43 protein-coding genes and 1 tRNA gene (1 of these 44 only partly in view) are annotated in these 57,671 nt (G+C 60.9%); 21 read left to right on the top strand and 23 right to left on the bottom strand.

Annotated elements, in window-relative coordinates:
* The 5 genes from ACZ5TB_RS08460 to ACZ5TB_RS08440 form a co-directional block, all read left to right on the top strand.
* Nucleotides 1-79, top strand: the final stretch of a protein-coding gene (locus tag ACZ5TB_RS08460) for a TonB-dependent receptor (RefSeq protein WP_464790883.1). The gene continues 2,051 nt to the left of window position 1, outside the view; only the last 79 of its 2,130 coding nucleotides appear in the window; its start codon lies off the left edge, out of view; the stop codon is at nt 77-79.
* A 21-nt stretch (nt 80-100) separates the two neighbouring features.
* On the top strand, nt 101-1,504 hold the full coding sequence (locus ACZ5TB_RS08455) for an aldehyde dehydrogenase family protein (protein ID WP_464790882.1): 1,404 nt from the start codon (nt 101-103) through the stop codon (nt 1,502-1,504).
* The gene (locus ACZ5TB_RS08450) at nt 1,501-3,132 is read left to right on the top strand and encodes an AMP-binding protein (RefSeq protein WP_464790881.1); all 1,632 of its coding nucleotides are present in this window, start codon (nt 1,501-1,503) and stop codon (nt 3,130-3,132) included. The genes ACZ5TB_RS08455 and ACZ5TB_RS08450 overlap by 4 nt, the downstream gene beginning before the upstream one ends.
* Nucleotides 3,122-3,919, top strand: a complete 798-nt coding sequence (locus ACZ5TB_RS08445) for a thioesterase family protein (RefSeq protein WP_464778054.1) — start codon at nt 3,122-3,124, stop codon at nt 3,917-3,919. The genes ACZ5TB_RS08450 and ACZ5TB_RS08445 overlap by 11 nt, the downstream gene beginning before the upstream one ends.
* A 681-nt stretch (nt 3,920-4,600) precedes the next feature.
* On the top strand, nt 4,601-7,021 hold the full coding sequence (locus ACZ5TB_RS08440) for a TonB-dependent receptor (RefSeq protein ID WP_464790880.1): 2,421 nt from the start codon (nt 4,601-4,603) through the stop codon (nt 7,019-7,021).
* Here the strand turns inward: ACZ5TB_RS08440 and ACZ5TB_RS08435 are convergent.
* Nucleotides 7,018-7,656: a hypothetical protein gene (locus ACZ5TB_RS08435; protein WP_464792517.1), complete on the bottom strand. Its 639-nt coding sequence runs from the start codon at nt 7,654-7,656 to the stop codon at nt 7,018-7,020. The genes ACZ5TB_RS08440 and ACZ5TB_RS08435 overlap by 4 nt on opposite strands.
* Before the next feature lie 375 nt (nt 7,657-8,031).
* Between ACZ5TB_RS08435 and ACZ5TB_RS08430 the strand changes: the two genes are divergently transcribed.
* Entirely contained in the window at nt 8,032-9,549 is a 1,518-nt protein-coding gene (locus tag ACZ5TB_RS08430; RefSeq protein ID WP_464790879.1) for a malonate--CoA ligase, read from the top strand.
* A gap of 15 nt (nt 9,550-9,564) precedes the next feature.
* On the opposite strand, the gene glpK is transcribed toward ACZ5TB_RS08430, so the two are convergent.
* Nucleotides 9,565-11,088, bottom strand: coding sequence for a glycerol kinase GlpK (glpK, locus tag ACZ5TB_RS08425; RefSeq protein ID WP_464790878.1), 1,524 nt, complete (start codon nt 11,086-11,088; stop codon nt 9,565-9,567).
* A gap of 127 nt (nt 11,089-11,215) precedes the next feature.
* Nucleotides 11,216-12,007, bottom strand: a complete 792-nt coding sequence (locus tag ACZ5TB_RS08420; protein ID WP_464790877.1) for an SDR family NAD(P)-dependent oxidoreductase — start codon at nt 12,005-12,007, stop codon at nt 11,216-11,218.
* Between the two features lie 210 nt (nt 12,008-12,217).
* Here ACZ5TB_RS08420 and ACZ5TB_RS08415 point away from each other — a divergent pair, with 210 nt between their 5' ends.
* On the top strand, nt 12,218-13,858 hold the full coding sequence (locus ACZ5TB_RS08415; RefSeq protein WP_464790876.1) for an FAD-binding protein: 1,641 nt from the start codon (nt 12,218-12,220) through the stop codon (nt 13,856-13,858).
* A 96-nt stretch (nt 13,859-13,954) separates the two neighbouring features.
* Here the strand turns inward: ACZ5TB_RS08415 and ACZ5TB_RS08410 are convergent, their stop codons facing one another.
* Both ACZ5TB_RS08410 and alr read right to left on the bottom strand, forming a co-directional pair.
* A complete protein-coding gene (locus ACZ5TB_RS08410) occupies nt 13,955-15,208 on the bottom strand; it encodes a D-amino acid dehydrogenase (RefSeq protein WP_464790875.1) in 1,254 nt (417 codons plus the stop codon).
* Nucleotides 15,205-16,335, bottom strand: a complete 1,131-nt coding sequence (gene alr, locus ACZ5TB_RS08405) for an alanine racemase (protein WP_464790874.1) — start codon at nt 16,333-16,335, stop codon at nt 15,205-15,207. The genes ACZ5TB_RS08410 and alr overlap by 4 nt, the downstream gene beginning before the upstream one ends.
* A 118-nt stretch (nt 16,336-16,453) precedes the next feature.
* Here alr and ACZ5TB_RS08400 point away from each other — a divergent pair, with 118 nt between their 5' ends.
* From ACZ5TB_RS08400 to ACZ5TB_RS08385, 4 genes are all read left to right on the top strand, one after another.
* Entirely contained in the window at nt 16,454-16,930 is a 477-nt protein-coding gene (locus ACZ5TB_RS08400; protein WP_464790873.1) for an Lrp/AsnC family transcriptional regulator, read from the top strand.
* Nucleotides 16,931-17,200: 270 nt separating this feature from the next.
* A complete protein-coding gene (locus ACZ5TB_RS08395) occupies nt 17,201-18,268 on the top strand; it encodes a hypothetical protein (protein WP_464790872.1) in 1,068 nt (355 codons plus the stop codon).
* 347 nt (nt 18,269-18,615) lie between these two features.
* Nucleotides 18,616-21,114, top strand: a complete 2,499-nt coding sequence (locus ACZ5TB_RS08390) for a TonB-dependent receptor (protein ID WP_464790871.1) — start codon at nt 18,616-18,618, stop codon at nt 21,112-21,114.
* A 42-nt stretch (nt 21,115-21,156) separates the two neighbouring features.
* Complete coding sequence (locus ACZ5TB_RS08385) at nt 21,157-21,564, top strand: VOC family protein (protein WP_464790870.1); 408 nt, start codon at nt 21,157-21,159, stop codon at nt 21,562-21,564.
* A gap of 155 nt (nt 21,565-21,719) precedes the next feature.
* On the opposite strand, the gene ACZ5TB_RS08380 is transcribed toward ACZ5TB_RS08385, so the two are convergent.
* Nucleotides 21,720-22,301 carry a nitroreductase family protein gene (locus ACZ5TB_RS08380; RefSeq protein ID WP_464790869.1) on the bottom strand — a complete coding sequence of 194 codons (582 nt, stop codon included), beginning with the start codon at nt 22,299-22,301 and terminating at the stop codon, nt 21,720-21,722.
* 347 nt (nt 22,302-22,648) lie between these two features.
* Between ACZ5TB_RS08380 and ACZ5TB_RS08375 the strand changes: the two genes are divergently transcribed.
* Together ACZ5TB_RS08375 and ACZ5TB_RS08370 are read left to right on the top strand one after the other, a co-directional pair.
* The gene (locus ACZ5TB_RS08375; protein ID WP_464790868.1) at nt 22,649-23,326 is read left to right on the top strand and encodes a TetR/AcrR family transcriptional regulator; all 678 of its coding nucleotides are present in this window, start codon (nt 22,649-22,651) and stop codon (nt 23,324-23,326) included.
* A 211-nt stretch (nt 23,327-23,537) separates the two neighbouring features.
* Complete coding sequence (locus ACZ5TB_RS08370) at nt 23,538-24,587, top strand: hypothetical protein (protein ID WP_464790867.1); 1,050 nt, start codon at nt 23,538-23,540, stop codon at nt 24,585-24,587.
* A 191-nt stretch (nt 24,588-24,778) separates the two neighbouring features.
* On the opposite strand, the gene ACZ5TB_RS08365 is transcribed toward ACZ5TB_RS08370, so the two are convergent.
* From ACZ5TB_RS08365 to ACZ5TB_RS08330, 8 genes are all read right to left on the bottom strand, one after another.
* A tRNA-Gln gene (locus tag ACZ5TB_RS08365) sits at nt 24,779-24,852 on the bottom strand.
* A 215-nt stretch (nt 24,853-25,067) separates the two neighbouring features.
* Nucleotides 25,068-29,324 (bottom strand): DNA-directed RNA polymerase subunit beta', encoded by a 4,257-nt coding sequence (gene rpoC / locus ACZ5TB_RS08360; protein WP_464790866.1) that lies wholly within the window; start codon nt 29,322-29,324, stop codon nt 25,068-25,070.
* A gap of 78 nt (nt 29,325-29,402) precedes the next feature.
* The gene (gene rpoB / locus ACZ5TB_RS08355) at nt 29,403-33,566 is read right to left on the bottom strand and encodes a DNA-directed RNA polymerase subunit beta (protein WP_464790865.1); all 4,164 of its coding nucleotides are present in this window, start codon (nt 33,564-33,566) and stop codon (nt 29,403-29,405) included.
* A gap of 345 nt (nt 33,567-33,911) precedes the next feature.
* Nucleotides 33,912-34,913 carry an anion permease gene (locus tag ACZ5TB_RS08350; RefSeq protein WP_464778039.1) on the bottom strand — a complete coding sequence of 334 codons (1,002 nt, stop codon included), beginning with the start codon at nt 34,911-34,913 and terminating at the stop codon, nt 33,912-33,914.
* Nucleotides 34,914-35,040: 127 nt separating this feature from the next.
* Nucleotides 35,041-36,156: a DUF47 family protein gene (locus ACZ5TB_RS08345; protein ID WP_464790864.1), complete on the bottom strand. Its 1,116-nt coding sequence runs from the start codon at nt 36,154-36,156 to the stop codon at nt 35,041-35,043.
* A 94-nt stretch (nt 36,157-36,250) separates the two neighbouring features.
* Nucleotides 36,251-38,362, bottom strand: coding sequence for a TonB-dependent receptor (locus tag ACZ5TB_RS08340; RefSeq protein WP_464790863.1), 2,112 nt, complete (start codon nt 38,360-38,362; stop codon nt 36,251-36,253).
* Nucleotides 38,363-38,626: 264 nt separating this feature from the next.
* On the bottom strand, nt 38,627-39,568 hold the full coding sequence (locus ACZ5TB_RS08335; RefSeq protein ID WP_464790862.1) for a LysR family transcriptional regulator: 942 nt from the start codon (nt 39,566-39,568) through the stop codon (nt 38,627-38,629).
* A 138-nt stretch (nt 39,569-39,706) separates the two neighbouring features.
* Nucleotides 39,707-41,029: a lipopolysaccharide biosynthesis protein gene (locus ACZ5TB_RS08330; protein WP_464790861.1), complete on the bottom strand. Its 1,323-nt coding sequence runs from the start codon at nt 41,027-41,029 to the stop codon at nt 39,707-39,709.
* A gap of 44 nt (nt 41,030-41,073) precedes the next feature.
* Between ACZ5TB_RS08330 and ACZ5TB_RS08325 the strand changes: the two genes are divergently transcribed.
* From ACZ5TB_RS08325 to ACZ5TB_RS08290, 8 genes are all read left to right on the top strand, one after another.
* Nucleotides 41,074-42,261 (top strand): hypothetical protein, encoded by a 1,188-nt coding sequence (locus ACZ5TB_RS08325; RefSeq protein WP_464790860.1) that lies wholly within the window; start codon nt 41,074-41,076, stop codon nt 42,259-42,261.
* Nucleotides 42,262-42,315: 54 nt separating this feature from the next.
* Complete coding sequence (locus ACZ5TB_RS08320) at nt 42,316-43,392, top strand: hypothetical protein (protein ID WP_464790859.1); 1,077 nt, start codon at nt 42,316-42,318, stop codon at nt 43,390-43,392.
* Nucleotides 43,389-44,591: a hypothetical protein gene (locus tag ACZ5TB_RS08315; RefSeq protein ID WP_464790858.1), complete on the top strand. Its 1,203-nt coding sequence runs from the start codon at nt 43,389-43,391 to the stop codon at nt 44,589-44,591. The genes ACZ5TB_RS08320 and ACZ5TB_RS08315 overlap by 4 nt, the downstream gene beginning before the upstream one ends.
* A 9-nt stretch (nt 44,592-44,600) precedes the next feature.
* Nucleotides 44,601-44,795 carry a DUF4169 family protein gene (locus ACZ5TB_RS08310; RefSeq protein WP_464790857.1) on the top strand — a complete coding sequence of 65 codons (195 nt, stop codon included), beginning with the start codon at nt 44,601-44,603 and terminating at the stop codon, nt 44,793-44,795.
* Nucleotides 44,796-45,036: 241 nt separating this feature from the next.
* Complete coding sequence (locus ACZ5TB_RS08305; protein WP_464787293.1) at nt 45,037-46,254, top strand: argininosuccinate synthase; 1,218 nt, start codon at nt 45,037-45,039, stop codon at nt 46,252-46,254.
* Between the two features lie 225 nt (nt 46,255-46,479).
* Nucleotides 46,480-47,136: an EF-hand domain-containing protein gene (locus tag ACZ5TB_RS08300; protein ID WP_464790856.1), complete on the top strand. Its 657-nt coding sequence runs from the start codon at nt 46,480-46,482 to the stop codon at nt 47,134-47,136.
* Between the two features lie 70 nt (nt 47,137-47,206).
* A complete protein-coding gene (locus tag ACZ5TB_RS08295; protein ID WP_464771161.1) occupies nt 47,207-47,926 on the top strand; it encodes a response regulator in 720 nt (239 codons plus the stop codon).
* A complete protein-coding gene (locus tag ACZ5TB_RS08290) occupies nt 47,923-49,269 on the top strand; it encodes a sensor histidine kinase (RefSeq protein WP_464790855.1) in 1,347 nt (448 codons plus the stop codon). The genes ACZ5TB_RS08295 and ACZ5TB_RS08290 overlap by 4 nt, the downstream gene beginning before the upstream one ends.
* Nucleotides 49,270-49,413: 144 nt before the next feature.
* Here the strand turns inward: ACZ5TB_RS08290 and ACZ5TB_RS08285 are convergent, their stop codons facing one another.
* The 9 genes from ACZ5TB_RS08285 to ACZ5TB_RS08245 all read right to left on the bottom strand — a co-directional run bounded on the left by ACZ5TB_RS08285 (nt 49,414) and on the right by ACZ5TB_RS08245 (nt 57,611).
* Complete coding sequence (locus ACZ5TB_RS08285) at nt 49,414-50,463, bottom strand: flagellar motor protein MotB (RefSeq protein ID WP_464790854.1); 1,050 nt, start codon at nt 50,461-50,463, stop codon at nt 49,414-49,416.
* A 3-nt stretch (nt 50,464-50,466) separates the two neighbouring features.
* Nucleotides 50,467-51,330, bottom strand: coding sequence for a flagellar motor stator protein MotA (gene motA / locus ACZ5TB_RS08280; RefSeq protein WP_464778019.1), 864 nt, complete (start codon nt 51,328-51,330; stop codon nt 50,467-50,469).
* Between the two features lie 172 nt (nt 51,331-51,502).
* On the bottom strand, nt 51,503-52,348 hold the full coding sequence (locus ACZ5TB_RS08275) for a flagellin (protein WP_464778018.1): 846 nt from the start codon (nt 52,346-52,348) through the stop codon (nt 51,503-51,505).
* A gap of 13 nt (nt 52,349-52,361) precedes the next feature.
* Nucleotides 52,362-53,696 carry a flagellar hook-associated protein FlgK gene (gene flgK / locus ACZ5TB_RS08270; protein ID WP_464778017.1) on the bottom strand — a complete coding sequence of 445 codons (1,335 nt, stop codon included), beginning with the start codon at nt 53,694-53,696 and terminating at the stop codon, nt 52,362-52,364.
* The gene (locus ACZ5TB_RS08265; RefSeq protein ID WP_464790853.1) at nt 53,693-54,004 is read right to left on the bottom strand and encodes a rod-binding protein; all 312 of its coding nucleotides are present in this window, start codon (nt 54,002-54,004) and stop codon (nt 53,693-53,695) included. The genes flgK and ACZ5TB_RS08265 overlap by 4 nt, the downstream gene beginning before the upstream one ends.
* A complete protein-coding gene (locus ACZ5TB_RS08260) occupies nt 54,004-55,146 on the bottom strand; it encodes a flagellar basal body P-ring protein FlgI (RefSeq protein WP_464780000.1) in 1,143 nt (380 codons plus the stop codon). Before ACZ5TB_RS08260 ends, ACZ5TB_RS08265 begins: the two co-directional genes overlap by 1 nt.
* Before the next feature lie 98 nt (nt 55,147-55,244).
* Nucleotides 55,245-55,898, bottom strand: a complete 654-nt coding sequence (locus tag ACZ5TB_RS08255; RefSeq protein ID WP_464790852.1) for a flagellar basal body L-ring protein FlgH — start codon at nt 55,896-55,898, stop codon at nt 55,245-55,247.
* Nucleotides 55,899-56,008: 110 nt separating this feature from the next.
* Complete coding sequence (gene flgG, locus ACZ5TB_RS08250) at nt 56,009-56,797, bottom strand: flagellar basal-body rod protein FlgG (RefSeq protein ID WP_464790851.1); 789 nt, start codon at nt 56,795-56,797, stop codon at nt 56,009-56,011.
* 70 nt (nt 56,798-56,867) lie between these two features.
* The gene (locus ACZ5TB_RS08245; RefSeq protein ID WP_464790850.1) at nt 56,868-57,611 is read right to left on the bottom strand and encodes a flagellar basal body rod protein FlgF; all 744 of its coding nucleotides are present in this window, start codon (nt 57,609-57,611) and stop codon (nt 56,868-56,870) included.
* Nucleotides 57,612-57,671: the final 60 nt, after the last annotated feature.

The raw sequence follows: 57,671 nt of genomic DNA, 5'->3' as shown, positions 1-57,671 counted from the left end.
GCTCGCGGGCTTTGGTTTCGATTATAATCACATCGGCAATCCGCGGACATATGGTGTGACGGTTGGCGCGAAGTTCTAAAGACAGCGCAAGGAGAGGATAATGGTGGACTATAAGCTGCTGATTGGCGGCGAACTGATCGATGGCGACCTCCAGATGGAGGTCGTCAACCCGGCGACGGGCGAGGCGTTTACCACGGTCGCGCGCGCTTCGGTTGCCCAAGCGGATCAGGCGATCGCGGCGGCCAAGGCAGCGCAGCCCGGCTGGGCGGCGGTGCCCTATGCCGAGCGGCAGGCGAAGCTGGCCGCGCTGGCCGATGCGGTCGCGGCCAACGGCGCGGAACTGGCGCGGCTATTGACGCAGGAACAGGGCAAGCCGCTGCCCGAAGCACAGGGCGAGGTTGCCTGGACCGAAGGTTTTCTGCGCCATTATGCGACCCTGGAATTGCCGGATCGCGTTATTCAGGATGACGCAGCGGGCTATATCGCCGTCAAGCACAAGCCATTGGGTGTGGTGGTCGGGATCATCGCCTGGAACTTCCCGCTGCTGGTTGCCTGCTGGAAGATCGGGCCGGCGGTGCTGGCGGGCAATGCCATCGTGCTGAAGCCCGCGCCGACCACGCCCGCCACGGCGCTGGCCCTGGGAGCTTTGTGCAAGGAGATTTTCCCGCCCGGGGTCGTCAACATCATCACCGACGCCAATGATCTGGGGCCGCATCTGACCACCCATCCCGATGTGGCCAAGATCGGCTTCACCGGCTCCACCGCGACCGGCAAGCGCATCGCCGCCAGTAGTGCCGATGGGCTCAAACGCGTGACGCTGGAACTGGGCGGCAATGATCCGGCAATCGTACTGGAAGATGTCGATGTCCGCGAAACGGCGAAGGCGATTTTCGGCAATGCCTTCCTGAATTGCGGACAGGTGTGCCTGGCGGTGAAGCGCGCCTATATCCACGCCGATATTTACGACGCCATGTGCGAGGAACTGGCGGCGCTGGCGCAGGCGGCGATCGTGGGCGACGGGCTGGAACAGGGCACGCAAATAGGGCCGATCCAGAACGCGATGCAGTTCGAAAAAGTGAAGGGGTTCCTCGACGCCGCCAGATCCGACGGCAAGATCGTGGCAGGGGGACAGGCGATGGAGCGGGCCGGTTATTTCATCGCGCCGACCATCGTGCGCGACGTGACCGACGGCATGACGATCGTGGACGAGGAACAGTTCGGCCCGATCCTGCCGCTGATCAAGTTCGACGATGTGGAGGATGTGATCGCCCGCGCCAACGCGTCCGACTATGGGCTGGGGGGATCGGTCTGGTCCGCCGATGTGGCGCGCGCCACCGACATCGCGGCGCGGATCGAAAGCGGGCAGGTCTGGGTCAACCAGCATATCGCCATCGGCCCGCACATCCCCATGGCGGGTTTCAAGAATAGCGGGCTGGGCGTTGAACAGGCCGAGGAAGGGCTGGCGGAATACACCCAACTGCAAGTCATCAACATCAAGCGATGAGCAGCCTGTCGATAGCGCGGGGCGCCACCGACGTCCCGCTGCTGGAAACCACCATCGGTCAGGCGCTGCTGAAGGTCGTAGCGGAGCATGGTGACGGCCTCGCGCTGGTGTCACGACACCAGTCGATCCGCTGGACTTGGGCGCAATTGATTGCACAGGTCGATTCTGTGGCCACTGGGCTGCTGGACCTTGGCATCGGCAAGGGCGACCGCGTCGGCATATGGGCACCCAATTGCGCTGAATGGACGGTGATCCAGTTCGCGACGGCGCGGATCGGCGCCATCCTGGTCAACATCAACCCGGCCTATCGCACCAGCGAGGTCGAATATGCACTAAACAAGGTCGGGTGCAGCCTGCTGGTCACCGCGCCCCGATTCAGGAGTAGCGACTATGTGGCGATGCTGCGGGACATCGGGCCGGATCGGCTCCCGGCGCTGCGCCAAGTGGTCGTGCTGGGTGACGAAAGGCAGCAGGACTGGTTGAACTGGTCCGATCTGCATGCGGAGGCCGACCCCGATCGTCTGACCCTGATCGAGGCGACGCTCGACAACAATGATGCGATCAACATCCAGTTCACCAGCGGCACCACCGGTCAGCCCAAGGGCGCGACGCTGACCCATCGCAACGTGCTCAACAATGGCTATTTCTCGGCCCGCACGATGCGCCTCACCGCCGCCGACCGGCTGTGTATCCCGGTGCCGCTCTATCATTGTTTCGGCATGGTGCTGGGCAATATGGCGGCGCTGACCAGCGGGGCGACGATGATCTATCCTGGTGAGGCCTATGATCCTCGGCTGGTGCTCGACACAGTGCAAGCGGAAGGTTGCACCATGCTGCATGGCGTACCGACCATGTTCATCACCATCTTGAACCAGCCGGATCTGGACGCATTCGACGTATCGACGTTGCGCACCGGCATCATGGCGGGATCGCCCTGTCCGGAAACGGTGATGCGGCAGGTGATGGACCGGCTGAACCTGACCCAGATCACCATCGGCTACGGTATGACCGAAACCAGCCCGCTCACTACCCAGACCGCGACGGATGATCCGTTGGAGGAACGGGTGACCACGGTCGGCCGCGTCCACCCCCATGCGGAGGCGAAGGTCGTCGGCCCCGATGGCGCGATCCTCCCCATCGGCCAGCAGGGCGAATATTGTTCGCGCGGCTATGCCGTGATGCTGGGCTATTGGAACGATCCCGATCGCACGGCAGAGGCGATCGACCCCGACGGTTGGATGCATTCGGGCGACCTGGCGACGATGGACGCGCGCGGCTATGTCCGCATCACCGGCCGCATCAAGGACATGATTATTCGCGGTGGTGAAAATATCTATCCGCGCGAGATAGAAGAATATTTACTTCGTCACCCCGCCGTCGCCGACGCGCAGGTGTTCGGCGTCGCCGACGCGAAATTCGGTGAGGCGGTCTGCGCCTGGATCATCGCCAAGGCTGACGCCAACCTGTCGGAACAGGATATTCAGGACCATTGTCGCGGGCAGATCGCGCACTACAAGGTTCCCCGCTACGTGCGCATAGTCGAGCGGTTCGAGATGACCGTGACGGGAAAGGCGCAGAAGTTCGAGATGCGGGCGATCATGGAACGGGAACTGGGTCTTGGGGTCTGAACACGGCGGCCCACAGGCCTATTTCCTGCGGACGGACGATGGCAGGTTCATGCCCACGGGCCATGTCGGCGGCGCATGGAATGTCGCGGAACAGCATGTTGCGCCGGCGATCGGACTGCTGCTCCATGCGGTGGAAACCGATCATGCCGCGCGACGGGGCGATCGATTGCATGTCGCGCGTCTCTCCTACGACATATGGGGCGTCATCCCGATGGAGGCGGTGGAGATAGAGGTGATCGTGCTGCGGCCAGGCCGCACCATCGAATTGGTCGAGGCCCGGCTCAGCCATGGCGGCCGCCCCGCCATCGTCCTGCGGGCCTGGCTGACGCAGGCCAACGACAGCAGCGCCTTTGCTGCGACCAATTTCCCTATCCTACCGCCGCCCGACACCATAGTCGGCTGGAATCCGTCCAGCCTTTGGGCCGGAGGTTTCATCGCCAGTGTGGAGGTGCGGCGGCAACAGCACGGGCGGGGCCGCGCCCGCTGCTGGGTTCGTTCGCCCTTGGCGCTGCTGGACGGTGAGGATGTGTCGGCGACGGCGCGGGCCATGGGACTGGTCGATATCGCCAACGGCCTTGCGCCGCTGATCTCGCCCCAGGACGCGGCTTTTCCCAATCTCGATCTTACCGCACATCTTCTGCGACCGCCAACGGGAGAATGGATCGGCCTCGACATCTCAGTCTCCGCGAGTCCGCAAGGCCTCGGACTTACACATAGCATTCTTCATGATGAAAGCGGGGCATTTGGCACAGTCTGTCAATGCTTGACGGTGCGCCCTAAAAATTGATCTGGATATTGCATAGGCTTGGCTGCTCCTGACTTTTAAACCAAATAGCTTACTCTTCAATCGGCGACGCCCGCAGCTTTGATGCTGTTTCTTAGCGGCAATGTTCGCGCGTGCTGCCCGGCAGCTTGCCCATCTCAAACCGGAAGATCGCCAATGACGTGTTGGAATGATGATTCGGTGGGGCTGAGGGAAAAGGCTCGCCCTTGCTACTTCGAGCATGACCACCGCGAGTCCATCTGGTCCAATGTGAGCCTCGCCCGAAATGATCTCCGCAGGCCCCCAGCGCTGAATTTCTTCACTATCGGACGTGACTTTTCCTCCGGCCTCCTTGATATTCGCAAATGCAGCAAATCTGCGTTGACGGGCTTGCGCTTCACCGTTTTGCGGTCCTTATTCCTATCCCTCCGATGAAGAACAATTATCTAGCGCGTGTCAGTCTTTTGGCGCTTTGGGCGCTAGGGCGATGTCAGCTGAATTCGGATATCTGATCAACGTAATGCGGATGAAATTCCGCTATATAAAGCGCATTATGCGAAGAAATAACGCCTGTATTTGATAAAACGTAGGTGTTCGGGCCAAAATCTACAAAAGTTTGACGACGAGGGTTGCAGGGTGCCTGCGCGATCGTTAGCAGTTGTCAACATTATGGGGCTGGCTTCTGCCGAGTAAAGGAACGCTGTCATGAAACAGGGAAAGAGTCTTTCTGCATTGTTGTGCGGTGCAGCGCTGATCGTGCCGACCGCTACCTGGGCGCAGGATGCGGCCGATGGGGGTGGCGAGATTGTCGTCACGGCGACGCGCGAAGCCCGATCGCTTCAATCAGTGCCTATGAGCGTCAATGTGGCGACCGGCGAGCAGTTGCAGAAGCTGAACATCTTCGACGCCAAGGACGTTCAGCAGCTCGCTCCGGGCCTGGAGATGACCAACACCACGGGCCGTAACAATTCGACGACGCTGCGCGGTATCTCGTTCGATCCCGACCAGGGCACCGACCCGGCGGTCCAGGTGTATTTCAACGAAATTCCGACCGATGCACAGACGGTCTACACGGCCCTTTACGATATCAAGCAGATCGAAGTGCTGCGCGGTCCCCAAGGTTTGCTGCGCGGCATCTCCGCCCCGGCAGGTGCGATCACCATCTCCACGGCGCGCCCCAGTTTCGATGAGATCGAAGGCTATGCGCAGACTAGCGCTACCACGCGTGGGGGCTATAATGTGCAGGGCGGGGTTTCCCTGCCTTTCTCTGACAAGATCGCCCTGCGCGTTGCCGCATTGGTTGACGGCAATCGCCTGAACAACGTCCGCAATGTCAACACGGGCGAACGGTCGCGCAGCCGCACTGAGAGCGCCCGCTTGACCCTGGGCCTTCGTCCAACGGACAATCTCACTGCCTATATCACCTATCAGTATCTGTATGCGGACAATAGGCAGATGCAGCAGGTCATCGGATCAGGCAACACATCGACTTTCGAAGCTGGGCCATTCCTGAGCGGCGCCCTGGTTCCGAACCCATCAACGCGTTCCGGCCCAGCCCTGGGTGTCGATGACTATGCCGCTGTCGCAGAGGGTACGAGCCGCAATATCAATGAAAGCCACATCGTTAATGTGGCGATTGACTGGGATCTGGGTCCGGCAACATTGTCGTTTGTAGGTGCGCATCAGGATTCACGTCTGAAAGGCCAGCGTGATCTGGATGTCGGCAATGCAGTGCCCAATTACATCTCCAACTCCTTTGGTCCAACTCCCTTCGTATACGACACGGTCGAAATGCGCTTGGCCACGAATAACAAGGCTGGTCTAGGCGGAGGCATTGGCGTCTTCTACAATAAGATAGGGGGAACGACGCGCATCTTTCAGCCAGGCGACAGCTTCATTTTCCCGTTTGAACAGAATGATAGCCTGAACACTCTGGGCGCGCTGCCTTATCTGCCCATCGCCACCCAGATTACCGTTCCGGTGGACCGGAGCATTTGGTCGTTCAACGTCAATCTTAACTTTCGTAGGGGCGGCCTGGCAATCGAAGGTGGCCTGCGTTACTCGATCATCAAGTCGGTGAATGTCAGCCAACTGGGGTTGAGCACGCCGGGCAACAGCTTGCTGTGCACCGGCGATCCAATTGTTGATGCCGTGTCGTTTGGCTGCTTACCGGCGTCCTACCCGGCAACGGACATCATTCCGGCCAACCTGCGCAATACGTCTGACAAGCCGATCACGGGCGGCCTGACGATCAGTTACCAGTTGATGCCGTCGATGAATATCTTCGCTTCCTACGGCCACTCCTTCCGCGCCGGGAGCGTCAGCCCCGGCCTGCCCGATGGCCTCAGCGACGACCTGATCTTGACCCAGCCGGAAAAGACGGATTCGATCGAAGCAGGCGTCAAAGGCAGCTTCGCCGGGCGCCGCCTGCATTATGCGGTGTCGGTCTACTATCAGAAGCTCGACAACTTCCTGAATCGTTTCAGCGGCATCTATTATCAGTCCGCCGTAGCCGCGCCGCCCACCGGCTTTTTCGATTTCAACTATAATGGCGACGCGCGGATCAAGGGGATCGAAGGATCGCTGGACGGCCGGATCACGAGAGACTGGGACTTCGGCGTCAGCGCCGCCTATACTCGCGCCCGTTATCGCAACGCCCTGCTGCCGTGCAACGACTTTGCAGGAACTGGCCGCCCGAACCGGGATGGAACGGCGACCGTTACGGGGCCGGGCAATGTCAGCTTCTGCGCCAGCAACGGCCGCATCGGCGAGACGCCTGATTTCAGCCTGACCGCCAACACGGAAATCCGTTTCCCGATGGACAGTGTTACGCCGTTCCTGCGTGGGTTGTTCACGTACCGGCCCGGCTTCTATTCCGACCGGATCGATTATGATTATCGTAGCCGTGAAATGCTCAACCTGTTCGTTGGTCTTCGTGCCGAGGATAGCAAATGGGAATTCACCTTGTTTGCGAAGAATGTCCTGAACCAGAAGCGGATCGCCAACATCAGCCAGGGCAATGCCATAGTCGGCACGTCCAGCGGCGTGGACTATGACTCGGGCTACCGCACGGTCAATGTGACCAATCCACGCGAGTTTGGATTGACGGGCAACTTCAAATTCTAAGATAAAAGCAGGGCCGGTCGGATCACCAACATATGAAGCAGCTTCATAATGATCCGCACCGGCCCCCTGCGGCTGACCTTGTAAACATGAAGCGCTTGGACCGCCGCTGCGCCAGCTTCAACGTCGTCGATCGGGTCGATTTTTGTGGCGATTTGTGGGTATAGCGCAGGTCGAATTACGGGGTCCCGTCCTTCCAAAGTGCTTCTATTGGGAGCTGCCCAATCCGGCTCTCCCGCCCCTGCGCGGTTGCCATGCGAGCCGAGCGTCAGGGCGACCGCCCCGATCAGTCCGGCCTGCCGCGCCTTTGCCACGTCGACTTCAAAAGCGGTCGCGACGATCGCGAAATCGCGGAGCATCGCGCCACCCATGATGCCGCCGCCTCGCGCGCCTCGATCTCGTCCATCGTTTCGGCGTCCTGGTCCATTCTGCTGATGATGGCCACGGCGGCAAAGCAGACAGCCACCGCAAGGATGGCGGCGATGGCGACCAGCGGCCCCGATTTGACGGCGGCGACCACATTCTGGTTGGCCGCCATCGCCCGGGATATAAAGGGTGCCCCAGAATTCGACGCCCAGCATTACGCCCCTGTTCATGGCTCCACGCCGCGCCAGCCATAGTCGCGCGGCGATGAGCATGATCATGGCGATGCCGACGCCCGACATTGGCTTTCACGCCCAGCAGGGCGTCCGCAGAACGCACCGACTAGCGTGCAGATTGCGAGAAGCGCGACGCCCGAGATCGTCACTGCGTCACCACTGAAATAATGCGCGGCAGTTCAGCGAACAAGGGCTTTCCGCCAAATATCCCCCGCATGATCCGTCCCCCATTTCGCCGATCACATCTGATATTGCGGCTGTTCAATCATCGTGTAATGCACGACCTTCGAGATCAGCAATCCTTGGTACGAAGCGTGGGGAAATCTGGCGGTGTGAAGCATGCGCCGATGTTCATCACATCCTCGGGAAACGTTCGGACTCATCCTTGCCGAGCCTCTGTGAAAGCTGCCTGCCATGACCAATCTTTACACCAGCCTCCAAGCCTGCTTCCCGGAGGATCGCCGTCGTCCGTTCGCCCATATGCTGGATGGAAATGTCATCAGTTACCAGGATGTCGAGGAGCGTTCGGCCGCCTTCGCCAACGCCATCGGCCAGCTGGGCGTGAAGGTCGGAGACAGGGTTGCGGTGCAGGCGGAAAAGAGCATCGACATGCTCATGCTCTATCTGGGTTGCTTGCGGGCGGGGGCGATCTTTCTGCCTCTCAATACGGCCTATACGGCTGGCGAGCTCGACTATTTCATGCGCGATGCCGCCCCGGTGCTGTTCGTCTGTGATCCGCTGAACCGGGCCGCAATTGCCGGTCTTGCGAGCGAGGCCGGGGTTGGCTCCGTGGAAACCATGGGCAGCGACAGCGACGGCAGCCTGGTCGAACTGGCACGCGAAAGCGCTACCCAATTTGCGACAGTCGACCGGGACGATAGCGATCTTGCCGCGATCCTCTACACTTCGGGCACCACGGGCCGGTCGAAGGGCGCGATGATAAGCCACGCCAATCTGGCGTCCAACGCGATGACGCTGCGGGATTATTGGCGCTACACGGCGGATGACGTTCTGCTGCACGCGCTTCCGATCTTTCATACCCATGGCCTGTTCGTGGCGACCAATGTCGTGCTCGCATCGGGCGCGTCGATGATTTTTCATCCACGCTTCGATCTGGAGGCGGTGTTGCAATCGCTCCCGTCTGCGACGACGATGATGGGCGTGCCCACTTTCTACATACGCCTGCTCGGCGACCCACGCTTCGATCGGGCGCTCGTGCGGCATATGCGTTTGTTCGTGTCGGGATCGGCGCCGCTTTCCGCCGACATTCACCGCGAATTTCTGGAACGTTCGGGTCACGCCATTCTGGAACGCTATGGCATGACCGAAACGAACATGAACGCGTCCAACCCCTATGACGGCGAACGCATCGCGGGGACCGTGGGCCTGCCGCTGCCGGGAATTTCGATCCGCATCACGGACCCCGAAACTGGCCAGGTGCTGAAGCAGGGCGATGTCGGGATGATCGAAATTGCCGGTCCCAATGTGTTTCAGGGATATTGGCGCATGCCCGAAAAGACCGCCGCCGAATTTCGCGACGGCTATTTCATGTCAGGCGATCTGGGATTGATCGATCAGCAAGGCTATGTCTCCATAGTAGGGCGCGCGAAGGACCTGATCATTTCCGGCGGGTACAACATCTATCCCGCCGAAGTGGAAGCCGCTTTGGACGAACTGGAGCAAGTCCATGAATCGGCCGTCGTGGGCGTGCCGCATCCCGACCTGGGCGAGGGTGTCGTCGCCGCGATCGTGGCGCGCGATCCGTCCTTCACCGACCAATCGGCCATCGCCGCAGCACTGGCGGACAGGCTCGCACGCTTCAAACAGCCGAAAAGGTTCGTGTTCGTGCAGGAGTTGCCCAAGAATACGATGGGGAAGGTCCAGAAGACGGTGCTACGCGAAACCTATCGGGATAGCTTCAAGGCGAGTTGAAGGGTTAAAGCTCCCTCAAACGTCCTGTGATTGCTGAGAGGAGGGGCGTTCCGGGGATGAAGCGTTCAGGGCCTGGCCAACCGCGCCGCGCCAACCGGCGATGAAGCGCTCCCTCTGAACAGCGGGTAGTGTTGGGCTAAACCGCCGGTCGGGCGTCACGCGCGACGCGGCTTCGGGGAGTGCCGTCCAGACCCCCGTCGCCGATCCGGCGAGGAAGGCGGCGCCCAGTGCCGTGGTTTCGATGTTGGCGGGCCTGATGATGGTGAGGTCCAATATGTCGGCTAGGAACTGGCACAACCAGTCGTTGGCCACCATTCCGCCATCAATCTTGAGCTCATCAGGCTGGACCGCGCTGTCGAGCGCCATGGCGTTCAGCAGGTCCGCGCATTGGTAGGCGACGCATTCCAGCGCCGCACGCACGATATGTTCAGGACCCGTGGCGAAGGTCATCCCTGTCAGCATCGCCCTTACATGTGGGTTCCAGTGCGGAGCGCCCAAGCCGACAAAGGCGGGGACGAGATAGACGCCGCCATTGTCGGGCAAGGACCGCGCCATGGATTCGGTCTCGGCGGCCGTGGCGACCAAGCCCAGTCTGTCCCGCGTCCACCGGACGGCCGCGCCCGCGACGAAGAATGCCCCTTCGATCGCGTAGCTGACGCTTCCATTTGAATAGCAGGCGACGGTGGACAGCATCCGGTGCTTCGACCGGCAGATCTGCCCGCCTGTGTTCAGCATCGCGAACCCACCTGTTCCCAGCGTGACCTTTGCGCCGCCCCGGTTCAGGCACCCCTGGCCGATCAATGCGGCCTGTTGATCCCCAACCATCCCCGCGATGGGGAGCGATACGCCCAGGATATTCTTGTCCGATGTTCCGAAGAGGCAGTCATTCTCCCGCACTTCAGGCAATATCTGCATGGGAATGCCGAACATTCGGCACAGGTCGGGACACCATGCCATCTTGGCAATATCGAACAGCAAGGTGCGGCTGGCGTTGGTTGCGTCGGTCGCGTGCACCTTTCCCGCTGTCAGGCGCCACAGCAGGAAACAGTCGATGGTCCCAAAGGCCAGTTGCCCCTTTTCCGCGCGGTCGCGCGCACCGGGGATTGTTTCGAGCAGCCAGGCAAGCTTGCTGGCCGTAAAATAGGAATCGAGCAGAAGGCCGGTGCGGCTGGTGACTACAGGTTCGAGACCATCCGCGATGAACCGGCTGCAAAGATCGGCGCCGCGCCTGTCCTGCCAGACGATGGCCGAATGGATGGGCCGTCCGCTTTCACGGTCCCACAGCACGCAGGTTTCACGCTGGTTGGCGATCCCGATGGCGGTAACGTCCAGCCCCGTGCGATGCGCTTCGTCCAACGCCTCGCGCGCGGTCGCCACGACGTCGCGCCATATCGCTTCGGGATCATGTTCTACCCATCCGTCGGCCGGATAATATTGTTTCAAGTCGGTCTGCGTGGCGCTTCGCACGGCGGCTGTTTCATCGATCAGCAGTGATCGGGTGGATGTGGTCCCCTGATCGATCGCGAGCACCGCCTTCATCCTACCCTCCGCCTGCGGTTCATCCCCATGCCGACCATGATCTCACAGAATCTGGATTATTCTACTCTACATTCGCGACTGGCGTCAGTCGGCCTGCGGGCAGGCAGGATCGATCCACCCTGGCGTCTCAGGGCAGATCGGGCACCCAGTTGACGCCGTTGATGTGACCCCCGCCGTCCACGAACAGCGTGTTGCCGGTGACATAGCGCGCGTCCTCGCTGGCCAGGAACAAGGCTGCGCCGCCAATGTCCCTTTCCGGGTCGCCCATGCGTCCCATCGGATTGGCGCGCTCGGCATCGGCGGCGAGTTCGGGTTGAAGTGCTTTGAAATTGTTGAATGAGGCGGATGCGGCGCCCGGGCAAATGATGTTGGCGCAAATGCCAAGACCGGCCCATTCCCGTGCTACGGTGCGGGTAAGGGTGCGAAGCGCTTCCTTGCCCACATTATAATCGGCAGTCCCCATATGCGCGTTGACGCCGTTGAGAGAACAGAGGCTGATGATCCGCCCCCAGCCGTTCGCTTTCATATGAGGAAAGGCGCGCATCATCGCCCATTTGGGACCGAACAGGTTGATGTCGAAGGATTCATGGAAATATTCGTCGCCCATCGCTTCGGCGCGGGCAAAGTCCCGGCCGCGATAGGCGTTGTTGACCAATATATCGATGCTGCCGAACTGATCGACAGCCGCATCCACGGCCGCCTCCATCTGCGCGCGATCCGTGACGTCGGTACGCACGAAGCGCGCCCGGCCGCCCTCTGCGACAATCGCATCTGCCGCAGCCGTTCCCTTGCCTGCATCGAATTCGGCGATGATTACCGTCGCGCCCGCGCGCGCAAAACGTCGAGCGACGCCGAGGCCAATGCCATCGCCCCCGCCCGTTATCACTGCGACCCTTCCGTTCAGCCGATCGTCGGACATTCTCACTCTCCTAAAACTTATTGGAAATGTTGGGCGGGGCAGACCTGATGAACAGGCGTCAGCGATTATATTGACGCTCCTGCGAAAGTACACCAGCGCCATTTATCCCTTACGCTTCACTTGCGGTGTCGGATAGCTATAGACGCTGCATGTCGGGAAGCGTCGCTATGCAGCGGAATCCTGGGCAAATACACAAACAGGGGCAAAGCGTTGCGCGATTATCAGGCTGATTTCATTGTCGTGGGAAGTGGGGCGGGTGGCCTGGTCGGCGCGATTGCCGCCAAGTTGAACGGCCTCAATCCGCTGGTCATCGAGAAAACCGACCGTTGGGGCGGGACGAGCGCGCTTTCTGGCGGCGGGGTCTGGATACCCAACAATCCGCTGATGGAGCGGGACGGGGTGGAAGACAGTTTCGAGGCCGCGCTTGCCTATATGGAAGCGACCATCGGGGATGTCGGCCCGGCGAGCAGTAAAGAGCGCAAGGTCGCTTATCTGAATGTTGGTCCGCAGATGGTGCTGGCCCTGGAACAGCAGGGCCTTGGTTGGGTCCGGGCACCAAGATACCCCGATTATCATCAGGATCAGCCGGGCGCGCGCGTGGGCCGGACGCTGGAGGGCGTGAACTTCGACGGCAAAAAGCTGGGCGATTGGCTCAAGACGATGCGCAAGTCGGAAATGCCGTCGATGGTTATGGGCACCGATGACGCGCCCGTGATACCGGTGATGTTGCGGTCGTTAAAGGCGTTCTCCAGGTTCATGGGCATTATCGCGCGCACGGTCGCCTGGCGCGTGCGGGGGCGCGAGCCGTTGTGCCTGGGCGGGGCATTGATGGGGCAACTGATGGTCATCGTTCAGCGCCTGGGCATACCCGTCCTTCTCGATAGCCCGCTCAAGTCGCTGATCCAGGACGGCGATAAAGTGGTGGGCGTCGTGATCGGCGATGGGGAGGCCGAACGGCGGATCATGGCGCCGCGCGGCGTGCTGCTGACCACCGGCGGCTTCGCGAAGAACAGCCAGTATCGCAAGCAGTTTCAGGAGGTCAGCGGCGAATGGAGCCCAGCCAGCCCCGGCGATACCGGCGATGCGCACCAGATTGGCGCGGCGGTGGGTGCCGAACTCGCCCTGATGGACGCTGCCACATGGTATCCCGTGTCGATCCTGCCGAACGGCACCATCAATGTCGGCATCTGGGAACGCACCTTGCCCGGGTCGATCATCGTCGATTCTTCGGGGCAGCGCTACACGAATGAGGCGGCGTCCTATGTCAACGCCGGGCGGGCCATGCTGGATCGTGACAAGACCGTGGGAGCAGTGCCGAGCTGGCTGATCTTCGATGCTCGCTATCGCAGTCGCTATTTCTTCGGAGGCACCCCGCCGGGGATGAACGGGGGTCTGGTGAAAAACGGCTTCTTCATCAAGGCGCCGACGCTTGACCAGCTTGCTGCGAAAATCGGGATCGATGCGGTGGGCCTCAACCGGACGGTCGAGCGCGTGAATGCCATGGCAGCGACCGGCCTCGATGAGGATTTCGGTCGTGGCAACAATGTGTACGACCAATATTATGGTGATCCCGCCAATCAGCCGAACCCGTCCTTCGGCCCCATCGACAAGGCGCCATTTTACGCGACGCGCTTTTATCCCGGTGATCTGAGTACCAAGGGGGGACTGATGGCCGACGAACATGCGCGGGTGCTGCGCGCGGATGGCAGTGTCATCGAAGGGCTCTACGCGGCAGGCAATTGTGCGGCCCCGGTCATGGGCAGGACTTATCCCGGTGCAGGGGCCACGCTAGGCCCGGCCATGGTATTCGCCTGGATTGCGGGGCGACACAGCGCCGCTGCGACTGCCTAAAGATTGGGCCAGACCAGCGATCTTTAGGGCAATGGGCGCCGTCGTCGCGTAGATATGCGAGACGATGGCGCCATGTCTTTTGTGCCCGCGCGAGCGTCAGCGATATCGCGCTATGGAAAGATCGGCGGTTTCGATTGCCGGTTTCCGGTTGGAAATAATGTCCGCGATCACATGTCCGGACCCGCAGGCCATGGTCCAGCCAAGTGTGCCATGGCCGGTGTTGAGATAGAGGTTCGGAATATGCGTAGGACCGATCACGGGTGTGCCGTCCGGCGTCATGGGACGCAGGCCCGACCAGAAGCTGGCATGGCGAAGATTGCCGGACGCCGGAAATAAGGACTCAACCGAATATTCCAGCGTGTCGCGACGCTTGTCCGGGAGGTTTGTCGAGAAGCCTGAAAGCTCTGCCATGCCGCCCACCCGGATGCGGTCGCCCAGTCTCGTGATGGCAACCTTGAAGCTTTCATCCAGCAGCGTTGAAACGGGGGCGCGCTCCGCATCGGTGATGGGAACGGTTATCGAATAGCCCTTCACCGGATAGACCGGCAGCTTGATCCCCAACGGCGCGACCAGCAGCGGGGAATAGCTGCCCAGCGCGACGATGAACGCGTCTGCCTTGATCGGTCCCTTGTCGGTTTCGACATGATCGATCGCGCCATTATCCGTAACGAGACGTTCGATTTTGTGATCGTGCAGGAAAGTGACGCCCGCGGCCTTTGCCATGACGGCAAGAGCGTTGGTGAACTTGAAACAATCCCCCGTCTCGTCATTGGGCAGGCGCAGGCCGCCTACGATCGGCGATGCGCTGTTTGCAAGGCCCCGTTCGGCCGCGATGCAGCCTGCCCGGTCGAGCACTTCGAAGGGAACGCCGTCCGCCTTCAGCACGGCTACGTCCTTGCCGATACCGTCCATTTGCTTCTGTTCGCGGAACAGCTGGAGCGTGCCCTGGGTCCGCTCATCATAGGCTATGCCGGTTTCGTGACGGAGCGCGATGATTTGGTCGCGGCTGAACTCGGCCAGGCGCACCATGCGGCTCTTGTTCACGGCATAGGCCTTTTCCGTGCAATTGCCGAGCATGGCCACCATCCAGCGCCACATGGCGGCATCGAATGTCGGGCGAAGGATGAGCGGCGCGTGCTGCATGAAAAGCCAGCGCAGCGCCTTCATCGGTATGCCAGGCGCGGCCCAGGGTGACGCATAGCCCGGCGAAATCTCTCCGGCGTTGCCGAAGCTGGTTTCCAGCGCCGGGCCAGGCTGCCGGTCGATCACGACGACTTCATGGCCCGCTTTGGCGAGATACCAAGCCGAAGTTACGCCGATGACCCCGCTTCCCAGAATGGCGACCTTCATGCTGTCATACTCCGCTTTTGCTCGACGGCCTGCGCGGCGTGATATTCACGGGCGTATCGGTGGCCGAGTTGGGTGAGGATTTCGTAGGAAATGGTGCCCGCATCGGCCGCGACATCGTCGATCGACTGGTGTGGACCGAGCAGTTCGACCGGCGCGCCAGGATAGAGCAGCATGTCGGGAACGTCCGTCACATCGAGCGTGATGCTGTCCATCGATACCCTGCCAACGATCGGCACCCTGATATTGCCGATGAAGGCCGCGCCGCAGTTGCTGAGATGGCGCGGCCAGCCATCCGCATAGCCGACAGGAATGGTTGCGATGTGCGATACGCGCTCTGCCGTGTGGGACAGGCCATAGCCAACGCCTGTTCCGGGAACGACAGTGCGTAGCTGCGCGATCCGCGCCTCCAGCGAAACGACCGGGCGCATGGGATTGAGTCCGTTCTGCGGCGCCCCGCCGTAAAGCGCGATCCCGGCGCGCACGACCTCATAATGAGAGTGATCGAGAAAACTGCCGCCGCTATTGTCGAGCGAACGCGGCACGTCGGGGAAGTGGCGGGCAAAATCGTTGAAGGCCGCGACCTGTCGGTCATTGAAGGCGGAAGACGGGTCGTCGGCGCAGGCGAGGTGGCTCATGATGAGCACGAGGTCGATGCCGTTCAGGAGCGATCGGTCAGCAAGGATCGCCTTCGCTTCTTCCGGGGAAAGGCCGAGCCGTGACATGCCGCTATCGACCTGAAGCGCTGCGGGAAGGGTGCGGCCCGTTGCCTGTGCCAGGCCGGACCAGCGTCTGATCTGATCGAGGGAATTAAGGACTGGCGTCGCGCCCGCGTCCCGGCACTGCCTTTCGGCTCCGGGCTGGAGTCCGTTAAGGACGAACAGCTGGACGTGGTCGGGGAGGTCAGGTTTGAGCGCCAGCGCCTCGTTCAGTTGCGCCACGAAGAAACGGCGGCAACCCGCGTCCAGCAGGGCGGACGCTACCGCCGAAGCGCCAGTGCCATAGGCGTCAGCCTTGACGACGCCAGCCACCTCCGCAGGTGCCACGCGGCGCGCGATGATGCGGTAGTTTTCGACAAGGGCATCCAAATCGATGCGTAGCACCGCGCCCGCGCAATCCAACGATCCCATTTAGCGATCCCCCTCATGCATTTTGTAAAGGGGTGATTGTGCCTTTTTCTCCCAAAGTGACGCAGCATGTTCTACAATATCAATATTCGTGATAGAATATGCGAAGGAATTGGACGAAATGGCCGTAGGACTGGATCAGACCGATCGTGCGATTCTGCGCTTGCTGAGGCTCAATGCAAGACGTCCCAATTCCGAGATTGCCGAGGAAGTCGGGCTGTCGCCGTCAAGCTGTCACCGACGGATCAAGCTGCTGGAAGATGCGGGGGTCATTCGCGGTTATACGGTGCTCACCGGCCCCCTGCGGGTCGGCGAGAATAGCGTGAACATATTGGTGCAGGTAACGCTCGACAGGCAGACCGAAGATTATCTGGCGCGTTTTGAACATGCCGTCAGACAATGTCCGGAGATCCGCGAATGTTTCCTGATGACGGGCGGGACGGATTATTGGCTGCGCGTCGAAACGGAAAGCGTTGCTGCCTATGAGATCATCCACAGTGAAATCCTGTCCCGGATGCCGGGCGTAGCGCGCATCAACTCAAGCGTCGCGATGCGCGATGCGCTGAGCCCGCGATCAACAGGGCCGAGAGGCCGTTAGGGCAGGGCGTTCCCCGGGTGAACATCGGTCAGCCTGACTCCGCGACGGCGTCCGCTTGTACCATCCAGGCGATTTCGACGGGGAATCGGCCAATTTCCGCTCAGGCGGAACAATGCGCGATCATTACATAATTCTAATTTTTGACACAGTTGACGATCGTCAACTTATGGTCCAACATCCGGTTAGCGCATCCCCTCGAATCGCGGCGGGCCAACGGCATTTCCGGGCGATTGGAGTGAGACGACGTCCAGTTTATCAATGGAGTGCCTGATGACTACCGATTTTGCCGACCAGTTCCGTCCGGTAGCGCCGCCTTACGTGATCGAAAACGCCTATACGGAAGATCAGCGTCAGCGGATATTCAAGGTTGTGCGGGAAAATGGCCCGTGGCCGCTTATTCTGGCCGAGAATTTCAAGTCGCCGGAAGAAGTTATCGCTGCCGTGGGTGGCGTAATCCCTGAAGGCATGACCCTCACCTGGGACATGATACTGCAAGGCAGCGGCACATTTCGCGGGTACATCGCCCGTCAGGGTGTATGTTTCTATCCCGAATTGAACGATTGCTATTATAACTCCAAGTTCCTCGAAATGTCGCGCAACTATTGGGGCGCGAAATATGCTGAGCCAGAGACGTTTCTGATCAACATTCAGGGGCCGACCCTTATCGGTGGGCCGCCGCATCTCGATGGGACGGTCTTCCGCGGAATGACCATGGAAAACACGCCGATCTGGCTTCTGTTGACGATGGCCAAGTCGCGCCTGTTCGAGCAGTGGCGGAGCAAGAAGATGCAGGTCACCGGCTGGTATTATAAGGGCAATATCGGCGGCGGATTCAACTATTGGCCGGACGGTCCGCGGGGCGAACCCAAGCAGATCACTGCGCCTATGTGGGGTCGCGCGGTCGTTGCCGAGAATGAGATGATGTTCCACCACGCTCAGGCGACCGGCCCGCTTGCGATGCGTCGTTCCGAAGGTCTGGATATCAGCAGCGTAATGGCGCCCGATCCGACGGTCGAAGGCGGTTGGCGTATCGAGACCAACGGCGTGGTCAATCAGCAGTTGCCGGCAGATGAAGTGCGCCTGCTGGTTCATTGGGGCGCACGGGTGTTCATGGACATGGCCGACCTGAAGCGGACGTTCGACCACACGGACGACATCACGCACGACCAGGCGTTGAACATGCTTATGGACGAAGCCCGCAACCGTGGCGCTCAGTTCGAAACGCCGACCGATCCTCTGACCGATCGCGCGTTCATCGGCATGCTCAGCCAGGTGTTCGCCGTGAACGGTCCGACGAACATTCCGGCTGACATGGACGAGGCGCCGCTCGCGGCCTGATAGCGGATCGTCCGCATATCATAAGGTACAAACGAATGGCGGGCCGGGAACGGCTCGCCATTTGCGTTTCGGGGCGTGCGATGCTGCGTGCCGCCCATGATGCCAGCCATAAATGTAATTTTCCGTGGGCGTGGGCCGCAATGATTTCGTCTTGACAATGGTTGAAATACGTCAACTATTACACAGGCGAAATTGGGATCGGTCAGTCAAAGCGCTGATTGGAAGAACATAAATCCCGATCGCCGACGAACCGGTAAATACTACAGTGCCAGTTACCGCGATGTCCTGGGTAGATAGGGCATTGCTACAAAAGGGGAGTAGCAATGATGCGATCAGTTCAAAATGGAATGAAGATTCTTTACGCGTCCGGCATGACGGCGTTGTGCATTGCGGGAGCCGCGCAGGCACAGGCCCAATCGGCCGCTGGTTCAACCGTGAACTCGGCCCCGGATGAAATCGTCGTTACCGCGCAGCGCCGTGACGAGCGCGCGCAGGACGTTCCCATCGCGATCACGGCATTTTCGCCAGAGCGTCTCCAGCAGCAAGGCATAACGCAGCCGCAAAATTTGCAGGCGACGGTTCCCTCTCTGGTGGTTGGCAACAACGGCAATCCCTCACGTGAAGCGCAAAGCTTTACGATCCGAGGGCAGGGTGCGACTTTCCAGGCGTCGCCTGGCGTGGTTGTCTATCTGAACGAAGTGCCGCTGCCCGCGCCGATCTCAATTCCTCAACAAGGCGGTGCCGGTAATTTCGTAGATCTGGAGAATGTCCAGGTCCTGAACGGCCCGCAAGGAACCTTGTTCGGACGTAACACGACTGGCGGCGCGGTGCTGCTCGTTCCCAAAAAGCCGAAGAACGACTTTGAAGGATATGTTCAGGGCAAGTTCGGTAATTACGAAAACAAGGAACTTGAAGGCGCGATCAACGTCCCGATCGTGGATGACAAGGTTTTGCTGCGGGTGGCCGGAGCCTATCAGGATCGTGATGGCTATACGCGGGACGTGGTCTGGAACACCGATCGCGATAATTTGCACTGGTATTCCGGGCGCGTTGGGCTGACGCTGCGGCCGACCGAGACTTTTGAAAATTATACCATGGCCTATGGGGCGAATTCCCGGACCCATGGGACCGGTACGGTCAACACGCATCTCAACGTTGCGGGACTGGCGGCCACCAGTTTTGTCGGCCTTCCTTTCTGCGTTGAAGGACCGACAATCCCTGGCTTTAGCGCATCGTGCGACGTCTACAGGGCGGCTGGCGCTGAAGCAGATGCTCGTGGACCCAGACAAACAGCCCATGGCACCAATTCGTTTCAAAGGACGAAGACCTGGGGTGTTACCAATACTTCCACGCTCAATCTGAACGAAGAACTGACGCTGCGTAACATAGTCAGCTATCAACGCTTCAAGACGACATATGCCGTCGACAGTGACGGCACCATCTTCCAGTTCGACGATGGCGATCCAAGAAACTATCCGGCTCCCGGCGTTGTCACTTTGCCCGGTGACGGCACCCCGGTCGTCTACGATAATGCTTCGCCGACACGCCTGCCGCGCGATGATATCAAGGTTTTCACCGAGGAATTGCAGCTTCAGGGCGATTTGTTTGACAAGCTGCTCACCTTTACCGCAGGCGCATTCTACTATGATCAGCGTCCGGCCGGGACTCAGGGGGCGGGTGCAACTGGCTTCTGTCCAGCTTTGTTCACGGGCAACCCATTGGTTTGCGGCGTATACGACATAAGATATGCGATCACCAATACGTCCAAAGCGCTATACGCGCAGTCGACGCTGGATTTGGGACTGGTTTCGCCTGCATTGCAGAACCTGAAGGTCACCGGCGGCATTCGGTACACTTGGGATAGGGTCAGCGGCTCGGCGGGTCTGTATCAGGTAATCGCTCCAGGGGCATTCTTCTGCTTCGCCGACAATACGATCGCACCAGACGCCGCCGGTTGCTCATTTGAGGCGAATCTGAAGACCAATGAGCCGACCTGGAACATTGGTGTGGATTACAGATTCTCGCCTGAGCTCCTCGTCTACGGCAAGATCAGCCGTGGCTACAAGGCTGGTGGCATAAACGCCAATGCGGTGTTTACCACCACCCGAACTTTCCCGCCGGAGTTCGTCACATCCTATGAAGCGGGCTTCAAGTCGGATGTGCGACTGGCGGGCATGCCGCTTCGGCTCAACGCTACCTATTATTATCTGACCTATAAGGGTATTCAGCGCGCGACTGGTGACTTCAATCCCGACACTGGGGCCGCTGGCGCAAGGGTTCTCTCCGCAGATGCGCGCATCCAGGGCATAGAGGCGGAAGCGTCGCTGCGGCCGATTCCGGGTGTCGAGATCGGCGGTACGTTCAGCTATACAGATGCCAAATATAAGAAATATGAGTTCGCGCCGAGCAGCCCCACTCAGGACTGTACCGGCAATGTCATAAGTGCTCCGGCGACTGTAGATCTGACCTGCATCCCGTTCCAATATGTGTCGCCGTATATCTACAGCTTCCACGTGTCCGCAGAGCAGCCGCTTGGCAGCGATCTCGGCACACTTGCGATGTTCTTGAACTATTCACACACGTCGGCGCAGCATACGGCGGGGACCAGCCTTCCTGGGGATCAGCCGGGCGAGCGGCTTGAACCATTCGGAACGCTGAACCTGTCGCTCGATTGGCGGAATGTTGCAGGTAGCCGTGTGGACGTAGGTTTCTACGCGACCAACCTGACGAACAAGCTGTATCGTGTCAGCAACAGCAACACCTATAATAGTCAGTTCTTTACTGCGACATTATACGGCGAACCCAGAATGTACGGGGTCCGTCTGCGCTACTCATTCGGAAAATGACTTGAAGTTCCGAAGGGTTGAATTTGCTTATAATGAAGAGCGATGAATATGTCAGATGTGAATAAAGTAGTTCCTTTAGGCTTCACCAAGCTGATCGTGCAGGATCTTGACAAGGTTGCGGCCTTCTATGGCGCCGTATGCGGCCTGGTCGAGGAAGCGCAGGCCGATGCGGAAATCGCAGGGCGTCCCATTCGGGAACTGTACTTCAAGTCAAATCCGCCGGGCACGGGGAACTTCACGCTGACGAAATTCCTCGACGTGGAAAAATCGGCCACGGAGTCGGTTATCCTGGGGTTCATCGCCGATGACATCCACCAGTTCGTGGAAAGTGCCGCCGCCGCAGGTGGTGTTGTGGTCGTGGCTGCTCATCCGGAGCCCGAACATGGCGTACATGTGGCCTTCGTCAAAGACGTCGAAGGCAATTTGATCGAGGTGGTGCAGCTCATGTGAGGCGCGTGGTCATCACGCGTGCAAATGTGAGCGATCATCTTGTGACGTCCAGCGCTTGAAGGCTTCTGGATCAGGGGAAAGGGGGAGGTACATGGTGCCTCCCCCAACTTTCATAACGGCGCTTGTCGATCGATGATCGGCGCCGCAGTTTCAAGTCAGCCGCAGAAGTTGCCGGAATAGGCAATCTCTTCGAGAGGCTTGCGGTTGCTGGGTTCTTCGCGCGCCTGCAGCTTTTCCGGAAGAGACGCGGGGTCGCCCATCCGGCCAATCGCTACGGCGGCTTCTATCCGGAACCCGTCCGGAACGCCCAGCTCCGTCCTGGTTTTGTCCATATCGATCCCGACCATGCCATGGGCGTGATAGCCCATCAGGGTCGATTGCAGCGCTATGGCCGACCAGGCGGCGCCAGCGTCAAAGCTGTGCGAATGGCTGGGCTTGTCCGGCGCCCCCATGGTCGTTTCGCTCAGGATGAACAAAAGTACCGAGGCTTCCTTGGCCCAGATCGCGTTGAAGGGGATCAGCAGATCGAGGAAACGCGCCCAATTGGCGGCGTCGTCACGCGTCGCATAGAGAAAGCGCCAGGGCTGATAATTGAAGGAAGAGGGCGCCCAGCGTCCGGCATCCAATATGGTGCGCAGATCGTCAGCGGGCATGACGGAGCCATCAAAGGCGCGCGGCGACCAGCGATTTAGAAACAAAGGGTTGAGGGCCGTATCGGTTTCCCGGTTGAGCGTCATGTCTTTAAGGGTCCTTTGCAAACAAGATCGATTTCACACAGGCTTATCGCTGCAGATCACCAGAAATGCTTGACTAAAAGTTGTCGTATGTCAACGTCCGGACAGCGGCGACGATCGCAGGGTCGCGCTTCGGACCATTATGTTCTGCGGTTACTATTGATCATGGTTGCCCGAGGGCCTTCCGCGCGTGCAACCTTCGTAGCAGGATAGCGGAAAGTTGGAGCGGGTAGCCTTTTGATAACCATGTCGCGAAGGGTGAATAACGCTATCGACTTTTCATAAACTGAATGGTCAGATGACATACGAGCAGAACTTTTCATCAATTCAAATCAGCGCTACGGGGGAGTATGACTGATCTTAAGGTGAAAAAGGCCAAGCTTGTCGCTCCTCCTCGCCCGGGAGTATATTCCCGGGGGTCCGACACGGTCGATGCAATCCTCAAGGCCGCGTTGCACGTTCTCGTCGATGAGGGCGCATCTGCGTTCACCCTTCGCCGGATTGCTGCCGAATGTGGGATGAAGGTCGGAAATGTGAGCCGTCATTTCCCGCGTAAGGAAATGCTGGTTCAGGTGCTGCTGGACGAACTGCTGAGCCCGACCGTGGGCGAGGCGAGGGTCAGCCTCACCAATCAGGGATTACCCGCCGAAGAAGCGCTCGCGCTGGTCATCGGAGGCACCTTGGACGAAACGAAGACGAAGAAGATCACCCACCTGTTTACCGAATTGTGGGCGATGGCGAACCACAATCAGTTCGTCGCGGAACGGGTCGAGATGGTCAATCAGTATATGCACAATCTGATGGCTTCCTATGTCGCCGAACTCAACCCGGCGCTTTCCCCGGAGGAAGTCGACATCGTGACCCTGTTCATCAACACGTCGATCGAAGGGTCAACGATATTGGCGGGATATGGCAAGCCGTGGGAGGCCAAGATGCCGCAACTGAAGGCTTTTGCCGTCAAATCTCTGATCAATCTTGCCAAGACCATCACTCCCGATGAAGTGAGAGGGCTTCGCCCGGCTGCGTGACGGTAATTGGGGTCGGGAGCAGGAGCTCTTCAAACAGATCTTCGCGCCGCGCGCAGTGAATTTATTCGGTTCAGCGGCGCCGACGTCCCAGAATAGATAGCTGGACTATCACCTTCGATATATTGTTCCGGTTTCGTAATTTCCCTCAGATTATTGATAATAAACATAACCGAGTCGCATTGGTTGTTCGTTTAGCAGGGGGTAGAGCGACATGGGTTATTTCAAGCTCACGCTGGCAACGGCGCTCATCATCTCTCCCGTCCTTCCGGCGCAAGCGCGTGATCCCGTCCTCATCCAGGCGATACAGCTCGGGCCTGAAACGGCGCGCTACTACAAGGGCAAGGTGACGCTGGATCTCGAACAGCAGTTGGGCGCGGTGCAGGTGTCGCCCTTCACCATCGATCGCGGCAGCCTCGTGTTCACAGTGGCTGTGTTCAATCGCGCGGGCGTGCCCATTAACGTCGGTATCGAGAATGTGACGGCAACGGTCGATGGCGTTCCGTATAAGGTGATGACTGTTGAGGAACTGATTAAGAAGAAGCAGGACCGGGCGCGCTGGCAGCAGATCGGTCTGGCTTTTCTTGGCGGCCTCGCTGCCTACAGTGCGACACGCCCCACCACATATCACAGCACCTATCGTTCATCATGGGGTGGAACGTCCACCCTCACGGCGCGCTTCTCCAACCCATATGCTGGCTACAACGCTGCTGTCGTGGGCGCTGAGACGAGTCTGGCGATCAATGCTGTGCAGGATCAACTAGACCGCACAACCGATGCGCTGGGCGAAAACGTCCTACAGCTCACGACGGTTGATCCGGGTGATAGTTATGCTGGCAAGGTTGTGCTGGCGAAGTTCCGGGACAAGCGACTGCCAAAGCGGGTGCGGCTGCACGTTTCATTGAACGGCGAAACCTATCCGTTTGAATTTCAGGTGGTGAAGATGGGCACGCCGACGCCCGTGTTTGCGGCAGTGACCCGGGAAACATTACCAACAGCACTGCCACCGGCAGCCCCTCCTCCGATGCCAGCAGTGCAAACCACTGGCCAGCGGATCACCTCGGCTCGCCCTGTTGCACGTCAGCCCGTGGCCATGCCGGCAAGGAAAGACGTTATAGCGCCAGTTATCCCCGATGGACCGCCTCGGCGTAAGGCTGATACGGCGTCTGGCTATTGCCTCTTGGTTGGAACTGACTATCGCGGAAGCGGTTCGCTGGACCGTCCTGCGGTAACCGATGCTCTACCGCGCTGCCCAGCAACTTAGTGCTAGGTGCTGACGGAACCGGAGCCGACAGATCTTAATTGACGCTATTCCGAACTGCGTCACCTAAAAATCTCGACAGAGCTTGGTCGCCATCGGGATTTTTGATGGATCTGCTCAGCGCGCCGCGACACGAAGTCGGGACCAATGCGCGGGCGCTGGGTCGCTAGGTTCATGCTATGTAGTGAAAAATCTGGATGCCCGACAAGGATTCGAACCTTGATTGACGGAGTCAGAGTCCGCTCTCTTACCATTAGAGGATCGGGCACCAAGGCGGGTGTAGCCCGCATCGGAAGCGCGCAAATAAGCTGGTTGGATCGGCTGGTCAAGGGGCTTGCGCCGGAAAATGCCGCATAGTTCGGTCAGGAAAAAGCCCACCGGACTGCTGACGCGTCCGGCGGGCTCTTTCATCTTCCCTTGCGGGATCGATGGGCTTGGGAGCCGCTATCCGAGATAGGAAGCGGTTCCCGCGATTTCAAAGCGTCAGTCGAGATCTTGGGTGGTGAAGTCCTCACCCTGGACCGCGCCGAGCGGATCGTCGCCAATGGCGGCTTCCGGACCCTGTGCGAGTTCGGCAGCATGCTCTTCAGCAGCCGTCTTGGGCGCGATCAGGTCTACCTGGCTCGATGCCCGCAGGGCGGCGCGCATCGCCGCGTCACGTGAAGAGGCGGCAACGCGCATGCGGTTCATGCCCGCGCCAGTGCCCGCCGGAATGAGGCGGCCGACGATGACGTTTTCCTTGAGGCCGACCAGCGTGTCCTTCTTGCCCTGAACCGCCGCTTCCGTGAGGACGCGAGTGGTTTCCTGGAAGGAGGCCGCCGAGATGAACGAGCGCGTCTGGAGCGAAGCCTTGGTGATGCCGAGCAGCACCGGCTTGCCAGCGGCGGGCGCGAAGCCCGGCTGAAGCTTGGCGTTGATCTCGTCCATTTCCTCGCGGTCGATCTGCTCGCCCACCAGCAGCGTGGTGTCGCCGGACTCGATGATCTCGACCTTCTGCAACATCTGACGAACGATCGTTTCGATGTGCTTGTCGTTGATCTTCACGCCCTGCAAGCGGTAGACTTCCTGGATTTCGGCGACCAGATATTCGGCCAGTGGCTCGATGCCGAGGACTTCCAGAATGTCATGCGGATCGGGCGAACCGCCGATCAGGTTGTCGCCGCGCTTCACGAAGTCGCCTTCCTGAACGTCGATCACCTTGCTCTTGGGGATCAGATATTCGACCGGCTCGCCGCCATCCTCGGGATTGATGGCGATCTTGCGCTTCGCCTTGTAATCTTTGAGGAACTGGACGCGGCCCGACACCTTGGCAATGATCGCATTGTCCTTGGGCTTGCGGGCTTCGAACAGTTCGGCGACGCGCGGCAGACCGCCGGTGATGTCGCGGGTCTTCGCGGCTTCGCGAGAGACACGCGCCAGCACGTCACCGGCCTGCACCTGCGCACCGTCATCGACCGACAGGGTCGCACCCACCGCCAGCATGTAGCGAGCGGCTTCACCCGACTGATCGTCGAGCAGGGTGAGGCGGGGACGCAGATCTTCCTTGGTACGGGCGGACCCGCGATGTTCGATAACGACGCGCTGGGCGATGCCGGTGGCTTCATCGGTCTGCTCGGTCAGCGTCTTGTTGTCGATCAGGTCGACATACTTCACGATACCCGGCTTTTCCGTGATCACCGGCATGGTGAACGGATCCCACTCGGCAAAGCGCTCACCCTTCTTCACGGTGTCGCCATCCGCAAACAGGATGGTCGCGCCGTAAGGCAGGCGGTGCGTTTCGCGTTCGCGACCTTCGGAGTCGATGATCGCGATCTCGCCGTTGCGGGCGAGCGACAGGCGACGGCCATTCTTGTCGGTGATGGTCGGCATGTCGCGCAGCTCGATCGTGCCGTCCGACAGGGCTTCCAGGTTCGACGTTTCGTTGAAGTTCGCCGCGCCGCCGATGTGGAAGGTACGCATGGTAAGCTGCGTGCCTGGTTCACCGATGGACTGCGCCGCGATGACGCCGACCGCTTCGCCGATATTGACCGGCGTACCGCGGGCGAGGTCACGGCCGTAGCATTTGCCGCACACGCCCATCCGGCTTTCGCAGATCAGCGGGCTGCGGATCTTCACGGCCTGGGTGCCGATAGCCTCGATCTGCGCGATCATGGCTTCGTCGAGCAGGGTGCCGATCGGGATGACGATGCTGCCGTCCTTGCTGTCGACGATGTCCTGCGCCGTGGTGCGGCCTAGGATGCGCTCGCCGAGCGAGGCGATGACCGAACCACCCTGAACGATGGCCTTCATCTCCAGCGCCTTTTCGGTGCCGCAATCTTCCTCGACGATGGTGCAGTCCTGCGACACATCAACCAGACGGCGGGTCAGGTAACCCGAGTTCGCCGTCTTGAGCGCGGTGTCGGCCAGACCCTTACGAGCGCCGTGGGTGGAGTTGAAGTATTCAAGGACGGTCAGGCCTTCCTTGAAGTTCGAGATGATCGGCGTTTCGATGATCTCGCCCGAAGGCTTGGCCATCAGGCCGCGCATACCGGCCAGCTGCTTCATCTGGGCCTGCGAACCACGGGCACCGGAGTGCGCCATCATATAGATCGAGTTGATCTGGGCCATACGGCCGGTCTGCGGATCCTTGGGCTGGGCACGGATCTCGTCCATCATGGCGTTCGCCACCACGTCGCCGCAACGGCTCCAGGCGTCGATGACCTTGTTGTACTTTTCCTGCTGGGTGATCAGGCCGTCCTGATACTGCTGCTCATAGTCAGCCACCAGCGCCTTGGTCTCGGCAACGGTGCCTTCCTTCGAATCCGGGATCACCATGTCGTCCTTGCCGAACGAAATGCCGGCCTGGAACGCGTGGCGGAAGCCCAACGCCATGATGGCGTCGGCGAACAGCACCGTGTCCTTCTGACCGGTGTGGCGATAGACCTGGTCGATGACGTCACCGATTTCCTTCTTGGTCAGAAGGCGGTTGACGACGTCGAAGGGCACCTTGTGCGACTTGGGCAGACATTCGCCCAGCAGCATGCGGCCCGGCGTTGTCTCGAAGCGCTTCATATACTGCTGACCGGCTTCGTCGGTCTGCGGCACGCGGCTGATAATCTTCGAGTGCAGCGTCACGGCCTTGGCATAGAGGGCCTGATGGACCTCCTGCATGTCGGCCAGCAACATGCCTTCGCCCGGCTCGCCTTCGCGCTCCATCGACAGGTAATAGATACCCAGAACCATGTCCTGCGAGGGAACGATGATCGGCTTGCCGTTCGCGGGCGAGAGGATGTTGTTGGTCGACATCATCAGCACGCGGGCTTCCAACTGGGCTTCCAGCGAGAGCGGCACGTGGACGGCCATCTGGTCACCGTCGAAGTCGGCGTTGAAGGCCGAGCAGACGAGCGGGTGCAGCTGGATTGCCTTGCCTTCAATCAGCACGGGTTCGAACGCCTGGATGCCGAGGCGGTGGAGCGTCGGCGCGCGGTTCAGCATGACCGGATGCTCGCGGATTACTTCGTCCAGGATGTCCCAGACTTCCTTGCGCTCCTTCTCGACCCACTTCTTGGCCTGCTTCAGGGTCATGGACAGACCCTTGGCGTCGAGGCGGGCGTAGATGAAGGGCTTGAACAGTTCGAGCGCCATCTTCTTGGGCAGGCCGCACTGATGCAGCTTGAGTTCCGGGCCGGTCACGATGACCGAACGGCCCGAATAGTCGACGCGCTTGCCGAGCAGGTTCTGACGGAAGCGGCCCTGCTTGCCTTTGAGCATGTCGGACAACGACTTGAGCGGACGCTTGTTGGCGCCGGTGATGACGCGGCCGCGGCGGCCGTTGTCGAACAGGGCGTCGACGGCTTCCTGCAACATGCGCTTTTCGTTGCGGACGATGATGTCCGGCGCGCGCAGTTCCATGAGGCGCTTCAGGCGGTTGTTACGGTTGATGACGCGGCGATACAAATCGTTCAGGTCCGACGTCGCAAAGCGGCCACCGTCGAGCGGCACCAGCGGGCGCAGTTCGGGCGGGATGACCGGCACGACGTCCAGGATCATCCATTCTGGACGGTTGCCCGATTCCAGGAAGGACTCAACTACCTTGAGGCGCTTGATGATCTTCTTGGGCTTCAGTTCCGACTTGGTGACGGCCAGCTCGTCGAGCAGCGCCTGCTTCTCGCCCTCAAGGTCGAGGTCCATCAGCATCTGCTTGACCGCTTCCGCGCCGATCCCGGCGGAGAAGGCGTCTTCGCCATATTCGTCCTGCGCGTCGAGCAGTTCGTCTTCGTTCAGAAGCTGGAACTTTTCGAGCGGGGTCAGGCCCGGTTCGGTGACGATGTAGCTTTCGAAATACAGTACGCGCTCAAGCTGCTTGAGCTGCATGTCGAGCAGCAGGCCGATGCGCGAAGGCAGCGACTTCAGGAACCAGATGTGCGCGACGGGCGCGGCCAGTTCGATATGGCCCATGCGTTCGCGGCGGACCTTCGAAACCGTGACTTCGACACCGCACTTTTCGCAGACGATGCCCTTATATTTCATGCGCTTATACTTGCCGCACAAGCATTCATAGTCCTTGATCGGACCGAAGATGCGCGCGCAGAACAGGCCGTCACGCTCGGGCTTGAACGTGCGATAGTTGATGGTTTCCGGCTTCTTGATCTCGCCGAAGGACCAGCTGCGGATACGCTCTGGCGAGGCGAGGCCGATCTGGATTTGGTCGAAGGTTTCGGCCTTCTGGACCGGGTTGGCGAAATTGGTCAGTTCGTTCATCTTTTTCATTCCCTCATGAGGGCAAATCTTTGGAGCGAAGGGGAGGGCGCGGCCGTCAGGCCGCGCCCCGCAAACCCTTTATTCCGCCGCCTGTGCGAAGCCGTCGTCGTCCTCGACCTCGTCCATCGCGGCGAGTTCGACGTTGAGGCCCAGCGAGCGCATTTCCTTGACCAGCACGTTGAAGCTTTCGGGGATGCCGGCCTCGAACGTGTCGTCGCCCTTGACGATCGCTTCGTAGACCTTGGTACGGCCGACCACGTCGTCCGACTTCACCGTCAGCATTTCCTGCAAGGTATAGGCGGCGCCATAGGCCTGGAGCGCCCACACCTCCATTTCACCGAAGCGCTGGCCGCCGAACTGCGCCTTACCGCCCAGCGGCTGCTGGGTAACAAGCGAGTACGGCCCAATGGAACGAGCATGGATCTTGTCATCGACCAGGTGGTGCAGCTTCAGCATGTAGATGATGCCGACAGTCACCTTACGGTCGAAGCGGTCACCCGTGCGGCCGTCGAACAGGTCCGACTGACCCGATGAGTGCAGGCCCGCCAGCTCCAGCATCGCCGACACGTCGGCTTCGCGGGCGCCGTCGAACACCGGGGTCGCCATCGGAATGCCGCGCTGCAGATGCTCGGCCAGATCGATGATCTGCTCGGCGGTGCGGCCTTCGATCTGATCGGCATATTGCGGGCCGTAGGATGCAAGCAGCCGTTCCTTGACCGCGTCGGGCATGGTGCCCGGCTGCGGGTTCGGATTGGCTTCACGCCATTCCTCCAGCGCATGCTTGAGCTGCTGGCCGAGGCCACGGGCAGCCCAGCCCAGATGCGTTTCGAAAATCTGGCCGACGTTCATGCGCGACGGCACGCCCAGCGGGTTGAGCACGATATCGACATGGGTGCCGTCTTCAAGGAACGGCATATCCTCGATCGGCAGGATGCGCGAGATGACGCCCTTGTTACCGTGACGGCCAGCCATCTTGTCGCCCGGCTGCAGCTTGCGCTTCACCGCGACGAAGACCTTGACCATCTTGAGCACGCCCGGAGGCAACTCGTCGCCGCGCTGCAGCTTATCGACGCGATCCTCGAATTTCTCGACGATCAGCTTCACCGCTTCGTCATACTGCGCCTTGACGGCTTCGATGCCGGCCTGACGGGTGTCGTCCGCAACGGCGAACTTCCACCATTCATGACGCTCGACTTCGCCCAGCAGAGCCTCGTCGATCTCGACGCCCTTCTTGATGCCCTTCGGAGCAGCAGCTGCGGTCTGGCCGAGCAGCATTTCCTGGAGGCGATTGAAGGTCGCGCGGTTGAGGATGGCGCGTTCGTCTTCGCGGTCCTTCGCGAGACGGTCGATTTCCTCCCGCTCGATCGCCATGGCGCGCTCGTCCTTGTCGATGCCGTGGCGGTTGAAGACGCGGACTTCCACGACCGTACCGGCAACGCCCGGCGGCAGACGCAGCGAGGTGTCGCGCACGTCGCTCGCCTTTTCGCCGAAGATCGCGCGGAGCAGCTTTTCTTCCGGGGTCATCGGCGATTCACCCTTGGGGGTGATCTTGCCGACCAGAATGTCGCCCGGCTCCACTTCGGCGCCGATATAGACGATGCCCGCCTCGTCGAGGTTGCGCAGCGCTTCCTCGCCGACGTTCGGGATGTCGCGGGTGATGTCTTCCGGCCCCAGCTTGGTGTCGCGGGCCATGACCTCGAACTCCTCGATATGGATCGAGGTGAAGACGTCATCCTTCACGATCCGTTCGGAGATCAGGATGGAGTCTTCGTAGTTGTAGCCATTCCAGGGCATGAACGCGACGAGCGTGTTGCGGCCCAGTGCCAGCTCGCCGAACTCCGTCGACGGGCCGTCGGCGATCACGTCGCCGCCTTCGATAAGGTCGCCCACCTTCACCAGCGGACGCTGGTTGATGCAGGTGTCCTGGTTCGAACGCTGGAACTTCTGGAGCGTGTAGATGTCGACGCCCGACTGGCCGGGTTCGATATCGCCGGTGGCGCGGATGACGATACGGGTCGCATCGACCTGATCGACGATGCCGGGACGCTTGGCGGCGATGGCCGCGCCGGAATCGCGCGCAACCGTGCCTTCCATGCCGGTGCCGACGAACGGCGCCTCGGCATTGACCAGCGGCACGGCCTGACGCTGCATGTTCGATCCCATGAGCGCGCGGTTGGCGTCATCGTTTTCCAGGAACGGAATGAGCGAGGCCGCGACCGACACCAGCTGCTTGGGGCTGACGTCCATCAGGGTGATGTGGTCCTTGGGCGCCATCAGGAATTCGCCCGCTTCACGCGCCGAGATCAGGTCTTCGGCCAGCGTGCCATCAGCGTTCAGCTCAGCGTTCGCCTGCGCGATCGTGTGCTTGGCTTCTTCCATCGCCGACAGATAGACGACCTCATTGGTCACCTTGGTGTCGATCACCTTGCGGTAGGGCGTCTCGATGAAGCCATACTTGTTCACGCGGCTGAACGTGGCGAGCGAGTTGATCAGACCGATGTTCGGGCCTTCCGGCGTTTCGATCGGGCAGATACGGCCATAGTGCGTCGGGTGCACGTCGCGGACTTCAAAGCCTGCGCGCTCGCGGGTCAAACCGCCCGGCCCAAGTGCCGACACACGGCGCTTGTGCGTGACTTCCGACAGCGGGTTGGTCTGGTCCATGAACTGCGACAGCTGCGAGGAGCCGAAGAATTCACGCACGGCAGCCACGGCGGGCTTCGCGTTGATGAGGTCGTTGGGCATGACCGTCGACACGTCTACGGACGACATGCGCTCCTTCACGGCGCGCTCCATGCGCAGCAGGCCGACGCGATACTGGTTTTCCAGCAGCTCGCCCACCGAACGGACGCGGCGGTTGCCGAGATTGTCGATGTCGTCGATCTCGCCCTTGCCGTCCTTGAGGTTCACCAGTTCCTTGACCACGGCGAGGATGTCCTCGACGCGCAGGGTGGTGACGGTGTCCTCGGCATCGAGGTCGAGGCGCATGTTGAGCTTCACGCGGCCGACGGCCGAGAGGTCATAACGCTCTGGGTCGAAGAACAGGCCGGCGAACAGCGATTCAGCGGTTTCCTTCGTCGGCGGCTCGCCGGGGCGCATGACGCGATAAATGTCGCTCAGGGCCTGGTCGCGTTCCTCGGCCTTGTCGGCCTTCAGCGTGTTGCGGATCCAGGGGCCGGTGGTGACATGATCGATGTCGAGCAGTTCGAGTCGGTCGATGCCCGCCTTGTCCAGCTTTTCGAGGTTTTCAGGGCTGACTTCGTCACCGGCCTCGATGTAGATTTCGCCGGTCTTCTCGTTGATGAGGTCATAGGCGCTGTAGCGGCCATAGACTTCCTCGGTCGGGATCAGCAGGGTCTCAAGACCGTCCTTCTCTGCCTTGTTCGCGGCGCGAGGGCTGATCTTGTGGCCAGCAGCGAACACGACTTCGCCCGACTTGGCATCGACGATGTCGAAAGCGGGCTTCTGGCCGCGCCATGCCTCGGCGAGGTAGGGGATCTGCCAGCCGCCTTCGCCACGGACGAACACGACCTTGTTGTAGAAGAAGCCGAGCATGTCTTCGGCGGTCAGGCCGAGCGCATAGAGCAGCGCGGTGACCGGCAGCTTGCGCTTGCGGTCGATGCGGACGTTGACGATGTCCTTGGCGTCGAATTCGAAGTCGAGCCACGAACCACGATAGGGAATGACGCGCGCGGCGAAGAGATATTTGCCCGACGAGTGGGTCTTGCCACGGTCATGGTCGAACAGAACGCCCGGCGAACGATGCATCTGCGACACGATGACGCGCTCGGTGCCGTTGACGATGAAGGTGCCATTGCCCGTCATGAGCGGCATGTCGCCCATGTAGACGTCCTGCTCCTTGATATCGAGCACGGAGCGGGTTTCGGTGTCCTGATCGACTTCGAACACGATCAGGCGAAGCGTGACACGCATCGGCGCTGCATAGGTGATGCCGCGCTGACGGCATTCCTCGACGTCGTACTTCGGCTCTTCCAGCTCGTAATGAACGAAGTCCATCTCGGCGGTGCCGGCGAAGTCGCGGATCGGGAAGACCGAGCGCAGGGTCTTTTCGAGGCCCGACACATAGCCGATCGACGGGTCCGACCGCAGGAACTGCTCATAGCTCTCCCGCTGGACTTCGATCAGGTTCGGCATCTGCACTACTTCGTGGATGTCGCCGAATACCTTTCTGATGCGCTTCTTCGCGCCGGTATTGCTGATCGTGGGGAGAGCTTTGGTCGCCATTGCGTTTCCTGCCTGTAATTCGTCGCATTTTTTCGCATCGCAGCGAAATTCAGCCTGACGAGACGGGTGAAAGGGCTGATTCGCCCTTCTGCCGCCACGCAAAAAAGTGCGGGCCGGGACTGTCCGATCCGCACTGTCAGCACCTTGTGACCCACCAAATGTCGCCCAATCCCGCCGGTTTCGCGCGCTATTCGAAACCGGTCCCCGGGCGATCCAGGGGACGGTTCATGCTCGCCGGAAGGCTTGCAGGAACCGGATTTTCAAAACGCCATATAGAGCGATCGCCACCTTTTGTGAAGGGGCAGATCGTCCTGATCGCAATGGCCGCGATATGAAGTGCCTATGTTAGAAAAGTCGCGTGAGCTCGTAAAAACCTCCACCGATCAGCGCTGCTGCGGGAAGGGTGACGACCCATGCGATGACGATACTAGACGCCACGTTCCACCGTACCGCCGACAAGCGGCGAGAGGCGCCCACGCCGACGATGGCCCCCGTTATCGTGTGCGTGGTTGAGACTGGGACGCCCAGATGCGTCGCCATGAACAGCGTGATTGCCCCGCCGGTTTCGGCGCAAAAACCCTGAGCAGGTGTCAGCCGCGTGATCTTCGATCCCATGGTGTGGACGATCTTCCATCCACCCAACAGTGTGCCAAGACCCATCGCTGCCTGGCAGGAAATCACCACCCAGAAAGGAACGTGGAATTCGCCCGTGAGCATCCCCTGCGAATAGAGCAGGACGGCGATGATACCCATCGTCTTCTGCGCATCGTTGCCGCCATGGCCCAGAGAATAGAGCGAGGCCGATACGAGTTGGAGCTTTCGGAACACTCGATCGGCACCTTGCGGCGTGAAGCGGCGGAATATCCAGCTGATGATCAGGACCAGCAACAGCGCCAGGAGCAGGCCGATCGCGGGAGACATGACGATTGCGGCGCTGGTCTTGAACACGCCGCTCCATACGACAGCGCTCAGGCCCGCCTTTGCCGTGCCTGCGCCCAACAAGCCCCCGATCAGCGCGTGGCTGCTGGAAGAGGGTATGCCAAGGCCCCAGGTTATGAGGTTCCAGGCTATGGCACCCATCAACGCGCCGAAGATCACCTGGGCGTCAATGATGTTAGCATCCACAATGCCTTTGCCGACGGTTTCCGCGACGTGCAGCCCAAAGAATAGAAAGGCGATGAAGTTGAAGAAGGCGGCCCAGGCCACGGCATATTGGGGCTTTAGCACACGGGTCGATACGATCGTGGCAATGGAGTTTGCCGCGTCATGCAGGCCGTTCAGGAAATCGAACGCCAGCGCGATGCCGATAAGGGCAATGAGCAGCGGAAATGCGAGCTGAGCTTCCATCGCGGGTTATACTCTGTCCTGCAGGGATCGAAGCATATTGGGTCCGTTCGGTGGTTCGCGCCGATTGAGAAGAGGCTTAAGGATCGGCCGTTTACGAGCGTGCGAGCGCGCTGTGGTCAGTGGAAGATCAGGCGTGGTCGATGACCAGCCCGGAGATTTCGTTGGCGACGTCCTCGAACCGGTCGGTCACCTTCTCCAGATGGGCATAGATTTCGTTTCCGACGACGAAGTCCATGGGGTTGCCTTCCCGCGCCTGATTATACAGCGCCTTGAGGCCCGCCTCATGCAGTATGTCGGCATGCCCTTCCAGCTTCACCAACCGCTCGGTCAGGTCATGCAATCGCACCGAATTGAGGCTTAGCGAGCGCAGCAGCGGCATCGCCTCGGCTGTGATGCGGGCGCACTCCACGATAAGAGCGCTCATGTCCTGCATCTGGGGCGCGAACTCCTTGACCTCGAACAGGGCGATCGCCTTGGCGGTCTGGTTCATCTGGTCGATTGCGTCGTCCATCACGCCGATCAGGCCGGTGATGGCGCTGCGGTCGAAGGGCGTCACGAAAATGCGACGGACATCCTGCAGCACTTCGCGGATGATGTCGTCGGCTTCGTGCTCGCGCGCGGAGATCTCTTCGATCTGTGCGTCCATGTCCGGGCCGCCCTTCAGCAGCTTGGCGAGCGCATCGGCCCCGGCGACGAGCGTCACCGCATGATCCTCAAACTGTTCGAAGAAACGCCCCTGTTTGGGCATCAGCGCGTGAAACCACCGCAGCATTCCAGTCCTTTCGGCTTGCCATTCCTTGACCCGCAGCAGCATTCGGATGAACCAGCCCGGATCGCGCGGCGGTTCGCGAAAGGCCGCGATGATCGTTTGAAGATCGGGTTCCTCGACCGCTTTCGCGGCCTCTGCGACCGGAAACCAGCGCAGTTCCCTCTGCCCCTGCTCGGGCCATTGCGATAACTGGCCGGTCACTGCAAGGGGGAAAACTTCAACCGTGGCTTCGCGCGATCCGCCTTTGCGGCGACGTTTGTCATAACGATAGCGGCCCAAGGGAGCGGGGCAGGCGATGCCATGAATGCCCGCTTCCTCATAGGCTTCCAGCTCAGCGGCCCGGTGTCCGGCCATCCCCTTGATGCGATTTCCCTTGGGAATCACCCATCGGCGGGTTTCGCGCGATGTGATCAGCAGGATGCGCATCGACCCATCGGGATCAGTGGCATAGGGCAGGGCGGCAATCTGGCGCATTACCAGTCCGCCCCTTCAGCCTTAGCCATAAAATGCCCCTCATTCATGAGCGCCTTGTAACCAAACTGTCACATTGCGCAATGAACTAGGTTGGTCAGATGGATAGTCGAGCCGTCAGGCGGATATCCCGTCCAGCAAGGGGCGCATAATCCTTGAGGAAGCTGGCATGTCGCCGGGCCTCGACATCGAATATATTGTTCGCCGACAGGCTGATGGTGGTCCGGTCATTCCCTTTCAACGGCTTGAAGGACAGCGATGCGTTGACGAGCGTGAAGCCATCCGTGCGGGTTTCGGTCGAGGCGATCCTGTCCTGCGCAAAACTATGTTCGACCTCGCCCCGGAAGCTCAGGCGGTCGCCCTGAAGTTCGATCCCTCCGAGTAGCCTGAGCGGCGGGATGCGTGGCGCGGGGCCTGAGCCGGTGATGGTTGCGCGGACATAATCGGCAAGGCCATCCAGATTGACCTTGTATCCGCCGACTTCCCCGAGCTTAACCGATGCCTCTGCTTCAAAGCCGAGATAGCGGGCGTCCGCCTGATTATATTGGAAGCAAGGGAATTCCAGAGGCTCTCCGCCGTTCACCGCCATGCAGGCGGTGTCATCCACCAGCGCATCGTAGATGTAGCCGTTGAACCAGTTGTGATAGGCCGAGAGAGACAGGCTGTAGCCGGGGCCTTCCCCCCGCAGCGTGGCTTCCACGCCCCAGCTTTTCTCCAGGTCGAAGTTCGGGTTGCCAAACTCGAATGCTTGCGTCCCGGCGTGATTGCCGCGCGCGAATAGCTCTTCAGCCGAGGGCGCGCGTTCGGTGCGGGCGAGGTTCAGGCCGACCCGCCAGCCTGGACGTATCTCCTGGCTGGCGCCGATCGAGCCGGAAAACGCGTCGAAGCTGCGCTGATAGGCGGGATTGAACAAGGTTGCGTCCGCCTCCGCCCCGACCTTGTTATGTTCATAGCGTCCGCCCAGTTCGATCCGGCTGCTGCCAAGGTCGAAGGATTGAAGCGTGAAAAAGCCGAGTTGCTCCGTCCGGTTGCGGGGCAGGAATTTCTCTTCACCTTCGACATGGAAGTTGCGGGCGAAGAATTGCGCGCCGACGGCTCCATCCCATCCGCCTCGCTTGGCTTGCACCAGTTCAAGCCGTGATTCGATCGACTGGTTATAGAATGTGGTGCCGACCTCCCCGGACGGTTCGATCTCCTGATGCTGATAATCGGCGAAGCCCGCGCGAAGGCGGATGGAATCCAGGATGCCGCCATTGACCGGCAGTTCGGCGCGCATGTCGGCGCGGTCCTGCTTCATGTGGAGGTGGACCTGTTCGGCCTCCGATCCTGGCTCGACCGAATAGCGGACGGGGACGCCGTAGAGATTGTCCGTGTGGGCGATCGAGAAACCCAGGTTGCCGCCGTCGGTCACGAGCGCCGCCCCGCCAGCCACTTCCCAGGTGCGCGCGGCGCTGTTGGGAAGCTTGCCTCGCAGATCGGCGAGGGGTGTGATGGCGGGGTCTCCGCTCGCGGCGGCTTGGGCACGCAGGGCGGGCGTCAGGATGTACGAGCCGGTGTCGAGATTGCCGCTCTTGGAATAGCTGCCGTCGAAGTGGACGACGATCTTGTCCGTTACCGGCGCTTCGATTTCGGCGGAACCGCTGCGTTCGTGGGCGGCGCTGCCGTAATTGGCGATGCCTTCGATGTGGATCGGCTCGTCGGGGACGCGTCGGGGGATGCGGCTGTCGATCACATTGACGACCCCGCCGATCGCCGATGAGCCGTAGAGCAGGGCAGCCGGGCCGCGCAGCACTTCGATGCGGTCGGCGGTCAGGGGATTGATCGCGACGGCGTGATCGACCGAGGTGTTGGATACGTCGAAGCTGCCGACGCCATCGGTGAGGATGCGCACCCGTTCGCCCTGAAGGCCGCGCAGGATCGGACGGGAGGCGTTGGGGCCGAAGGAGGTGGCGGAGACGCCGGGTTGATGGGCAAGGGTTTCGCCGATGGTGGTCCGCAGGTCGCGTGTCAGCTCGGCGCCGGAGAGGACCGAGGTGCCGGATAATATATCACCCTGGCGGCGGGGGATGATGGCGGTGACGACTATGTTGGGCTGGTCATCGTGATAGGTGCCGGGCTGGGTTGCTGACGATTGGGCGAGGCTGGGGGAGGCGAGGCAGATCGCGGTGAGGGCGCAGCTGGCGCGGAGGAGCGGCAGGGGGGAATTCATGAAGGAAACCCTTGATTGAAACAGTTGTGAGGCGCCTCTAACTTAAATGTTATAACGTATCAATTGATTTTGGCTCATGTTTTGGGCGGACTGTCGAGGAAGGGATAGAGGGCAGCGGCGGGCGTCCGCAGGCGGGCAGAAAGTGGCGCGGATCAGCTATCCGGCGTTGATGACCATGGATCAGTGGCCCGCCGCTGAGGATCGGCGATCAAGTGTCATCGACCAATGACCCAGGGCCAAGATCGATCGGACCCGGTGCAAAAGTCAGAGGAAGAGAAACTCGGCGAGCGCGCTCACTGGCGAGTCTGCGTGGGCGCGGGCGCGCAGGGCCTGTCTGACCTCGATGGAGGGGAGGGGGCGTTCGAGGGGCAGTCGGCGGATGCCGTTCATGCGGCCGAGGTCGCGGGCGAGCGGGCCGAAGGCGGCGAAGCAGCCCGCGCCTTCTCGTAATATGGTCATGATATCGAACATATTGTCGGTTTCGAGCACTGGCGCGCCCATGCTGATGCCTTCCCGGTCGAGGGCTTCATCGATGATGCGACGCAGGCCGTTATTCGGCTCCATCGCGAGCGTGGGACTGATCCGCAGATCGTCGGCTGTGACGATGTCGCGCCGGGCGAGGGGATGGTCTGCCCCGGAGTAAAGGTTGATCTGTTCCGACCAGCCATAGCGGGATGCAAAGCCCGGCTGTTCCCCCAAGGCGTAGAAATAGGCGATATCGACGCGGCCCTGCTCCAGTGCCCCACGCGCCTCATCGGCGAGGTGGATGGAGAGGTCGAGCGTGATCGCGATATCCTCATTCGCGGCCTCGAACGCGGCGAGCGCTTCTTGGAAGTGGCCGAAAACGGGGGCGGGGGCGGCAAGGGTGATCGCCTGCCGCGCTGGTGCGGGGGGAGGCTCCGCAGGCGCGGCTTCAGGCGCGACGGGCGGAGGGGAAGGAGGGGCTGCTTCGTCAAGTGCCCAGCTGTCGGACTGATCCTGCGACAAGAGGGTCATCGCCTCGGCGGTCTTGCGCCCGGCGGCAGTCAGCCGTTGATGATCAGGCGGACCTTCAAACAGATGATAGCCAAGACGCATTTCCAGAGAAGCAATTGCGCGTGCGATGTCTTCGACCGGGACGCCCAGATCGCGGGCGCAGCGCGACATGCTGCCCGCCGCCACCATCTGCGCAAAAATGTCGAGTTGACGCAGGGAAGGCGTGGCCATGCGGCGGTGATAGTGCAATTGGGACGCCGGGTTAAGCGCGATCTTTGTCCTACTTATTGCATTGCGATATTGGTGAAGCCGGTGAAATGAGGGCAGGGCGCTTCAACCCGCCGGGCGGGTAGCTAAATGGTAGAATACTTACCTTCCAAGCTTATGATGCGAAACAATTGCCAATAACGCCATATTGGTGATGGAGGATGCTATAATGGCAAACCCCGCTCCCCGTTCCTGCATGCTTGGCAGCAAAAGCCAAAGACAAATGGCCAAGACAGTCAATGAGGTTAGACGAATGGCGAGCGCCTGCCCCGCCTTGCCAGATGCCATGAGGGCCGGTTCGAAGCCGACGCTGGCAAGGTCGATGGCCGCTGCCACACCCAGCATGACCAGAAGCGGGTATGCGGAAAGATAGGCCGAGCCTGAAATAATGTAGAGAGCAGGCTTTCCCGCCACGATCACCAATAGAAGGATTAGCAGGCCGGCCGCAATGGAAAGGCGTGTCGATCGGCGCAGCAAGGCCCATGCTTCGTTCGAATCGCCCCGCGCGTGGACGCGGCTCATTTCCGCGAACATCGACCTTGCCAGCATATCTCCGATGCGAGCCAAGGCTTGGCTCAATTGACTGGCGAAGCGAAACAGCCCGGCAGCCGCCGGACCTGCAAATAAGCCCGATAGCAAAACCGGCAATTGCTGCTGCAATGACGCAACGGTGGCTCCCAGATTTGTCACTGTCATAAAATGCCAGAAACCCGCATGTTCGCGAGGAACGGCGGTCAGGTTCTGCAAGCTCTCCGGTGTGATGACGATGCTTTCCCGCCGGATCACCAGCCACCAATAGGCTATCGCCGTGGTGATTTCTGAAAGCGCCCAAGCGGCGAGGAACAAGGTTACAGTCGGCCCAATGGCGACGACCGCGAGAGCGCCCACCAAACGTGTCAGCGGCATGATGGAGTCTGCTGCTGCGCCATCCCGAAACCTGTCGTGAGCACGCAGCACCCCCACTGCCGTGGAGCGTATGCAGAGCAATACGCAGAACGCATATAGTAGCGCGCTGGTAGCAAGGGCAGGAGACCAGCCGAAATAGGGGGCGGCCAATTTGATGCCCACGGCGACTAGGGCGCATCCGGCAATCGCCGCGGCGCCGTCAATCAGGATACAAGCGATAGCGATGCGGCTGAAGGCGATGCGATCTCCGTTCTGAACGTAACTGCTGCCGTATCGAATGACGATCCGCCACGTCTGGAATGATACCAGCCCGCTGACCGCTTGGCCCAGGCTGAGTATGAGGGCAAATTGTCCGAATTTCACGGGTCCCAGACTACGGGTTACCGCAGCGAGATAGATGAGGCTGAGAACTGCACCCGCCCCTTTGCCTGCCAGCATCCAGCCGGCGTTGCGGACTATGCGGGTAATGGAGCTTTCATTGGAGAAGAAGTCGCGTGGGCCCTTGTCCAGGGAGGTCATATATTTCTTTCCTCATCGCGCGCGCGCCCGTATGGAGCGCCCGGATGAAAATAGCCTTTGTCCTGATAGCCGAAGCTTACCAATGCTATCATGGCGCTGCCATAGCATTTGAGTTGGCGGCTATGCCAGACGTCAGCGTGACATTCTACTATAATGATCCAGAAACCCCCGTTCATCTGGAACGTATCCGTGAAGCACTGAATGCGCCGAGCGTTCCCTGCATCCGCATGAAGCGCACTGTCGTGACGCGAGCGGTTCAAAAAATGCGCATCTTTGGTCTAGCCAAGCCCCAGGTACTGCGCGCGAACGAATCTGATTTGATGGGCTATGACGCCATTTTTGCGCTCGAGGATTCGGTGGCGCCTTTGTTCACCAGCGGGGATGTCGCCAGCCGTCCCGTCAAGATTCACATGTCCCATGGTTCTGGGGATCGCGCTGTCGGATTTTCGCCGCGCATCGGGAATTTTGATCTCGTTCTGCTGACCGGTCGAAAAACTGCGGATCGCCTTTTGTCATTGGGCTTGGTTCGGCCAGGCCATTATGCGCTGACCGGATATCCCAAGATCGAGACCGCAGAACGCCTTCGCGCAGCGCGTCCTCCCCTTTTCGCCAATAACCGGCAGACGGTTCTATATAATCCTCATAAAGCGCGCGGCCTGCAGTCATGGGAAAAGTTCATTCTTCCAATGCTGAAAGAATTTGGGCGGCAGGATAATTTTAACCTTATCGTTGCCCCACATGTAAAAATGTTTCGCCGACGCTCCGCGCGAACGCGGGAACAGTGGCGTGCGCTTAGCACCCCGAATATTATTGTGGATCCAGGTTCCTTTTCTTCACTCGACAACAGCTACACGGCCGCCGCTGACATCTACGTTGGGGATGTAAGCAGTCAGGTCTATGAGTTTCTTGCCCATCCGCGACCCTGCGTATTCCTTAACGCGCACGGCCTTAATTGGCGTGACGACCCCAATTTTCTTAGCTGGCACCTTGGCGATGTGGTCGATAATCCCGCCGACCTGATGCAGGCCATTCATATGGCGTCCGAACGCCATATTCTCTATCGCGATTTGCAGGAGCGGATAGCATCTGACAGTTTGGGTGATCGTACGCCGGGAGCTGCGCGGAGAGCCGCGCAGGCGATAAGGGCATATATGGCCACAGGTCATCTCTCGGTATGCGACCAAGGAGAAGAGATCTTGGATACGGCCGATCTTTCCCGATCCGCGAGGTGAGTAATGCGGCTGGCTTTCATTTTCATCGCCGAACCATATCAATGTTATCACGGCATGGCCGTCGCAGTCGAACTGGCTGCCATGTCAGGGGTCGATGTCGATATCTTTTACAATGAACCGGCTGTGCTTGCGCACATCCGGCGCATTGAAAAGGCGCATGATTCGCAGCCATTGCCCGCTTATCCGCTAAAGCGGCCGACCTGGGTCACATGGGCGCAGCGGATGAAAATCTTTGGCCTGATGAAAAAGCAGATCAGGCAAGCGAATGCAGAGATGCTCCTTGGCTACGATGCGGTGATCTCGGTCGAGAATACTCTGGCGGATATTTTTGATGGGTTCGCCGAGCATCCCCCTCTGATCTATCTAACGCACGGGTCGGGTGATCGCGCCGTTGCGTTCCAGCCCCGTATTGCCAAGTTCGACATGGTATTGCTGTCAGGGCGCAAGACCGCAGACAGAATGCTCGCCCTGAATTTAATTCGGCCGGGTCGATATTCGACTCCCGGTTATATCAAGCTGGAGACGACGAAACGGTTGCGCGCGTCGAGTTCTCCACCATTTGCCGAGCAACGGTCCATCGTGCTGTACAATCCTCACAAGGATAGAAAGCTGGGGTCCTGGCAAAAATTCGTGGGTCCTTTTCTCGACGCATTTGCCGGACAGAATGAATTCAATCTCATTGTCGCGCCTCATGTAAAAATGTTTCATCGTCGATCGAAAACGATACGAGAATATTGGAATTCGCGTAGCAATGATCGCGTCCTGGTGGATACAGGATCGGATCGTTCACTGGATAACAGCTATACTGATTGGGCGGATATTTACGTTGGCGACGTCAGCAGTCAGGTTTACGAATTTCTGACCGAGCCGCGGCCTTGTGTATTCCTTAATGCGCATGGAGTTGATTGGCGCGATGATCCTCATTACCTATTCTGGCATTTGGGCGACGTGGTCGATGATCCTGCCCAATTGATGGATGCGATCAGGGCGGCTCCGAGTCGTCATCATCTATATCGGGCTGCACAGGCTGAGGCTGTGGCATCGACATTGGGCGACATATGCCCCGGTGCAGCGGGCCGCGCTGCGCAGGCTATCGTCACTTTCGTTAAAGAGGGCAGTGTAGAAGCATGAGCGTCGGCGAAGAGTCTAGAGTCCTCTTCCTTTTCAATCATGATGCCGCGCATCAAGTTGCTCATATCGCGGGCATAGCGGCGCAACTGGCGCTCAATTGCCCGTCCATTCGCGTTATCGCGGCGGTTGGCACGCCTGCGATACGTGCCACTATTGACTCGATCATGCCGCTGGATGCGCGGGATAGGATCGAGTGGGTCTCCCTTGATCTGCCCACCTGGCTTCACGCGGCACTCGCTCCCTTTGACAAAGTCGCGCCGGTTCGCCGTCTTGCAAGATTGCGCGCGCACCACGCTCTCTTTGCCGGAGTTGACATGATCGTTTCGACCGAACGGACATGTCTGCGTGTTAAAAGGGCGCTAGGGGAAAATGCTCCGGCATTTTGTTATGTGCCTCACGGGTCTGGTGATCGGAATGTCGCTTATCATCCCGAACTGGCGCAATATGACTTGTTTTTACTGAGCGGCCAAAAGCTGATCGATGAAATGCAACGGCACAAGATTGCCCGGCCGGATCAGTGTCGTCTTATTGGCTATCCCAAATTTGATACTATAGACCGTGATACCCGGCCCCGATTTTTCGACAATGATTTACCGGTGGTTGTTTACAACCCTCATTTTGATCCGCATCTGTCGTCATGGTATACGATGGGTAACGATATACTTGGTTTTTTCAGCAAAAACGCGGACAAATACAATCTGATTTTCGCTCCGCATGTTATGCTTTTTAAGAAAAGGTTGCATATTTCTCCTGAATATAAAGTCGCACGATTCAGGCCAAATATCGACACGAAGTACGAAAATTGCCCCAATATTCTTATCGATACAAGCAGCAGCCGCCTATTTGACATGAGCTATACGCTCGCAGCGGATATGTATATCGGTGACATGAGCAGTCAAGTTTATGAGTTTTTAATACGTCGCCGCCCGTGCTTCTTTATGGATGTGCATAGTGGAAAAGGTAATGACAATCCAGATTATGAATTTTGGAGGAACGGTGATGTTTGCCATACACTTGAAGATTTGGAAAAACTGATACCCGTTTGGCGCCAGCGGGGGAAATTTTATTCTGGCGAACAAGAGCGTCTTTTCCGCTATACTATCGATGATGATGCTGAAATTCCGTCTACAGTGCGGGGCGCTTTATCTATTGAGAATTGGCTTGCTGAGAAATCAATGACTCATCGAGACCACCGCTAAGGAGCAGGCATGGCCGACATCATTAATCTGCGGCAGGCGCGCAAGGTGAAGGCGCGGGCGGATAAGGAGCGGGCCGCCGAGGCCAATCGTGCCAAGTTCGGGCGGACGAAAGCGGATCGGGAAAGCGGTCGGCTGGAGGAGGCGCGACGCGAGCGGCAACTCGAGGGCTGCCGACGGGAGGAACCTGGCGAGCCGGCCCAATGAGCAGGCAGACAAGAATATATAAGTCTGCCGTCAGCGGTATGGATAGATGAACGGACGTTCAAGCCACAAGCACGTTTAGCCCCTGCAATCAGCCAGACTGGGGCGGCATCGCACGGTGTCGCCCCGTTTGCATGATTGATCCACGTCGATTCGGTTGCACTTGGGGCCGACCCCTGATACCGGCGCGCCGGTAATTTCGCGCCAGTTTGCAGGCCAAGTTTGAAGGAAGGTCGCTCCACCCATGTCCGATAAGATCAACCGCATTGTCCTGGCCTTCTCGGGAGGGCTCGACACCAGCGTGATCCTGAAATGGTTGCAGCAGACCTACCAGTGTGAGGTCGTGACCTTTACCGCCGATCTGGGGCAGGGCGAGGAGCTGGAGCCTGCGCGGCAGAAAGCCAAGCTGATGGGCGTCAAGGATGAGCATATCTTCATCGACGACCTGCGCGAAGAGTTCGTGAAGGACTATGTCTTCCCGATGATGCGCGGCAACGCGATGTATGAGGGGCTGTATCTGCTGGGCACGTCGATCGCCCGCCCGCTGATCGCCAAGCGGCAGATCGAGATTGCGAAGATGGTCGGCGCCGACGCGGTCAGCCATGGCGCGACCGGCAAGGGCAATGATCAGGTGCGGTTCGAGCTGGGCTATTATGCGCTGTCGCCCGACATCAAGGTGATCGCGCCGTGGCGCGAGTGGGACCTGGCCAGCCGCACCAAGCTCATTGAATTTGCCGAGCAGCACCAGATCCCGATCCCGCGCGACAAGCGTGGCGAGAGCCCGTTTTCGACCGACGCGAACATGCTGCATACCTCTTCCGAGGGCAAGGTGCTGGAAGATCCGTGGGAAGAAGTGCCCGACTATGTCTTTTCGCGCACGGTGAACCCGGAGGATGCGCCCGACGCGCCCGAATATATCACGGTCGATTTCGAGCGTGGCGACGGCGTTGCGATCAATGGCGTGGGCATGAGCCCGGCGACTTTGCTCGAAACGTTGAACGAATATGGTCGCAAGCATGGCATCGGTCGGCTCGATCTGGTCGAGAACCGCTTCGTGGGCATGAAGTCGCGCGGCATGTATGAAACGCCGGGCGGCACCATCTATCACCTCGCCCATCGCGGTATCGAGCAGCTGACGCTGGACCGGGGTGCGGCGCATCTGAAGGATGAGCTGGCGCCGCGTTATGCCGAGCTGATCTATAATGGCTTCTGGTTCTCGCCGGAGCGTGAGATGTTGCAGGCGGCGATCGACCATAGCCAGGAGAAGGTGACGGGTACGGTTCGGCTGAAGCTGTACAAGGGCGGCGTTCAGGTCGTTGGGCGGAAATCGCCTTATTCGCTCTACAGCGAAAAGGTCGTCACGTTCGAGGATGATGCGGGCGCTTATGACCAGCGGGATGCGGCGGGCTTTATCAAGCTGAACGCGCTTCGGTTGCGGCTGTTGGGTCGGCGGGACGGCTGATTAACTCGTGATCCCAGCGTAAGCTGGGATCTTGTGCGGCCTGGCGCCTCGCCTCCTGAGATCCCAGCTTTCGCTGGGATGACGGGGGTGGGGGGAGGTTCGCCCCCCGTTACATATTGCGACAAATTCGGCCGTGACATGACAAGTTTGCGGGACAATTCTTCCTCATAAGGGGTTTCAGGAGCGGCGATGGCCGTTCGTTATCCCTTGGAAGGAAGAGAAGAGATGATCCGCAAATTTTTGGGCACCGCTGCTGTCGGCGCGCTGTTCGTCGGCGGGCTGGCCGCTTCGCATCTGGCGCTAGCGCAACCCGGCGATGGTGGCCCTGGAGGCCGTCATGGCGGCATGATGGCGATGGCCGACGCGAACAAGGACGGGAAGATCAGCAAGGCTGAACTGACCCCCGCGCTCGACGCGCGTTTCGTGAAGATGGATGCCAATCGCGACGGCAAGCTGACGAAGGAAGATCGGGAGATCAGCCGTCAGGCGCGGCTTGACCAGCGCTTTGCCGCGCTGGACACGGATCGCAACGGTCAGATCAGCAAGGCCGAGTTTGCGGCCGGGCATCAGGGGCGTTGGGGTCGCGGCGATGGCGAGGCAAAGGGCCGTGGCGGACATGAAGGCCACCGCTTTGGCGGGCGCGGCCATCACGGCTTTGGCGGCGGCATGATGTTTCATCGGCGTGGCGGCCAAGGCGGCGAGGCGATGAAGGACGGCGTCCTCACCCGCGCCGAGTTCATGGCCCGGCCGATCGCGATGTTCGACAGGGCCGACAGCAACAAGGACGGCTTTGTCACGGCGGATGAAATGAAGGCCGCGCGTCAGGCGATGCGCGAAGCCTGGCAGGCCCGCCGTGGTGCGGACGCCGCGCCGAAGAACTGATCGAACAGGAAGGGTGGAGGCAGCGTCCTTCGCCCTTCCAAGCCGCTGATAGTCATGACAGATATCCCCCATGAGTGAAAAACCCCATCTGCTGCTCGTCGATGACGAGCGTTCGATCCGCGAGCCGTTGGCGCAATATTTGTCGCGCAACGGTTTTCGCGTCACCGCCGTCGAAAGTGCGGCGGAGGCGCGGGTGCGGCTGAACGCTAATGCGATCGATCTGGTGATCCTGGACATCATGATGCCGGGTGAGGATGGGCTGTCGCTGTGCCGCCATATTCGCGAGACGAGTGAGATTCCCGTCATCCTGTTGACCGCCAAGTCGGAGGAGACCGACCGGATCGTGGGGCTGGAGATGGGGGCGGACGATTATGTGCTGAAGCCCTTTTCCCCGCGTGAGCTGGTGGCGCGGATCAAGGTGATCTTTCGCCGCGTGGCCACGGGCGGCCAGCGGGTGACGGCACCTGATGGAGCGACCTATGCCTTTGCGGGCTGGCTGCTCAAGACACAGGAGCGCGTGCTCGTGGATCAGGAAGGGGTGGCGCTGCCGCTGTCGACTGCCGAATATAATCTGATGATGGCCTTTGCGACGCGGCCCAATCAGGTGTTGAGCCGTGACCAGCTGCTCGACATCACGCAGGGGCGGGAGGCCAATGCGTTCGACCGGGCGATCGACAATCAGATCAGCCGGTTGCGCAAGAAGATCGAGCCCGATCCGAAGAATCCGACGCTGATCAAGACGGTGTGGGGCGGCGGCTATACGCTGTCCGCCGATGTGAGGAAGCTGTGAGGCGCTTTCGCCTTTGGCCGCAGAGCCTGGTCGGGCAGATCATCGCGCTGGTGGCGATTGCGTTGTTCGTGGCGCAGGCGATCAATTTCGGGCTGCTGCTGCGGGAGCGCAATCGGCTGACGCTGACGGCGCAGACGGCGCCGGGGGTTTATCGCATCGTCGATGCGCTGGACAGTCGGGGGGAGCCGCCTGCGCGCAACCGGCCGCCGCGTGCGCGCTTCTTTGATGCAGCCCCGGTTCTGACGGGCGAACGGCGACCGGAGGTTGAGCGGCGCGCCATGGCGATGTTCGTTGATGTAGGACTGCCCGTGCTGTCGGTACGGGTGGCAGAGCAGAATCAGCCTCCACCTATGCGCCGCTGGGAACGTGTCCGGATGCGCGCGATGGGTGATATGCGCGGCGCGCCACGGAACGGGCGGCTGACGATGGCGGCTGAATATGCACCGGGACAATGGGTCGTGACCCAGACGCGTGCGGGCAACCGGGCGCCGCGCTTTGGCGGCTGGCTCGCCTGGCAAACGCTGATCCTTTATGTGATCGTGCTCTTGCCGCTGCTGTGGGTCGGGCGAAGGTTGGCGCGGCCTTTGGGGCAGCTGACGCGGTCGGCGCAGCAATTTGCGCGGACAGGGTCGGCCGACCCGGTGGAGGAGCGGGGGCCGGGTGACGTGCGCGACCTGACCACTGCCTTCAACGCGATGCGCAGCCGTATCTTCGCGATGCTGGACGAGAAGGACAGGATGCTGGGCGCGATCGGCCATGATTTGCGGACGCCGCTGGCGTCGCTGCGGGTGAGGGCCGAATCGGTTGAGGATGAGGGCGAGCGTGCGCGCATGTCGCAGACGATCGACGAGATGAACCGGATGCTGGAAGATATCCTGTCGCTGGCGCGGGCCGGGCGGAGCACGGAGGCGGTACAGAAGGTTGATCTTTCCGCGCTGGCCGATGCGGTGGTGGAGGATTTCATCGAGCTGGGATCGCCTGCGGAGATGGCGGATAGTGAACGGGCGGTGGCTTCGGTGCGGCCGCAGCAGATCCGGCGGGCGCTGCGCAATTTGATCGAGAATGCGATTGTCTATGGCGAGCGGGCGCATGTGTCCGTGGTGCGCGAGGATGGCGCGATCCGGCTGGTCGTGGCGGATGATGGACCGGGCATCGCCGAGGATCGGATGGAGGAGATGATGGAGCCGTTTACGCGGCTGGAGGGGTCGCGGAACCGGGAGACTGGGGGCGCGGGGCTCGGGCTGGCGTTGGTGCGGGCGATCATGGCGGAGCATGGGGGTGCGCTGAGGCTCGCGAACCGGGTTGGTGGCGGGCTGGAGGCGAGCTTGGTGCTGCCGGTTTGAGGGGAAAATCCTCCCTGCGCGGAGCGTGGGGAGGGGGACCGCCGCGTAGCGGTGGTGGAGGGGAATTGGGGGCGATCTGCTCATTTTCCCCTCCACCAGCCTTTGGCTGGTCCCCCTCCCCATCTTTGATGGGGAGGATTTGGGTCAATGCTTGCCCGGCTTGCTCGACGTGCCGGGCGCGGTTGGGTTGATCAGTTGGACGCCGGCGGGGAGGCTGGTGCCGCCCATGTCGATCCTGGTCACCTCTTCGCGGGCTATCCGTGCCGGGTTGTCGCGTTCCTTGATCGCCGCCTTGGTTTCTTCGTCCGGCGCTTCGTCGTTGCTGTCGCCGCCACGAGTCCAGCCCAGGATGATCGACATGCGGCGGTTGCGCGGGTCGTAGACATTGCCCTTGGCAAAGGGTTCGCGGTCGGCGACGCCTTCGATGCGGGCGAAGCGGTCGTTGCCGATGCCGCTGGCCGCCAGCGTCTTGCGCGTGGCTTCGGCGCGGGCGGAGGATAGCATCCAGTTGTTCATGCTCTGGCCCGAGCTATATGGCAGGCCATCGGTATGGCCGCGCACGATCAGCGGGTTGGGCATGCCGCGCACAACGCCTGCGACCTCGCTCACCAGCTCGCGCGCTTGCGGGAGCAGGTTGTCGGTGCCCATGGCGAACATGGCGAAATTGGACTCGTCGATCAGGTCGATGCGCAGCCCCTCGCGGGTTTCGGTGAAGCGGACGTTGCGGCGCAGTTTGTCCATGCCCTTCTTGCGGGACATGCGCGCTTCCAGTTCTTTCTTCACCGCCTCGAACTTGGCGCGGTCGGCGGCGCGGGTGGCCTTGCCGCCTTGATCCTTGGTGCCCGTCGCGTCGCGCGGGATGGTGATGGCAAGATTGCCCTGACCGCCGGTCGTGGGATAATTTTCCTTGCTGACCATGGAATCGCCGCCGAACAGGCCGCTTGAGCCAGCCGAGGCCATCTTCAGTTCGACCAGCGTCGGCGTGAAATAGTCGGCCAAGCCCTTGCGCTGCTTTTCGGTGGTTGCGCCCAGCAGCCACATCAGCAGGAAGAAGGCCATCATCGCCGTCACGAAGTCGGCATAGGCGACTTTCCACGCGCCGCCATGATGGCCGCCATGGCCATCGACAATGATCTTCTTGACGATGATTGGCCGGGGTTCGGGCTCGTTTCCGCCGCGCTTCTTGTCGGCCATGGCTTATTTGCCCCGCATGCCGTCGAACACTTCGGCGAAGGCCGGCTGGTTGGCGTGGGTCAGGCTGGAGCGCGCGGCTTCGATGACGAGCGGCTGCGGGTGGCCGTGGAGCGAGGCGATGATGATCTGCTTGACGACATGGTACATGGCGCCGTCCGCCTCGATCACCGCGCGGCAACGATTGGCGAAGGGGCCGACCATGCCATAGGCGAGCAACACGCCGAGGAAGGTGCCGACGAGCGCCGAGCCGATCATGCCGCCCAGGATGGCCGGGGGCTGGTCGATCGAGCCCATGGTCTTCACGACGCCCAGAACCGCCGCGACGATGCCGAGCGCGGGGAGGGCGTCGGCGAGGCCCTGAAGATTGTCGGCAGGCTTCAATGCTTCGTGGTGGTGGGTCTTGAGCGCGTTGTCCATGACCTCTTCCACCGCATGCGGATCGAGCGTGCCTGACGAGACGACCACTAGGCGCAGTGTGTCGCTCATCAGGTGGATGAGCGTCTTGTCCGCCATGAGGCGCGGATATTCGGAGAAGATGGTCGAGCTGGCCGGGTCTTCGATATGCGGTTCCAGCGCCACGGGGCCTTCGACGCGCAGCGTCTTCATCAGGCGCGAAACGAGGAAGATGCAGTCGAGAAAATCCTGCTTCTTATATTTGGGACCCTTGAACACCTTGCCAACGCCGCCGCCCAGCGCCTTCAGGTCCGCGCCCGAATTGCCGATGATCAGCGCGCCGACGGCGGCGCCGCCGATGATGAGCATTTCATGGGGCAGGGCGTGAAGCACCGGACCGATGTCGCCGCCCGTGAAGATGAAGCCGCCAAATACCATGGCGAGCAGCACGACCAGGCCAATGAGTGCGAACATGAGTACCCCTGAAAATTCTGCCCGCCGGGCTTTCATCCGGTGGCGCAAGATGCGCTTTCGTCAGATGGTTAACGCCCAATGGTTAGCGAGAGGTTTAGGACGACGGATTTTTTCGGCCGTTTTCGTCCTTTTAACGTCGTTCTGGCGTTCGCCGGGAGCGACGGCGGCGCGCTTAGCGGATCAGGTCGAACAGCGTCTGCTGGTTGATGCGGGCGAAAGCGGATTGGGCGGCTTCCAGCTGGAGCAGCTTGCTTTTCACCGACGAGATGACTTCGGCAAGGTCGGTCGATTCCAGGCCCTGGCGACGTTCCTTCAGGTCAAGGTCGATGCTGGTCAGCCGGTTGCTGGTCACGTCCAACCGGTCGCTGCGGACACCCTGCTTGGCCTGTTCGATGGTGACGTGATTCTGCCCCGCCTTTATCGCGGCCAGCGCCGCCATCAGGTCAGCGTCGGTGCCGCCCTGCAAGGCGGTAAGCGCCTGGCCCAAAATGCCGTCGAGGGTCATGGGCGTGCCGCCCACGTCGATTCCTTCCGAAACCTCCTGCCGGGTGCCGACTACCGCCAGATTGAGCCCGCGGCTCACCGGGACGAGCACGCTTTGCGTGTCGTCGAATACCGGCACGCCTTGATAATCGGTCTGATTGAGCAGCGCGCTGATCGCCTCGCGGATGCCCTTCACATCTTCGTAGATCGCGGTGCGTTGTGCCTCGTTGAGCGAGCCATTGCGGGCGGAGGTCACCAGTTCCTGCGCGCTGATGAGCAGGGTGTTGATCTCCTCAAGGTTCGTTTCGGCATTGGCCGCGCGGCCCTGACCATAGCTGACATTGGCCTGCCAGGATGTTTGCTGCGCCTGCGCCTTGCCGATTTCCGACACCTGGACCCAGGCCAGCGCATTGTCCGATGGCTTGGTCAGCGTGATGCCGGTCGAAATGGCGGTCTGCCCTTCGATGATGCCTTGGGACAGCTGCTGCTGACGCCGGATTTCGGCGATAAGCGTCTTGTTGGTGATGCCTACCATGAGTCAGCCCTTTTTAGATGAGTTGCAGGATCGCATCGACGGTTTCCTTCGCGATCTGAAGGATTTTCGCCGAGCCTGAATAGGCTTGCTGCAAACGGAGGAGTTCGGCCGCCTCCATGTCGAGATCGACGCCGCTCACGGCTTCGCGCGCGGCGATCGCCTGATCGCTGCGGCCCTGCGCCGTGGTCTGTTCAGCCTTGACGGACGCGAGCAGGTTCGCCTGCGTCGCGATGATGGAGGTCCAGCCTTGCTCGACGCTGCCATTGCCGCGCAGCACGGTGGATACGGTAAGCAGGTTGCCGTTCAGCGTCCCGTCCGTGGACCTGGTCGCAAGCGCGGCCGGATCAGTGATCAGCGCGGTGACGGTCGCCGCCGTTGTCCCGGACAGGAGGGCGCCGCCCACCGCATTGGCATCGGTGCGGCCCTGCGCATGCCAGTTGTTCATGTCCGTCACGAACTGCTGCGCCAGCGTGTCCAGGCTTGTGCGGCGCTGCGCCGTCGTGACCGCCGAGGAAAAGAGGCCGCCGAGCGTCCCGTTCGACGGTGCGGTCAGCGCCGTGCCGCCAGCCGTAGCCAAGGCCAGCGTGCCGTTCGCGTTGACGGTCAGCGCCAGCGCTGTCGCGCTGTCGCCCTGCACGATCGTCGTGCCATTATAGCTGATCGTCGCGACGTCATGCGCGCCGAAGCTGATATCGACATTGAAATTGGCCGACAATGTGTTCAGCGCCGCGTCGCGGCCATCCAGCAACTGCGCATAGGCCGATGTGCCGGGTTGCGCGCGGAGCAGGCTGTTGTTGATTTCCGCCAGTTGGGACAGCGACCGGTTGATGGTCTCGACCGACGCCGTCGCTTCGGTGGCGATGCCGCTGGATACCTGCGCGAGGTCGGCCGAGGTCCGCTGGAATGCTTCGGCCACGCGGCTGATGCTGTCGAGCGTGGTGACGCGCAGCGACCGGTCGCTGGGGCTGGCGGCGAGCTTGTCCATATTCTGGTACATGCCCGTCATCAGCTTGCCGATGCCGGTGTCCGTATCGTTCAGCGCGCCTTCCAGATCGGTCATCCAGCGCAGCCGTGCGGTGGAATTGCTGAGCGCCATTCCGGTGTAGCGTACCGCCGCATCCAGATAGGGATCGGCAGCGCGGTTGACGCCCTGCACCTCGGTCCCGCCGAAATTGGCGCGCGCGATGTAGGTCGCCATGGTCGCGGTAGAGGAACCCGACTCAACGGTCGTCAGCGAGCGGCGCGAATAGCCTTCGGTGCTGGCGTTCGCGATATTCTCCGAAATCGCGGCCATTGCCTGGCGGTAGGCTTTCGTGCCCGAAGCGCCGATGATGAAGAGGTCGCTCATTCGCCTTTAGCCTGAGTGGGTGTGGCGGGCGCTTTGGGCGTGCGGCTCTCATATTGGCGCAGGAGCATTTCAGCGATGCCGAGCGCGCCCTTTTCCGCCATCGTGTCGGCGGTGCGCGCGTCGGACATGTCGCGGAACTGTTCGGTGGCGCTCGAATCGAAGATGCCTTCGCCGCCGCCAGACTGGCGCATGGTGCCGATCATCTGGCGCAGGAAGATCGCCTCGAACTGCTTGGCGACCTCCTTCAGTTGCGCCTTTTCGGTCGACGCGCTGGGCTGAACCCCTTGGGAAATCGCATTGATCTGCATCACAACACCACCAGTTCAGCCTTCATCGCGCCTGCCTGCTTCAAGGCTTCGAGGATCGCGACCATGTCTGCGGGGGATGCCCCGATGGCATTCACCGCTTTCACTATATCGGCCAGCGAGGCTCCACCTTTAAAATTAACCATTGGTTTCTTTTCCTGATCGATCGAAATCGAGCTGGAAGGCTCCATGGCGGTCTGGCCGCGAGAGAAGGGCGCGGGCTGGACGATGCGCGGGCTTTCGTTGACGCTGACCGTCAATTTGCCATGCGCGACGGCGGCCGGATGGATCCTGACCGCGCCGTTGATGACAACGGTGCCGGTGCGGGCGTTGACGATGACCTTGGCGGGCGCGTCGGCGGGCTTGATCTCGATATTCTCGATCATGCCCATCATCATGATGCGATCGGTCGCGCCGGGGGCGGCGGTGATGTCCACCGACACCGCGTCGGTTGCGCGTGCGCGGTTGTCGCCGAAGGTGCGGTTGATGCCGTCCGCCACGCGCAGAGCGGTGGTGAGGTCGGCTTCGGCGAGGTTGAAGGTGAGGGTGGGCGCGGTGTCGAAGCCGGTTGCGACCGCGCGCTCGACCGTCGCGCCACCGGGGATGCGGCCGGCGGAGGGAATGTTCACCGAAACCTGGCTGCCGTCCGCGCCCGAAACGCCGAGGCCGCCGACGGCAAGGTTGCCCTGCGACATGGCGTAGATTTCGTTATCCGCGCCGCGCAGGGGCGTCATGATGAGCGTGCCGCCGCGTAGCGACTTGGCCTTGCCGAGGGCAGAGACGGTGACGTCGAGGCGCTGGCCGGGCTTGGCGAAGGCGGGAAGGTCGGCGGTCACCAGCACGGCAGCGGCGTTCTTGAGCGCGGGGTTGATCCCCTGCGGCAGTGTCAGGCCAAAGCGCGAGACCATGCCTTTCACGCCCTGCGTCGCATAATCGAGGCTGTCGTCGCCCGTGCCTGCGAGGCCGACGACGATGCCGTAGCCGGTGAGCTGGTTGGGGCGGACGCCTTGGAAGGTGCCGAGGTCCTTGATGCGCTCGGCATGGGCGGGCGTTGTGAAGGCCAAGACGGCGAGGACGGCCAGAATGACGTGCCGCGCGAACTTGCCTAACGCTCCTTCGTCATTCCCGCGAAGGCGGGAACCCATCTCCTGCCTTGCCCCCAGCTGATAGGTTGGGAGATGGGTCCCCGCCTTCGCGGGGATGACGGGGCTAGTAAGGCGGGTCATGGCTCTGCCGGTCTCCATCAGAAGGGACTGATCATCGAGAAGAAGCGTTGCAGCCAGCCCTGGCGGCTCGCGCGGGCGATTTCGCCCTTGCCGGTGTAGATGATCTTGGCGTCGGCCACGCGGGTCGATGCGATGCGATTGTCCGGGCTGATGTCCGCCTGACGGACGAGGCCGCTGATCTGGATGAACTCGTCGCCGCGATTGAGCGTCAGCGCCTTTTCACCCTTCACCAGCATCGTGCCGTTGGGATAGACCGCCGCGATCGTCACGGTGATTTCGCCGCTGAGCGCGTTGGACTGGGACGCATTGCCCTTGCCGGTGAAGCCCTGATCGCCGCTGGCGGCGACGTCGCTGGGCGAGAAGAGCTTCGAGAACAGGCCCGTGCTGGGTGGCGTCAGCCCGATGCTGCCGCTGCGGCTGGTGTCGGCCGAATTGGTCTTGGTCGCCTGCGTGCGTTCGACGAGCACGATGGTGATGATGTCGCCGACGCTCTGCGCCCGCGCGCCGCTGGTAAGCGGGGTATAGCCCATCGATGCCTGAAAGATCGAACCGTTCGCCACCGGGGCGGCAGGGGCGGCAACGATGGTGGGGGCAAAAAATTGCCGCTCGGCATCGCGCTTTTTGCCGGCTATTGCCGGGGTGGCGGCGAGGGTGAGTGTGCCCAGAAACAAAACAGCCGTTCGGGCTGAGCCTGTCGAAGCCCTTCCCTTTCTTTTTGAAGAAGTAGAGCCCTTCGACAAGCTCAGGGCGAACGGTGCTGGGGAGAGGGTCATGCGTCCGCTCACAGCTGCTGATTGACGTACTGGAGCATTTCGTCGGTCGCCTTGATCATCTTGCTGTTCACCTCATAGGCGCGCTGCGTTTCGATCATGTCGACCAGTTCCTCGACCACATTGACGTTCGAGGTTTCCAGATTGCCTGAGCGGATGACGCCGCGGCCGTCCAGCCCCGCAACGCCGACCTGCGGCGTGCCGCTGGCAGCGCTTTCGGTCAGCAGATTGCCGCCGATCGGCTGGAGGCCCGCCGGGTTCATGAAGCTGGCGAGTTCGATCTGGCCGAGCTGGGTCGGTTCGGTCTGGCCCTGAAGCGTGGCGGTGACGGTGCCGTCATTGCCGATCGTGATGCCGGTCGCGCCCTGTGGGACGGTGAGTTGCGGCACGACGGGCAGGCCGTCGCTGGTAACGACGACGCCTTCGGCCGTGGTGCTGAAATTGCCCGCGCGCGTATAGGCTATGGAGCCGTCGGGGCGCTGGACCTGGAAGAAGCCGGAGCCTTCGATTGCCATGTCGAGCGCGTTGCCGGTTTGCTGCAACGTGCCCTGGGTGTTGATCTTGCTGGTGCCCTGCATCGCGACACCCGAGCCGAGGTTGAGGCCGGTGGCGAACTTGTTCTCGCTGTCCGAATTGGCGCCTGCGGCCACCATCTGCTGGTAGGCGAGGGTTTCGAAATCGGCGCGGTCGCGCTTGAAGGCGGTCGTGTTGACGTTCGCCAGGTTGTTGGCGATCACGCGCATCTTCGTGTTCTGCGCGTCGAGGCCGGTGCGGGCGACGTGAAGGGCTGCGTTGGTCATGGTCTAACTCCGTGATGCCGTCAGGCTTGCCCAATGGCTATGCTCAACGAAGAGCAAGGTTCGTGCCAAATTAACCATCAAGCCGCATGAGAGACGCGCCGCCGTCATCCAGCTGCTTGGCGGTGTCGATCAGCTTCACCTGCGTTTCCCAGGCGCGGCTGGCTTCGATCATGTCCACCAGCGCGGAGGTCGCGTTAACGTTCGACCCTTCGATCGATCCGCCAGTGACGGTCGCGAGCGGGTCGGTCGGAAGAACCCCGCCGTTGGTTTCGCGGAACAGGCCGTCGGTGCCCTTGGCGATGCTGGAGCCGACCGGGCGGACAAGCTTCAGGCCATCGACACGCTGCGGGTTTGCCGGGTCGCCGCCCTGAGGCACGCCCCAGATGCTGCCATCCTGCGAGATGGAGACGCTGTCCATCTGGGGCAGGGTGATGGGGCCGCCTTCGCCCAGGACGGGCAGGCCGTCGCCGGTCGTGAGCAGGCCGCTGTCGGAGACTTTGAGGTCGCCGCGGCGCGTATAGGCTTCGCTGCCGTCCGCGGCCTGAACGGCGAGCAGTGCATCGCCGTTCATGGCCACGTCCAGCGGATTGCCGGTTTCGATGACCGCGCCTTGCGCCATGTCGGCGGCGATCACCTGTTCGGACGCCTGCGCCCGCGTGTCGAAACCATCGCCCTTGATCCAGCGCGTCTCTGCATTGGCGATCTCCGCCCGGAAGCCAACCGTGTTGACGTTCGCGAGATTGTTGGAGATCGACGCCTGCCGCGCCATCGCGCCGCGCATTGCGGTGAGTGCCGTGTTGACGAGCCGGTCCATGGGCTTTTCCTGTTTCTAATGCGGCGGGCTGAACGGGTTTCGTGAAACCCGGTGAAGCCC

This window comes from Sphingobium sp. TomTYG74 (genome assembly GCF_055393875.1).
Note: the sequence above shows the minus strand (reverse complement) of the source record. Positions and strands in the feature narration are given on the sequence as shown.

Coding starts and splice junctions, on each gene's coding strand:
- ACZ5TB_RS08455 (WP_464790882.1), top strand. CDS start 101: ATGGTGGACTATAAGCTGCTGATTGGCGGCGAACTGATCGATGGCGAC.
- ACZ5TB_RS08450 (WP_464790881.1), top strand. CDS start 1,501: ATGAGCAGCCTGTCGATAGCGCGGGGCGCCACCGACGTCCCGCTGCTG.
- ACZ5TB_RS08440 (WP_464790880.1), top strand. CDS start 4,601: ATGAAACAGGGAAAGAGTCTTTCTGCATTGTTGTGCGGTGCAGCGCTG.
- ACZ5TB_RS08435 (WP_464792517.1), bottom strand. CDS start 7,656: ATGCTCATCGCCGCGCGACTATGGCTGGCGCGGCGTGGAGCCATGAAC.
- ACZ5TB_RS08430 (WP_464790879.1), top strand. CDS start 8,032: ATGACCAATCTTTACACCAGCCTCCAAGCCTGCTTCCCGGAGGATCGC.
- glpK (WP_464790878.1), bottom strand. CDS start 11,088: ATGAAGGCGGTGCTCGCGATCGATCAGGGGACCACATCCACCCGATCA.
- ACZ5TB_RS08420 (WP_464790877.1), bottom strand. CDS start 12,007: ATGTCCGACGATCGGCTGAACGGAAGGGTCGCAGTGATAACGGGCGGG.
- ACZ5TB_RS08410 (WP_464790875.1), bottom strand. CDS start 15,208: ATGAAGGTCGCCATTCTGGGAAGCGGGGTCATCGGCGTAACTTCGGCT.
- alr (WP_464790874.1), bottom strand. CDS start 16,335: ATGGGATCGTTGGATTGCGCGGGCGCGGTGCTACGCATCGATTTGGAT.
- ACZ5TB_RS08400 (WP_464790873.1), top strand. CDS start 16,454: ATGGCCGTAGGACTGGATCAGACCGATCGTGCGATTCTGCGCTTGCTG.
- ACZ5TB_RS08395 (WP_464790872.1), top strand. CDS start 17,201: ATGACTACCGATTTTGCCGACCAGTTCCGTCCGGTAGCGCCGCCTTAC.
- ACZ5TB_RS08390 (WP_464790871.1), top strand. CDS start 18,616: ATGAAGATTCTTTACGCGTCCGGCATGACGGCGTTGTGCATTGCGGGA.
- ACZ5TB_RS08385 (WP_464790870.1), top strand. CDS start 21,157: ATGAATATGTCAGATGTGAATAAAGTAGTTCCTTTAGGCTTCACCAAG.
- ACZ5TB_RS08380 (WP_464790869.1), bottom strand. CDS start 22,301: ATGACGCTCAACCGGGAAACCGATACGGCCCTCAACCCTTTGTTTCTA.
- ACZ5TB_RS08375 (WP_464790868.1), top strand. CDS start 22,649: ATGACTGATCTTAAGGTGAAAAAGGCCAAGCTTGTCGCTCCTCCTCGC.
- ACZ5TB_RS08370 (WP_464790867.1), top strand. CDS start 23,538: ATGGGTTATTTCAAGCTCACGCTGGCAACGGCGCTCATCATCTCTCCC.
- rpoC (WP_464790866.1), bottom strand. CDS start 29,324: ATGAACGAACTGACCAATTTCGCCAACCCGGTCCAGAAGGCCGAAACC.
- rpoB (WP_464790865.1), bottom strand. CDS start 33,566: ATGGCGACCAAAGCTCTCCCCACGATCAGCAATACCGGCGCGAAGAAG.
- ACZ5TB_RS08350 (WP_464778039.1), bottom strand. CDS start 34,913: ATGGAAGCTCAGCTCGCATTTCCGCTGCTCATTGCCCTTATCGGCATC.
- ACZ5TB_RS08345 (WP_464790864.1), bottom strand. CDS start 36,156: ATGCGCCAGATTGCCGCCCTGCCCTATGCCACTGATCCCGATGGGTCG.
- ACZ5TB_RS08340 (WP_464790863.1), bottom strand. CDS start 38,362: ATGAATTCCCCCCTGCCGCTCCTCCGCGCCAGCTGCGCCCTCACCGCG.
- ACZ5TB_RS08335 (WP_464790862.1), bottom strand. CDS start 39,568: ATGGCCACGCCTTCCCTGCGTCAACTCGACATTTTTGCGCAGATGGTG.
- ACZ5TB_RS08330 (WP_464790861.1), bottom strand. CDS start 41,029: ATGACCTCCCTGGACAAGGGCCCACGCGACTTCTTCTCCAATGAAAGC.
- ACZ5TB_RS08325 (WP_464790860.1), top strand. CDS start 41,074: ATGAAAATAGCCTTTGTCCTGATAGCCGAAGCTTACCAATGCTATCAT.
- ACZ5TB_RS08320 (WP_464790859.1), top strand. CDS start 42,316: ATGGCCGTCGCAGTCGAACTGGCTGCCATGTCAGGGGTCGATGTCGAT.
- ACZ5TB_RS08315 (WP_464790858.1), top strand. CDS start 43,389: ATGAGCGTCGGCGAAGAGTCTAGAGTCCTCTTCCTTTTCAATCATGAT.
- ACZ5TB_RS08310 (WP_464790857.1), top strand. CDS start 44,601: ATGGCCGACATCATTAATCTGCGGCAGGCGCGCAAGGTGAAGGCGCGG.
- ACZ5TB_RS08305 (WP_464787293.1), top strand. CDS start 45,037: ATGTCCGATAAGATCAACCGCATTGTCCTGGCCTTCTCGGGAGGGCTC.
- ACZ5TB_RS08300 (WP_464790856.1), top strand. CDS start 46,480: ATGATCCGCAAATTTTTGGGCACCGCTGCTGTCGGCGCGCTGTTCGTC.
- ACZ5TB_RS08295 (WP_464771161.1), top strand. CDS start 47,207: ATGAGTGAAAAACCCCATCTGCTGCTCGTCGATGACGAGCGTTCGATC.
- ACZ5TB_RS08285 (WP_464790854.1), bottom strand. CDS start 50,463: ATGGCCGACAAGAAGCGCGGCGGAAACGAGCCCGAACCCCGGCCAATC.
- motA (WP_464778019.1), bottom strand. CDS start 51,330: ATGTTCGCACTCATTGGCCTGGTCGTGCTGCTCGCCATGGTATTTGGC.
- ACZ5TB_RS08275 (WP_464778018.1), bottom strand. CDS start 52,348: ATGGTAGGCATCACCAACAAGACGCTTATCGCCGAAATCCGGCGTCAG.
- flgK (WP_464778017.1), bottom strand. CDS start 53,696: ATGAGCGACCTCTTCATCATCGGCGCTTCGGGCACGAAAGCCTACCGC.
- ACZ5TB_RS08265 (WP_464790853.1), bottom strand. CDS start 54,004: ATGCAGATCAATGCGATTTCCCAAGGGGTTCAGCCCAGCGCGTCGACC.
- ACZ5TB_RS08260 (WP_464780000.1), bottom strand. CDS start 55,146: ATGGGTTCCCGCCTTCGCGGGAATGACGAAGGAGCGTTAGGCAAGTTC.
- flgG (WP_464790851.1), bottom strand. CDS start 56,797: ATGACCAACGCAGCCCTTCACGTCGCCCGCACCGGCCTCGACGCGCAG.
- ACZ5TB_RS08245 (WP_464790850.1), bottom strand. CDS start 57,611: ATGGACCGGCTCGTCAACACGGCACTCACCGCAATGCGCGGCGCGATG.